45 protein-coding genes (2 of these 45 cut by a window edge) are annotated in these 57,671 nt (G+C 68.8%); 10 read left to right on the forward strand and 35 right to left on the reverse strand.

Annotated features, from left to right (window positions below):
- Together Ssi02_RS23600 and Ssi02_RS23605 are read left to right on the forward strand one after the other, a co-directional pair.
- On the forward strand, positions 1–7,712 hold the 3' portion of the coding sequence (locus Ssi02_RS23600; RefSeq protein ID WP_204029253.1) for a non-ribosomal peptide synthetase. Its footprint begins 7,963 nt before the window's first position; 7,712 of the gene's 15,675 nt are visible here — the last part of the coding sequence; its start codon lies off the left edge, out of view; its stop codon occupies positions 7,710–7,712.
- Positions 7,713–7,726: 14 nt separating this feature from the next.
- Positions 7,727–7,939, forward strand: a complete 213-nt coding sequence (locus Ssi02_RS23605) for an MbtH family protein (protein WP_204029255.1) — start codon at positions 7,727–7,729, stop codon at positions 7,937–7,939.
- A gap of 189 nt (positions 7,940–8,128) precedes the next feature.
- Here Ssi02_RS23605 and Ssi02_RS23610 read toward each other — a convergent pair whose 3' ends face one another.
- On the reverse strand, positions 8,129–9,928 hold the full coding sequence (locus tag Ssi02_RS23610; protein WP_204029256.1) for an ABC transporter ATP-binding protein: 1,800 nt from the start codon (positions 9,926–9,928) through the stop codon (positions 8,129–8,131).
- 19 nt (positions 9,929–9,947) lie between these two features.
- Positions 9,948–11,612, reverse strand: a complete 1,665-nt coding sequence (locus Ssi02_RS23615) for an ABC transporter transmembrane domain-containing protein (RefSeq protein ID WP_239129451.1) — start codon at positions 11,610–11,612, stop codon at positions 9,948–9,950.
- A 193-nt stretch (positions 11,613–11,805) separates the two neighbouring features.
- On the opposite strand from Ssi02_RS23615, the gene Ssi02_RS23620 reads away from it, so the two are divergent.
- Complete coding sequence (locus Ssi02_RS23620; RefSeq protein WP_204029257.1) at positions 11,806–12,831, forward strand: aldo/keto reductase; 1,026 nt, start codon at positions 11,806–11,808, stop codon at positions 12,829–12,831.
- 227 nt (positions 12,832–13,058) lie between these two features.
- Here the strand turns inward: Ssi02_RS23620 and Ssi02_RS23625 are convergent, their stop codons facing one another.
- Positions 13,059–14,528 (reverse strand): GMC family oxidoreductase, encoded by a 1,470-nt coding sequence (locus Ssi02_RS23625; RefSeq protein WP_204029258.1) that lies wholly within the window; start codon positions 14,526–14,528, stop codon positions 13,059–13,061.
- A gap of 91 nt (positions 14,529–14,619) precedes the next feature.
- Between Ssi02_RS23625 and Ssi02_RS23630 the strand changes: the two genes are divergently transcribed.
- On the forward strand, positions 14,620–15,297 hold the full coding sequence (locus tag Ssi02_RS23630) for a DJ-1/PfpI family protein (RefSeq protein ID WP_204029259.1): 678 nt from the start codon (positions 14,620–14,622) through the stop codon (positions 15,295–15,297).
- Between the two features lie 163 nt (positions 15,298–15,460).
- Here the strand turns inward: Ssi02_RS23630 and Ssi02_RS23635 are convergent, their stop codons facing one another.
- The 14 genes from Ssi02_RS23635 to hglS form a co-directional block, all read right to left on the reverse strand.
- Positions 15,461–16,894, reverse strand: coding sequence for a gamma-aminobutyraldehyde dehydrogenase (locus Ssi02_RS23635; RefSeq protein WP_204029260.1), 1,434 nt, complete (start codon positions 16,892–16,894; stop codon positions 15,461–15,463).
- 14 nt (positions 16,895–16,908) lie between these two features.
- Entirely contained in the window at positions 16,909–18,441 is a 1,533-nt protein-coding gene (locus Ssi02_RS23640) for a class I adenylate-forming enzyme family protein (protein WP_204029261.1), read from the reverse strand.
- Positions 18,438–19,319, reverse strand: coding sequence for an amidohydrolase family protein (locus Ssi02_RS23645; protein WP_204029262.1), 882 nt, complete (start codon positions 19,317–19,319; stop codon positions 18,438–18,440). The genes Ssi02_RS23640 and Ssi02_RS23645 overlap by 4 nt, the downstream gene beginning before the upstream one ends.
- Before the next feature lie 29 nt (positions 19,320–19,348).
- Entirely contained in the window at positions 19,349–20,782 is a 1,434-nt protein-coding gene (locus tag Ssi02_RS23650) for an amidase (protein WP_204029264.1), read from the reverse strand.
- Positions 20,779–21,582 carry an ABC transporter ATP-binding protein gene (locus Ssi02_RS23655; RefSeq protein ID WP_204029266.1) on the reverse strand — a complete coding sequence of 268 codons (804 nt, stop codon included), beginning with the start codon at positions 21,580–21,582 and terminating at the stop codon, positions 20,779–20,781. Before Ssi02_RS23655 ends, Ssi02_RS23650 begins: the two co-directional genes overlap by 4 nt.
- Positions 21,575–22,552, reverse strand: coding sequence for an ABC transporter ATP-binding protein (locus Ssi02_RS23660; protein WP_204029268.1), 978 nt, complete (start codon positions 22,550–22,552; stop codon positions 21,575–21,577). Before Ssi02_RS23660 ends, Ssi02_RS23655 begins: the two co-directional genes overlap by 8 nt.
- A complete protein-coding gene (locus tag Ssi02_RS23665) occupies positions 22,549–23,439 on the reverse strand; it encodes an ABC transporter permease (protein WP_204029270.1) in 891 nt (296 codons plus the stop codon). Before Ssi02_RS23665 ends, Ssi02_RS23660 begins: the two co-directional genes overlap by 4 nt.
- Positions 23,436–24,380, reverse strand: coding sequence for an ABC transporter permease (locus Ssi02_RS23670; RefSeq protein ID WP_204029272.1), 945 nt, complete (start codon positions 24,378–24,380; stop codon positions 23,436–23,438). Before Ssi02_RS23670 ends, Ssi02_RS23665 begins: the two co-directional genes overlap by 4 nt.
- A gap of 4 nt (positions 24,381–24,384) precedes the next feature.
- Positions 24,385–26,031 (reverse strand): ABC transporter substrate-binding protein, encoded by a 1,647-nt coding sequence (locus tag Ssi02_RS23675; RefSeq protein ID WP_204029274.1) that lies wholly within the window; start codon positions 26,029–26,031, stop codon positions 24,385–24,387.
- A gap of 187 nt (positions 26,032–26,218) precedes the next feature.
- Positions 26,219–29,107, reverse strand: coding sequence for an aminotransferase class III-fold pyridoxal phosphate-dependent enzyme (locus Ssi02_RS23680; RefSeq protein WP_204029276.1), 2,889 nt, complete (start codon positions 29,105–29,107; stop codon positions 26,219–26,221).
- 90 nt (positions 29,108–29,197) lie between these two features.
- Entirely contained in the window at positions 29,198–29,941 is a 744-nt protein-coding gene (locus Ssi02_RS23685; RefSeq protein WP_204029278.1) for a TetR/AcrR family transcriptional regulator, read from the reverse strand.
- Positions 29,942–29,950: 9 nt separating this feature from the next.
- Complete coding sequence (locus tag Ssi02_RS23690) at positions 29,951–31,051, reverse strand: phosphotriesterase family protein (RefSeq protein ID WP_204029280.1); 1,101 nt, start codon at positions 31,049–31,051, stop codon at positions 29,951–29,953.
- 46 nt (positions 31,052–31,097) lie between these two features.
- Positions 31,098–32,627 (reverse strand): L-piperidine-6-carboxylate dehydrogenase, encoded by a 1,530-nt coding sequence (amaB, locus tag Ssi02_RS23695; protein WP_204029282.1) that lies wholly within the window; start codon positions 32,625–32,627, stop codon positions 31,098–31,100.
- Positions 32,628–32,629: 2 nt separating this feature from the next.
- Positions 32,630–34,036 (reverse strand): 2-oxoadipate dioxygenase/decarboxylase, encoded by a 1,407-nt coding sequence (hglS, locus tag Ssi02_RS23700; RefSeq protein WP_239129456.1) that lies wholly within the window; start codon positions 34,034–34,036, stop codon positions 32,630–32,632.
- 113 nt (positions 34,037–34,149) lie between these two features.
- On the opposite strand from hglS, the gene Ssi02_RS23705 reads away from it, so the two are divergent.
- Positions 34,150–35,055, forward strand: a complete 906-nt coding sequence (locus Ssi02_RS23705; RefSeq protein WP_204029284.1) for a LysR family transcriptional regulator — start codon at positions 34,150–34,152, stop codon at positions 35,053–35,055.
- 24 nt (positions 35,056–35,079) lie between these two features.
- Here Ssi02_RS23705 and Ssi02_RS23710 read toward each other — a convergent pair whose 3' ends face one another.
- Both Ssi02_RS23710 and Ssi02_RS23715 read right to left on the reverse strand, forming a co-directional pair.
- The gene (locus tag Ssi02_RS23710; RefSeq protein ID WP_239129459.1) at positions 35,080–35,880 is read right to left on the reverse strand and encodes a D-alanyl-D-alanine carboxypeptidase family protein; all 801 of its coding nucleotides are present in this window, start codon (positions 35,878–35,880) and stop codon (positions 35,080–35,082) included.
- A gap of 363 nt (positions 35,881–36,243) precedes the next feature.
- Complete coding sequence (locus Ssi02_RS23715) at positions 36,244–36,945, reverse strand: TetR/AcrR family transcriptional regulator (protein WP_204029288.1); 702 nt, start codon at positions 36,943–36,945, stop codon at positions 36,244–36,246.
- 75 nt (positions 36,946–37,020) lie between these two features.
- On the opposite strand from Ssi02_RS23715, the gene Ssi02_RS23720 reads away from it, so the two are divergent.
- Positions 37,021–38,034 carry a hypothetical protein gene (locus tag Ssi02_RS23720; RefSeq protein ID WP_204029290.1) on the forward strand — a complete coding sequence of 338 codons (1,014 nt, stop codon included), beginning with the start codon at positions 37,021–37,023 and terminating at the stop codon, positions 38,032–38,034.
- 153 nt (positions 38,035–38,187) lie between these two features.
- Here Ssi02_RS23720 and Ssi02_RS23725 read toward each other — a convergent pair whose 3' ends face one another.
- The 11 genes from Ssi02_RS23725 to Ssi02_RS23775 form a co-directional block, all read right to left on the reverse strand.
- Positions 38,188–38,943: a thermonuclease family protein gene (locus Ssi02_RS23725; RefSeq protein ID WP_204029292.1), complete on the reverse strand. Its 756-nt coding sequence runs from the start codon at positions 38,941–38,943 to the stop codon at positions 38,188–38,190.
- 127 nt (positions 38,944–39,070) lie between these two features.
- Entirely contained in the window at positions 39,071–39,238 is a 168-nt protein-coding gene (locus Ssi02_RS23730) for a hypothetical protein (RefSeq protein ID WP_204029294.1), read from the reverse strand.
- Positions 39,235–40,266 (reverse strand): zinc-binding dehydrogenase, encoded by a 1,032-nt coding sequence (locus Ssi02_RS23735; protein ID WP_204029296.1) that lies wholly within the window; start codon positions 40,264–40,266, stop codon positions 39,235–39,237. Before Ssi02_RS23735 ends, Ssi02_RS23730 begins: the two co-directional genes overlap by 4 nt.
- A gap of 22 nt (positions 40,267–40,288) precedes the next feature.
- Positions 40,289–41,188 carry an ABC transporter permease gene (locus Ssi02_RS23740; RefSeq protein ID WP_204029298.1) on the reverse strand — a complete coding sequence of 300 codons (900 nt, stop codon included), beginning with the start codon at positions 41,186–41,188 and terminating at the stop codon, positions 40,289–40,291.
- Positions 41,189–41,191: 3 nt separating this feature from the next.
- The gene (locus tag Ssi02_RS23745) at positions 41,192–42,307 is read right to left on the reverse strand and encodes an ABC transporter permease (RefSeq protein WP_204029300.1); all 1,116 of its coding nucleotides are present in this window, start codon (positions 42,305–42,307) and stop codon (positions 41,192–41,194) included.
- The gene (locus Ssi02_RS23750) at positions 42,304–43,890 is read right to left on the reverse strand and encodes an ABC transporter ATP-binding protein (protein ID WP_204029302.1); all 1,587 of its coding nucleotides are present in this window, start codon (positions 43,888–43,890) and stop codon (positions 42,304–42,306) included. The genes Ssi02_RS23745 and Ssi02_RS23750 overlap by 4 nt, the downstream gene beginning before the upstream one ends.
- On the reverse strand, positions 43,865–44,932 hold the full coding sequence (locus tag Ssi02_RS23755; protein WP_204029309.1) for a BMP family ABC transporter substrate-binding protein: 1,068 nt from the start codon (positions 44,930–44,932) through the stop codon (positions 43,865–43,867). The genes Ssi02_RS23750 and Ssi02_RS23755 overlap by 26 nt, the downstream gene beginning before the upstream one ends.
- A gap of 343 nt (positions 44,933–45,275) precedes the next feature.
- Complete coding sequence (locus tag Ssi02_RS23760) at positions 45,276–45,635, reverse strand: cupin domain-containing protein (RefSeq protein ID WP_204029311.1); 360 nt, start codon at positions 45,633–45,635, stop codon at positions 45,276–45,278.
- A 55-nt stretch (positions 45,636–45,690) separates the two neighbouring features.
- The gene (locus Ssi02_RS23765) at positions 45,691–46,395 is read right to left on the reverse strand and encodes a FadR/GntR family transcriptional regulator (RefSeq protein ID WP_204029313.1); all 705 of its coding nucleotides are present in this window, start codon (positions 46,393–46,395) and stop codon (positions 45,691–45,693) included.
- A complete protein-coding gene (locus tag Ssi02_RS23770; protein WP_204029315.1) occupies positions 46,392–46,877 on the reverse strand; it encodes a VOC family protein in 486 nt (161 codons plus the stop codon). The genes Ssi02_RS23765 and Ssi02_RS23770 overlap by 4 nt, the downstream gene beginning before the upstream one ends.
- 158 nt (positions 46,878–47,035) lie before the next feature.
- Positions 47,036–48,241, reverse strand: coding sequence for a PucR family transcriptional regulator (locus tag Ssi02_RS23775; protein WP_204029317.1), 1,206 nt, complete (start codon positions 48,239–48,241; stop codon positions 47,036–47,038).
- A 103-nt stretch (positions 48,242–48,344) separates the two neighbouring features.
- Here Ssi02_RS23775 and Ssi02_RS23780 point away from each other — a divergent pair, with 103 nt between their 5' ends.
- Positions 48,345–49,505 carry a M20 family metallopeptidase gene (locus Ssi02_RS23780; RefSeq protein WP_204029319.1) on the forward strand — a complete coding sequence of 387 codons (1,161 nt, stop codon included), beginning with the start codon at positions 48,345–48,347 and terminating at the stop codon, positions 49,503–49,505.
- Here the strand turns inward: Ssi02_RS23780 and aroC are convergent.
- Complete coding sequence (gene aroC, locus Ssi02_RS23785; protein WP_204029321.1) at positions 49,495–50,715, reverse strand: chorismate synthase; 1,221 nt, start codon at positions 50,713–50,715, stop codon at positions 49,495–49,497. The genes Ssi02_RS23780 and aroC overlap by 11 nt on opposite strands.
- A gap of 81 nt (positions 50,716–50,796) precedes the next feature.
- Positions 50,797–51,225 (reverse strand): hypothetical protein, encoded by a 429-nt coding sequence (locus tag Ssi02_RS23790; protein ID WP_239129467.1) that lies wholly within the window; start codon positions 51,223–51,225, stop codon positions 50,797–50,799.
- A 264-nt stretch (positions 51,226–51,489) separates the two neighbouring features.
- Here Ssi02_RS23790 and Ssi02_RS23795 point away from each other — a divergent pair, with 264 nt between their 5' ends.
- Positions 51,490–53,460: a sensor histidine kinase gene (locus Ssi02_RS23795; protein WP_204029323.1), complete on the forward strand. Its 1,971-nt coding sequence runs from the start codon at positions 51,490–51,492 to the stop codon at positions 53,458–53,460.
- A 417-nt stretch (positions 53,461–53,877) separates the two neighbouring features.
- On the opposite strand, the gene Ssi02_RS23800 is transcribed toward Ssi02_RS23795, so the two are convergent.
- Positions 53,878–54,381 (reverse strand): DUF1203 domain-containing protein, encoded by a 504-nt coding sequence (locus Ssi02_RS23800; RefSeq protein WP_204029324.1) that lies wholly within the window; start codon positions 54,379–54,381, stop codon positions 53,878–53,880.
- Between the two features lie 438 nt (positions 54,382–54,819).
- On the opposite strand from Ssi02_RS23800, the gene Ssi02_RS23805 reads away from it, so the two are divergent.
- A complete protein-coding gene (locus Ssi02_RS23805) occupies positions 54,820–55,092 on the forward strand; it encodes a hypothetical protein (protein WP_204029326.1) in 273 nt (90 codons plus the stop codon).
- Between the two features lie 313 nt (positions 55,093–55,405).
- Positions 55,406–55,945: a hypothetical protein gene (locus Ssi02_RS23810; RefSeq protein ID WP_204029327.1), complete on the forward strand. Its 540-nt coding sequence runs from the start codon at positions 55,406–55,408 to the stop codon at positions 55,943–55,945.
- A 305-nt stretch (positions 55,946–56,250) separates the two neighbouring features.
- On the opposite strand, the gene Ssi02_RS23815 is transcribed toward Ssi02_RS23810, so the two are convergent.
- Positions 56,251–56,784: a hypothetical protein gene (locus Ssi02_RS23815; RefSeq protein ID WP_204029328.1), complete on the reverse strand. Its 534-nt coding sequence runs from the start codon at positions 56,782–56,784 to the stop codon at positions 56,251–56,253.
- Positions 56,781–57,671: the 3' portion of a helix-turn-helix domain-containing protein gene (locus Ssi02_RS38850; RefSeq protein WP_239129469.1), read on the reverse strand. It continues 231 nt past the right edge of the window; only the last 891 of its 1,122 coding nucleotides appear in the window; its start codon lies off the right edge, out of view; the stop codon is at positions 56,781–56,783. Before Ssi02_RS38850 ends, Ssi02_RS23815 begins: the two co-directional genes overlap by 4 nt.

Raw genomic sequence — 57,671 nt, forward strand, 5'->3', positions numbered from 1 at the left:
CACACCGCACACCGGCGGCCCTCGCGGCGGCGGCGGGCGCGAGCGCCGCCGAGGACGCCCGCGCCGATATCGGGGTGACCGAGGAGGAGATCGACCAGGTGCGGCGGATCAGCCCCGTGCCGGTCGAGGACGTCTGGCCGCTCTCTCCGCTGCAGGAGGGTATCTACTTCCACGCGAGCTACGACACCGAGGCGATCGACGTCTACACCTCGCAGGACGTCTTCGACTTCGACCGCCGCCTGTCGGCGGACCGGCTGCGCACGGCCCTCGCGGCGCTGCTGGCCCGCAACCCGAGCCTGCGGGCCGGGTTCACCTCGGAGGGGTTGCCGCGCACGGTGCAGTTCATCGGCGCGGAGGTGCCGATCCCGCTCCGTGAGGTCGATCTGTCCATGTTCGACCCGGCGGAGCAGGCGGCGCGCACGGAGGAGCTCCTGGCGGAGGACCGCAGGCGGCGGTTCGACCTGGTCTCCCCGCCGCTGACCCGGCTCACGCTGATCCGGCTCGGCGACCGCGACCGGCTGGTGGTCGGCCACCACCTGATCCTCTGGGACGGCTGGTCGGCGTGGTTGTTCCTGGAGCAGCTCTTCACCCTCTACCACCAGGCGGGCGATCCCTCGGGCCTACCCGATCCCGGCTCCTACCGTGACTATCTCGCCTGGCTCGCCGGGAAGGACTCGGCTGCCGGGCTCGCCGCGTGGCGCCTGGCGCTGTCGGGGCTCGCCGAGCCGACGCTTGTGCGCCCGGCCGACGACGGCATGCACCCGGTGATCCCGGCCGACCTCGACGCGGTGCTCCCCGAGGAGCTCTGCGAGCGGCTGCGCGCCTCGGCCCGCGAGCACGGGCTGACCCTCAACACATTCCTCAACACCGCCTGGGGGCTGGTCCTCGCGACCGCGCTCGGCCGCGACGACGTGGTCTTCGGCGCGGCTGTGGCGGGCCGGCCGGTCGAGGTGCCCGAGGTGGAGAACATCATCGGGATGTTCCTCAACACCGTGCCGGTACGGATCACGCTCGACGCCCGGGAGAGTGTGCTCGGCCTGCTGTCCCGCGTGCGGGACGAGCATGTGGGGCTCATGCCGTATCAGCATCTGGGGCTCGGGGAGTTGCAGCGGGAGAGCGGGCACCGGAGGTTGTTCGACACGCTGTTCGTGCTGCGCGACGCCGGGGGCGAGGAGCGCATGGCCGCGTTCACCAGCCGCAACGGCATCGTGGACAACGTCGCCGCCGACGCCACGCACTATCCGCTCACCCTCATCGTCACGCAGGGCACGACACGGCTGCGCGTGACGCTGGCCTACCGGCCGGACGTGTTCGGCGAGGAGGAGGCTGCCGCGCTGCTCGACCGGTTCACCCTCGCGCTCGGGACGCTGGCCGCGAACCCCTCGGCCCAGGTGGGCGGGCTCGACCTGCTCCTGCCCGCCGAGCGGCGCACGCTCACGGCCGACTGGAGCTCGGCGGCCCGGCCGCTGCCGCCGGTCACCGTGGCCGAGCTGCTCGCCGAACGCGCCGCGGCCTGCCCGGATGAGGTGGCGCTGGTCTTCGGGGCCGAACGGCTGACCTACGCCGAACTCGACGCGCGGGTCAACCGGCTGGCCCGGCTGCTGCTGTCCTTCGGGGCGGGTCCTGAGCGGGTGGTGGCGCTGGGGTTGCCCCGGTCGGCGGACATGGTTGTGGCGCTGTTCGCGGTCTTGCAGACGGGGGCCGCCTATCTGCCGCTCGACCTGGAATATCCGGCGGAGCGGCTGGAGTTCATGCTGGCCGACACCGCGCCCGTCTGCGTGGTGACCGCCGCCTCTGTGACCCTGCCGGGGGCGGGGGTGCCGCGGGTCACCGTCGACGATCCGGAGACCGCCGCGCGCCTGTCGGCCCTGCCGGCGGGGCCGCTCGCCGACGCCGAGCGGCCGGAGTTCGCCGTGGATCTGCCGCACCGGCTGGAGCACCCCGCCTACATCATCTTCACCTCCGGCTCGACCGGGCGGCCGAAGGGCGTCGTCACGCCCTATCGGGGCCTCACGAACATGCAGTTCAACCACCGGGAGGCCATTTTCAACCCCACGATCGCGGCGGCGGGCGGGCGGCGGCTGCGCATCGCGCACACGGTGTCGTTCGCCTTCGACATGTCGTGGGAGGAGCTGCTGTGGCTCATCGAGGGCCACGAGGTGCACGTGTGCGACGAGAACCTGCGGCGCGACGCCGAGGCGCTGGTCGCCTACTGCGACCGTGAACGTGTCGACGTCGTCAACGTGACCCCCACCTACGCCCACCACCTCATCGACGCGGGGCTGCTCGACGGGCACCGGCCGCCGCTGGTGCTACTCGGCGGCGAGGCGGTCTCGGAAACGGTCTGGACGACGCTGCGGGACACCCCCGGCACCTTCGGGTACAACCTGTACGGGCCCACGGAGTACACGATCAACACGCTCGGCGTCGGCACCGGCGAGAGCGAGACGCCCACCGTGGGGCGGCCCATCTGGAACACCCGGGCCTACGTGCTCGACGGCGCGCTGCGGCCGGTGCCGCCCGGCACCCCGGGCGAGCTTTACATCGGCGGGGTCGGGCTGGCGCGCGGCTACCACCGCAGGGCCGGGCTGACCGCGGCGGGTTTCGTGGCCGACCCGTTCGACGGCACACCCGGCGCGCGCATGTATCGCACGGGCGACCTCGTGTGCCGCCGCGCCGACGGCAACCTCGATTTCCTCGGGCGCACCGACGACCAGGTGAAGATCCGCGGTTACCGGGTCGAACTCGGTGAGGTGGCCACCTCGCTGGAGGATCACCCGCTGGTGGCGCACGCCGCCGTGATCGCCGACGACTCGGGTCCTGGCGGGGTCAAGCGGCTCGTGGGCTATGTTGTGCCGGCTCATGCCGTACCGGAGGAGGATCTTGTCGGGGCGGTGCGGGAGGCGCTCAAGGTCAGGCTGCCCGCGTATATGGTGCCGGCCGCGCTCATGGTGGTGGACCGGTTGCCGTTGACGGTGAACGGCAAGCTCGACGTTCGGGCGTTGCCGAAGCCCGCCGTCGCCGTCCGGGGTGAGCGCCGGCAGGCGGCCACATCGCAGGAGCGGGTGTTGTGCGAGCTGTTCGGCGAGCTGCTCGGCGCCGAAGGGGTCGGCGCGGACGACGACTTCTTCGACCTCGGCGGCCATTCCCTGCTGGCGACGCGGCTGGTCAGCCGGGTGCGGGCGGCGCTCGGGGCGGAGTTGTCCATCCGCGACCTCTTCGAGGCGCCGACACCGGCCGAGCTGGCCGTCCGTGCCGGGTCCGCCGCCCGTGCCGGGCGTCCCGCGCTGACCGCCGCGGCCGACCGGCCCGCCGAGCCGCCGCTGTCCCCCGCCCAGCGGCGCCTCTGGCTGATCGAGCAGCTTGAGGGGCCTTCTGCGACCTACAACTTCCCGCTCGTAGTGCGGCTCCGCGGCGACCTGCACGTCGAGGCGCTGCGCGACGCCCTGACCGACGTGGTCACCCGGCACGAGGCGCTGCGCACCCTCGTCGCCGACCGCGACGGGAGCCCCTACCAGCGGATCCTGCCCGCGGGCGAGGCCCGGCCGCCGTTCGAGGTGATCGAGGCCGATGAGGAGGAGCTCGCGACGCTCCTGCCCGAGGTGCTCTCCCGTCCCTTCGACCTGACCGCCGAGATGCCGCTGCGCGCCACCGTCGTCCGCCTCGGCGAGCGGGAGCACGTGCTGGCGCTGCTGCTGCACCACATCGCCACCGACGAGTGGTCCGACGGCCCGTTCCTGCGCGACCTGTCGGCGGCCTACGCGGCCCGCCGCGCCGGCGAGGCCCCGGCCTTCGCCGACCTGGCTGTGCAATACGTCGACTACACCCTGTGGCAGCGCGACCTGCTCGGCGACCGGCGCAGCCCTGGCAGCACCGCCGCCCGGCAGCTCGCCTTCTGGGCGGAGACCCTGCGCGGCGCCCCCGAGCAGCTCGAACTGCCCACCGACCGCCCCCGTCCGGTACGGCCGAGCCCGGTGGGCGGCGAACTCGTCGTCGATCTCGACCCCGGCGACACCGCCCGGCTGCGCGAGCTGGCGCAGGCGCGCGGCGCCAGCATGTTCATGGCCTGCCACGCCGCCGTCGCCGCGCTGTTGCACCGGCTCGGCGCGGGCGACGACCTCCCGCTCGGCCTGCCCGTCTCCGGCCGCGCCGACGGGGCGCTGGACGACCTGGTCGGCTTCTTCGTCAACACTCTCGTGCTGCGCACCGACGTGTCGGGCGACCCGACGTTCGCCGAGCTCCTCGGCCGGGTGCGCGAGACGGCGCTGGCCGCCTTCTCCCACCAGGACGTGCCGTTCGAGGCCGTCGTGGAGGAGCTCAACCCGGCGCGCTCCCCCGGCCGCAACCCGCTCTTCCAGGTGATGGTGGGCTACCGCGCGCAGGCGGCGGACGACGTCGCGATGGCGGGACTGACGGTGCTGCCGCAGCCGGTCGAGGTGCGCACCGCCCGCTTCGACCTGGTGTTCAGCTTCGCCGAGACCGGCGGCGGCGGGCTCGCCTGCGTCATCGAATATCGCCACGACCTGTTCGACCGCGCCGCCGCGGAGACTCTCGGGCGCCGCCTGACCACACTCATCGCCCAGGTCGCGGCCGACCCCGAACTGCCCGTCGGCGTCGTCGACGTGCTCACCGGCGGCGAACGCGAACGTGTGCTCATGGAGTTCAACCGCACCGGCCGGGTGGTGGACGAGGAGACCTTCGTCGGCCTGTTCCACCGCCACGTCGCCGCCCGCCCCGGCGCCGTCGCCGTGGCCGAAGGACCCCGGCAGGTCACCTACGTTGGCCTCGACGAGCTGTCGGACCGCCTGGCGCGGCTGCTCGCGGAATACGGCGTGAGCCGGGAGAGCGTCGTCGGTGTCGCGGTGCCGAGGTCGGCGGAGATGGTCGCGACGATGCTGGCCGCGATGAAACTCGGCGCCGCGTTCCTGCCGCTCGACCTCGCCCACCCCGCCGACCGGCTGGCCTACATGTTGAGCGACTCCCGCGCCGCCGTGGTCGTGGCCACCGAGCAGGTCGCGGGGAAGGTGCCGGCGGTCGACGGCACCCGGGCGCTGATCCTCGACGCGCCCGAGGTCGCCGGACGCCTGGCGGCGATCGAGGCCGGCGGGACGTTCCCGGCGGTCCACCTCGACCAGACGGCCTACGTCATCTACACCTCAGGCTCCACCGGGCGGCCCAAGGGCGTCGCCGTCCCGCACGAGGGCATCGCGAGCCTCGTGGCCACGGCGGTCGACCGCATGGGGCTCACCCCGGACAGCCGGGTGCTTCAGTTCGCCTCGATCGGTTTCGACGTGACGGCGTTCGAGTTGTCCATGGCGCTGTGCCACGGCGGGGCGCTGGTTCTCATCCCCGACGAGGCACGGGTGCCCGGCCGCGAGCTGACCGGCTTCATGAACGACACCGGCATCACCCACGCCATCCTGCCGCCGTCCCTCGTCGCCGCCCTCCCGCCCGAGTGCGACCTGCCCGAGGGCTGCTGCGTGCTGGTCGGCACCGAGGTCGTGCCGCCCGCCGTCATCGCACGGTGGGCGGGCAGGATCCGGCTCCTCGCGGCGTACGGACTGACCGAGGCGACCGTGAACTCGACCCTCTGGCCCGCGGAAGCCGACTGGGCGGGGGCGGTGCCCATCGGCGTGCCCGACCCCAACACCCGCGCCTACATCCTCGACGCCACGCTGCGCCCGGTGCCGCCCGGTGTGCCAGGGGAGCTTTACATCGCGGGGCGCGGTCTCGCGCGGGGCTACCTCGGCCGGTCCGGGCTCAGCGCGGAGCGTTTCGTGGCCTGTCCGTTCGGGGCGCCCGGCGCACGGATGTACCGCACCGGAGATCGGGCGCGGTGGCGGCAGGACGGGAACATCGACTTCCTCGGGCGGGCCGACGACCAGGTGAAGATCCGCGGCTTCCGCATCGAGCCCGGGGAGATCGCGGGAGCGCTCACCCGGCATCCGGCGGTGTCCCAGGCGGCGGTCACGGCCGACGCGAACGGCGGGGAGACGCGTCTTGTGGGCTATGCCGTACTCGACCAGGCCGGCTCCGATCTCCCCGCCGCACCCGAGCCGGGCGAGTTGCGGGCTCATGTGGCGGCGTTGCTGCCGGACTACATGGTCCCGGCGGCGATCGTGGTGCTGGACACGCCGCTGCCGCTCACTCCCAACGGCAAACTCGACCGCCGGGCGCTTCCCGCGCCCGACTGGGCGGCGCTCACCGGCACCGCCCGCCCTCTCACCGGGCGGCAGCAGGCCCTCGCCGGGCTGTTCGCCGAGGTGCTGCATCTGCCGGAGGTGGGCATCCACGACGGCTTCTTCGCGTTGGGCGGCCACTCCATGTCCGCGATGCGGCTTCTAGGGCGCATCCGCACCGTGCTGGCGGCCGACCTCAGTCTGCGGGACGTCTTCGAGGCGCCTACCGTGGCCGCACTCGCCGAGCGGCTCGACGGGGCGGAGCACACCGAGCGGCCGAGGCTCCAGCCGGTCAAGCGGCCCGCCGTCCTGCCCGCCGCGCCATCGCAGGAGTGGCAGTGGACCCGCCACCGGGCCTCGCCCGGCTACGACATGGCGTTCAAGCTGCGGCTGCGCGAGGGGCTGGACGTGCCGGCGCTCACGGCGGCGCTCGCCGACGTCGTCGCACGTCACGAGCCGCTTGGCACGGCGTTCGCCGAAGGCGACGGCGGGCTGATCCGGGAGCGGCGGGTGATGGAGCCCGCGCATATCCAGGTCGCGGACCTCGACTCGGCGATCGTGAGCCTGGCGTCCGGGCCTGCCGACCTGATCGGCGGGCCGCCGCTTCGTGCCACCCTCCTGACGGATATGTCGGGTGAACAGGCGCTGTTGCTCACCATGCACTACATAGGGGTGGACGAGTGGTCCGTCGTCCCCCTCACCCGCGATCTCGTCACCGCCTACACCGCCCGCCGCGCCGGTGCCGCCCCCGTGTGGGAGCCGCTGCCGGTGAGCTACACCGATTACGCGGTGTGGGCGGGGGCGCTGGTCTCCGGTGTGGCCGACCGGCAACTGTCCTACTGGCGTACGGCACTGCACGGTGTGCCACACGACCCGGCTCTGCCGTACGACCACCCGCGGGGGCCGGCGCCCGGGCGCTGTGGGCACGTGGCGTTCACACTCGGCCCCGACCTGCATCGCGGCGTCGACGCCCTGGCCTCCGGCACGGGGACGAGCATGTTCATGGTGCTGCAGACGGCCTTCGCCGCGCTGCTCAAGCGGCACGGCGGCGGGGCGGACCTGCCGATCGCCACGCTCGTCGCCGGGCGGGCGGAGGAGGCGCTGACCCGCCTCGTGGGGTGCTTCTTCAACACGGTCGTCCTGCGCACCGACGTGTCAGGGACACCCACCTTCGCCGAACTGCTCGCGCGAGTGCGGGAGACCGATCTCGCGGCCTACGACAGGCAGGATGTGCCGTTCGGCCGGGTGGCGGCGGCGCTCGGCCTGCCCGCGCCGCGGATCATGCTTGTCCACCACGAACAGGTGGCGTTGCACGAGGTGGACGACATGGGCGCCGTCTTCGAAGACGTGCCGACCGGGGCGCTCAACGCCGACCTCACCCTGAGCTTCTTCGAATCGCAGGGCGAGGAGCCGGTGAGGTGCCTGCTCGAATACGACACCACGCTGTTCGACCGGGGCACCGTACAAGACCTGGCCGGCGACCTGCTCCGCATCCTGACCGACGCCGTGACCGACCCCGACCTGCCGATCTGAGGAGGACCCCCGATATGAGCACCAACCCGTTCGAGGACCAGGACGGCCGATTCCTCGTCCTCGTCAACCACGAGGGCCAGCACTCCCTGTGGCCTTCGTTCGCCGGCGTGCCCGCCGGGTGGGACGTCGCCTTCGGCGAGGAGAGCCGCGCGGCCTGCCTCGCCTACGTCGAGGAACACTGGACCGACATGCGTCCGCTCAGCCTGGTGAAGGCGATGGGCGCCTGACAAACCCGTCCCGCCCTCCGCGTCCCGCCCTTCCGTCGCCCCGGAGGGCGGGGCCGGGGGGCGGGGCGCCTCGCGTGACGTCGCCCTCTAGCCCTCCGGCGCCGCCGCCGGCCGGCGGCTGTCGGACCAAGCCGCGCCCTAGCCCTCCGGCACCGCCGCCGACCGCCGGCTAGCGGACCAGGCCGCGCCCTAGCAGTCCGGCGCCGCTGCCGGCCGGCGGCTGCCGGACCAGGCCGCCCAGAGGGACGCGTAGCTTCCCCCGGCTCGCACGAGCTCGTCGTGGGTGCCGCACTCGACGACCCGGCCCGCCGCCATCACCACGATGCGGTCGGCGGCCGCCGCCTGCGTCAACCGGTGCGCCACCACCAGCACCGTCCGGCCCTCGGTCGCGGCGTTCGCGGACTCCTCAAGCACACGTGCGCCCGCGCTGCCCGCCTCGGCCGTGGCCTCGTCGAGCACCACCACCGGCGGGTCGGTCAGCACGAGCCGGGCTAGGGCGAGTTGCTGCGCCTGCGCCGGGGACAGCCGGTGGCCGTTCTCGCCGACCACCGTGCCAAGGCCGTCCGGCAGTGCGTCCGCCCAGCTCAAAGCGCCGACGCGGGCCAGCGCCGCGCGCAGTTCGGCCTCGGTCGCCGCCGGCCGGGCCAGCCTCAGGTCGTCGGCGAGGGGACCGGCGAAGACGTGCACCTCCTGCGTCACCAGCGCCACCGGCGACGCGCCCTCCTCCGGCAGGGGGTGCCCGCCCACCGTGATCAAACCGGTGTCGGGCTTGTGGATGCCGGCGATGAGCTTCGCCAGCGTGGTCTTGCCGGCACCGCTGGTGCCCACCAGCGCGACCCGCTCCCCTTCCGCGATGTCCAGGTCCACCTCGTGGAGCACCGGGTGCCCCGGCCGGTAGGAGTAACCGGCCCCCGCCACCCGGACCGCCCCGCGGCCGGCCCGCCGGGCGGTGCCCGCCCGCGTCGCGGGCTCGCCGTAGGCCACTCCGACCAGCCGCGACAACCCGGCCATGGCCGCCTGCGCGTCGTCGAGCAGCCCCAGCACGACGTTGATGGGGTTGAACAGGTTGTGGAAGTAGAGCGCGGCGGCTCCCGCCGTGCCGATCGACACATGGCCGCCGCGCACCAGCACGAACCCCGCGACCAGCACCGCGGTCAGCCCGGCGAACTCGGCCAGATTGAGCCTGCCGTAGAAGCGTGTCACCAGCCGGATCCCGCGCAACATCAGATCGACCGCCGACTGCGACCTGTCCCGGACGAGCCGCACATGCTCGTCGCCCAGCCGCAACGCCCGCACCGTGGACGCGCCACCGACGGTGCCGAGCAACTGCTGCTGCTGTTCGCCCGCCGCCACACGTTGAGACGCGTAAAGCGGGACGGCACGCCGGATATACCAGCGTGCCGTGTGCGCCTGGATGGGCACCGCGACCAGGGCGACAACGAGGAACCGCCAGTCGAGTACGGCGAGAGCCACCAACGTCAGCCCGATGACCAGCACCGAGCGGGCGAACGCCGGCAGCGCCTCGCGCACCACGTTGGTGATGACCGCCACGTCGCCGGTGACCCGCGAGGTGAGGTCGCCGGAACCGGCCCGCTCCACACGTTCGAGGGGGAGCCGCAGCGCGCGCTCCACGAACCGCTCACGCAACGTGGCAAGCATGCCCTCACCCAGCCTCGCCACAAGCACGGCACCCGCGGCGGTCGCCACCCCCTGCCCGACCGCGATCACCACGAGCCACACCACCGGCGCCGTGATCGCGTCGGCCCCCCGGCCCGCCGCGACCAGGTCGATGATGTGCCCCAGCACGGGAGCGGTCAGCAGCCCCACAACTGTGCCGCCGACCAGCACCAGCGACGCCACGACGGCGGTCCATCGGTGCGGCCGGGCCAGCTCCCGCACAGCGGCGCGGACGACAGCGGGCTCCGCGATGGTCAGCAACTCCCGGTCCTCGACCGGACGGACCGGACGATCGACCTCGACGGTGCTCAATTCCACGCTCCTCGTCCGTTTAGGTCAGCACGGTTGCCCGGTAGGCAGCATTGGTGCGCACAAGATCCGCGTGGGTGCCATCGGCGACCGGGGTGCCGCCCTCCATGAACACCACCCGGTCGGTCATCGCCAGCAGCGCCGGGCTCGTCACCACCAGGATCGTGGTCCGCCCGGCGCGGGCCCCCCGGATGCCCGCCGCGATCCGCGCCTCCGTGGCCGCGTCGACCGCCGTCGTCGGATCGTGCACCACCAGCACCGGCGGCTCCGCCGCGAGCGCCCGCGCGAGCGCCACCCGCTGCCGCTGCCCGCCCGACAGGGACCGCCCGCGCTCGGTCAGCATCGTGGCCGTGCCGTACGGCAGAGCCGCGGCGACCTCGTCAGCCGCCGCGCCCGCCATGGCCGCAGCCACGGCTGCCGGGCTCGCCGCGGCGGAGGCGACATTGTCGAAGAGCGTGCCCTCGAACAGCTCCGCGTCGTGCTCGGCCACCACGACGGCCCGCCGCACCTCGGCCGGATCCACCTCCGCCAGCGGCACACCGTCGAGCTCGACCCGCCCGCCAGGCTCCGGATCGGCGGCCCGCCCGAGCACCCGCAGCAGCGCCGCGGCGGAGGCCGGGTCGGACGACACCACCCCCACCGTCTCGCCGGGGGACACCTCGAAGCTCGCCGCTCGCAAGGCGTCGTGGGAGACGCCCCTGAGCCTGACCCGCCCCTCCACCCGCGCAGGCAGCCCGCCCTCGCCGCCCGCCACCGCGGGGGCCGCCGCGAGCACGGCGGCGATCCGCGCCGCCGACGCCCGCCCCTGGGCGAAATCACCGTTGGCCCACGCCAGGATGGAGAGCGGGCCGAGCAGATATTGCGCGAGCCCCACCGACGCCACCAGCTCGCCGACGGTGATGTCCCCTTGTGCGGCGAGCCTGCCGCCCACCAGGGCGACGAGCGCGATGAACACCCCCGTCAGGATGAGCATGCCTCCGTAGTGCCACGACTGCGCCCGCGCCGCCCGCAGCGTCGCCGCCAGCGAGTCGCGGCTGGTCAGCCGATAACGTTCGACCGCCGCGTCCTCGGCCTTGATCCCCTTCAGCACCCGCAGGCCTGAGATGAGATCGGCCGCCACGCCCGACGCGTGTGCCGCGCGCTCCTGCTCGGTGCCGCTCCGCCGTTCGAGCGGCTTGCCCAGGAAGTGTGCGAGCAGCATCAGCGGCGGGATCCCGAGCAGCACGAGCAGTCCCAGCGGCACCGAGACCCGCAGCAGAGCCACACCGCCCACGATCAGCCCCGCCAGCGCCGCGACCCCGAACCCCAGCGCGACATTGACCGATCCGACCCGCTTGGCGTCCTGGGTCGCGACACTCACCAGCTCCCCCGGCAACAACCCCGCCTCGGCGCCGCCGCGCGCCGACAGGACCCGCTCGGTCACCTCGATCCGCAGCCGGTGCGCCGCCGTCTCCGAGGCCCGCTCCACCGCGCGCAGGCTGAACCGGTAGCTGTGTGAGAGGGTGAGGAAAACCGCGCCGAGCACGGCGATCCACAGCAACAGCCGTTCGTGGTCCCCCGGCCGGATCGCCTCGTCGATCACGAGCCCGATCACCACCGGCACCAGCGCCTCACCGGCCTGATGCCCCGCCGCCAGCAGCGACCCGCCCAAGGAGAGCTTGAGCTGCCCGGTGATCGCACGCCTCACAATGTCACGGCCACTCGCGGGCAATCGTGGTTCCTCCGGCCAGTCGATCAGCGGGCAAACTTAGGCAAGCCTAACCTAGGCCCTGCCGCCGCGGGAGCCCCCCTCCCCTGTGCCTGCCGCACAAAGAACCCCGCGCCGCGCTGCCTCCCGGCCACATCGATGCCCCCGCCGGTTCCATGGCAAGGTCGACCCCGTGAACCACCGGACCCTAGGCCGCACCGGCATCCAGGTCAGCCCCCTCTGCCTCGGCACCATGATGTTCGGCGCCTGGGGCAACACCGACCACGCCGAATGCGAACGCATCATCCACGCCGCCCTCGACGCCGGCATCAACTTCATCGACACCGCCGACGTCTACGCCTTCGGCGAGAGCGAGGAAATCCTCGGCCGCGCGCTCAAGGGCCGCCGTGACAACGTGGTCGTCACCACCAAGTTCAACAACCCGATGAGCGACGACCCCAACACCGGGGGCAACTCCCGCCGCTGGATCACGCGCGCCGTTGAGGACAGCCTGCGCCGCCTCGGCACGGACTACATCGACCTATATCTGGCCCACCGGCCCGACCCCAGGACCCCGATCGAGGAGACGACCGGCGCCCTCACCGACCTGGTGCGCCAAGGCAAGATCCGCGCCTACGGCACGTCGTCGTTCCCCGCCGCAGAGCTCGTCGAAGCCCAATGGGCCGCCGACCGCCGCCACCACGAACGCCCCGCCGCCGAACAGCTCGCCTACTCCATCCTCGCCCGCCACGCGGAAGCCGCCGCCCTCCCCGTCGCCGAACGCCACAACCTCGGCGTCATGGTCTGGAGCCCCCTCAACGGCGGCTGGCTCACCGGCAAATACCAGCGGGACGCCCCGCCCCCCACCGACTCCCGTGCGGCACGCAACGCGGAACACTTCGACTACGCGGCGGCAGCCGTACGCGGCCGCAAGCTGGACCTGGTCGACAAGTTGTCCGCCGTCGCCCGCGAGGCCGGCCTCCCGCTCATCCACCTGGCCCTGGCGTTCGTGCTCTCCCACCGCGCCGTTACCTCGGCCGTCGTGGGCCCCCGCACATTGGCCCAGCTCGAAGGCCAACTGGGGGCGGACGCCGTACGGCTGCCGCCTGAGGTGCTGGACGCCGTCGACGCGATCGCCGCCCCCGGCACGGCGGTCACGACGGCCGACAGCGGCTACATTCCCCCGGCCCTGTGCGAGCCCGCCCTGCGCCGGCGTTGAGCGGCTCGGTCACCTTTGAGCGCTGAGCGCGGCTGTAGCGCGCGGCCCGGCCGAACAGCGCGCCTGCCGTCTGGAACCGGCGGCCGGCGAAGGACTCACCCAGGATCACACCGACTGGCGGGCGCCCGTCCCGCTCGGCGGCGAACGCGAGGCTGTAGCTCGCGGCCCTCATGGATCCCGGCTTCACGCCGGCACACTCGGCAGGGCCGAGGCCACTGCCGGGTTCATCAGGAGGCGACAGCGCGGACGAGGTGCTCCGCGAGCGCGACGACCGGCAGGTTGGTGGTGGCACGCGGGACAGTGGGCATGATCGAGGCGTCGATGATCCAGAGGTTGTCGCTGCCGTGCACTCGCCCCGTGTTGTCGACCACCGCCCCTGCGGACGTATCGGTGCCGATCGCGCAGGTGCCCACCGGATGCCAGTAGTGCGCGGCGGAGGAACGCATTGCCGCCGTGCTCGCGTCCGGGCTGGCGCTGAAGTCGTCGAGCGGTCTTCCGAGCAGAGGAGCCAGTGCCGGCGAGGCTGCCATGCGCCGGCACCAGTCGACGCCGTCCCGCAGCACTCCCAGATCGGCCCCTGCGCGATCTGTGAGGTAGGCGTGGTCGACGACGGGCTTCGATCCCGGATCGCGGGACGTGAGCCGGAGGGTGCCCCGGGACTGCGGGGTGAGGCACGCGGCCGGGAGGACGCAGACCCAGCCGTCCGCAGTGTGGGTCGTCCACGGGAGGAGGTGCAGGTCGTAAGGGGACTGGCCACCGGTCGAGTGTGCTTTGCCGATGACCTGCTCGTCCGGCAGCGGGTGCTTCTCCGCGTAGGCGGCGAGCCGCCGCGCCAGTTCGTCACTGGCCGCGAAACGGAGTTCGACGGTGGGGTGGTCGTGCAGGTTACGCCCGACGCCGGGAAGGTCGAGGCGGGGGTCGACACCGAGGGCGCGCAGCTCTTCGGCTGGGCCCACGCCACTGCGCAGGAGCACCTCCGGGCTGCCGTAGGCGCCTGCGCAGAGCACGAACCGGTCGGCCTCCACGACGAACCGCTCCCGGCCCCGGAGCATGTGAGCGCGGCGGACCGTCGAACCTCGGAACTCGAGCCGGTCGACCAGGGCGTTGTCGATGATGCGCAGTCCGCTGCCGCCTCGGACTGGATCGAGATAGGCGAAGCCGCTGTTCCAGCGGACACCGCCGGGATTGTTCACAGGTGAAGGACCGCATCCGGCACCCCCGAGCAAGTCGTCGAGGTCGTTGGTCCGGGGGATCCCACACTCGATCATGGCGTTCATCGCCGCGGCCTGGAAGGGGGTGAGCTCCTCATCGGAGTAGTGCCTGACGCGCAGTTTGGCCGCGCCCTCCTTCATCAGACCGGCGAGTGACTCATCGGTCCAGGAAAGCCCCCACGAGTGATAGTCGGAGACGTGACCGACGGTCTGCGAGCAACCGTTGTGCGAAGAGCAGCCGCCGACGACACGGGCGCGTTCGAACGCCAGCTCCCGCTCGGGAGACGCGCCGGGGCCTCGATAACCCCAGTCGTGCGTTTCCGGCAGGGTCAAGCTGTCGAGAAGCTCTCGGGGCCACCGGCCCGAGCCGAAGGAGCCGTAGTCGGGTCCGGCTTCGACGACCGCGACGGACAACGACGGGTTTTCCAGCAGGCGACCGGCGACGACTGCACCTGCCGTACCGCCGCCGAGAACCGCGACGTCCACCCGGACAGGCTGTTCTAAGTCGTGTGCAGCGCTTATCATGCGGGAAGTTTAATCGATCGAACGATAAAATATCTAGGAGGTAGCGGAGCACATGGACGTCGCCATTCTCATTTACGAAGGGTTCACCGCCCTGGACGTGACCGGGCCGTTCGAGGTGCTGAGCCGCCTGCCGGCCCCCCGGGTGCGCTTCGTCTCCGCCATCCCGGGGATGTGCCCTGCCGACCAGCCGGGATTCGGCCTGGTGGCGGAGCCGCTGGAGAGCATGGCGGAGCCCGACTTGATCGTGGTCTCCGGCGGCTCCACCACGCAGCGGTTTTTGAGCGACGAGGCCGTGCTGACGTGGCTGCGCCGGGCGCACCAGACCAGTGTGCGGACGACGTCGGTGTGCACCGGCGCCCTTCTGCTCGGCGCGGCCGGCCTGCTTGAGGGGCGCGAGGCCACGACGCACTGGTACGAACTCGAAAGCCTGCGCTGCTTCGGGGCCACACCGACGTCCCGCCGGGTCGTCGAGGACGGCAAGATCATCACTGCGGCAGGCGTGTCCTCCGGCATCGACATGGCGCTGCTGCTCTGCGATCGGCTGCAGGGCCCCGCTTACGCGCAGGCGGTGCAGTTGGCAATCGAGTACGACCCGCAGCCGCCGCACGACGCCGGTTCGGTATCCAAGGCCCCGGCCGAGGTCGTACGGTTCATGCGGGACGACTTCGCGCGCTCGTATGGTCCATCGTGGGCAGAGCGGTGCGCTTCATCCCCAGGCGGTGACCGATAGCCGGAACCGCGCTTCTTCCTCCTCACCGGGGCCGTCGCCCCCGGCGCCCGCGACCGGCTCAGCCGTTGCGGGTGCCGGGGCGCCTCGTCCCGCTCCGCCGTACATGAGCATGGCCAGGCCTTGCCGTTCCGGCCACCGCCGCGGTTCGGGCGGGCGTCACAGGTCAGCGCAGGCTGGCCATGACGTGCTTGATGTGGGTGTAGTCCTCCAAGGCGTACGCCGACAGGTCCTTGCCGTAACCCGACTGCTTGTAGCCGCCGTGGGGCATCTCCGACGCCAGCGGGACGTGATCGTTGATCCACACGCAGCCGAACCTCAGTGCCTTCGACATGCGCAGGGCACGGCCGATGTCGCGGGTCCACACCGAGGAGGCCAGTCCGAACGGCGTGCCGTTGGCCAGCGCGAGGGCTTCCTCTTCGGTGTCGAAACGCTGGACCGTGGCGACCGGGCCGAAGATCTCCCGCTGAACCATTTCGTCGTCCTGGCGGAGTCCGGCGACAACCGTGGGCTCGTAGAAGAAACCCGGCCCGCCGGCTGCCCGGCCGCCGGTGACCACCTCGGCGTGCGCGGGTCGCCGGTCGATGAAACCCGCCACCCGTTCGCGCTGACGAAGGCTGTTGAGCGGCCCGAGTGTGGTGTCGGGGGCCCGGGTGTCGCCCATCGTCAACTTGCCCGCCCTGTCGGCGAGACCGGCCACGACGTCGTCGTACAGACGGCCGGCGACGAGCACCCTGGTCGCCGCGGTGCAGTCCTGGCCCGCGTTGTAATATGCCGCGCCCGAGACGACCTCCAGCACCTGCTCAAGGTCGGCGTCATCGAAGATCACAACGGGGGCCTTGCCGCCGAGCTCCAGATGGACACGCTTGAGAGTGCGGGCGGCCTGCTCGGCTACCCACTTGCCCGTGTCCACAGATCCGGTGAGGGAGACCAGATCGATCTCCGGGTGCTCCACCAGCGCGGCGCCGGGCTCGTTCGCCCCGAGAACGACGTTGAACACTCCCGGAGGGAGAATATCCGCGGCCAACTCCGCGAGCCGGAGCGTGGTGACCGGGGTCGAGGGCGCGGGCTTGAGCACAGTCGTGCATCCGGCGGCGAGCGCCGGGCCGATCTTCCACACCGCCATCATCATCGGATAGTTCCATGGCGCGATCTGGCCGACCACACCCACGGGTTCCCGGCGAATCATCGAGGTGTAGCCCTCGACATACTCCCCTGCCGCCTTGCCTTCCAGGCATCGGGCCGCGCCGGCGAAGAAGCGTAGGTTGTCGGCCATGGAGCTGATCTCATCGCTTTGCACCACGTGAAGCGGCTTACCGGCGTTGGCTGACTCCAGCTCGGCCAGTTCGGCACCGTGCTCCTCGATCGCGTCCGCCAGCCGCAGCAGGGCGAGCGCCCGTTCGCCGGGAGTGGTGGCCGACCAGCGTGGGAAGGCCGCCTTCGCCGCGGCCACCGCCAGGTCGATGTCCTCGGGACCCGAGCGGGAGGCGCTGGCGATGCTCTCTTCGGTCGCCGGGTTCAGCACAGGCATGTACCGCTGTTCGTGCGGCTCGACATGCTCGCCGTTGATAAGGTTCCGCAGCACTCGGATTTCGGACATGTCTCGTCTCTCCCTCAGGAAGCAGCCATCAGGCGCAGCTTCACCTTGTCGACTTTGCCGACGGCCAGCTTCGGCAGCTCGGCTTCGAGCCGGAACACCTTCGGCACCTTGTAGTTGGCCAGGCGCCCGCGCGCGTGTTCGCGCAACTCCGCCACGCTCACCGGCGACCTCGGCACCACGAAGGCGTGGCCCACCTCGCCCCAACGCTGATCGGGCACCCCGACCACGGCCGCGAACGCGACCGCCGGGTGCTCCTCCAGCGCGACTTCGATCTCTCGCGGATAGACGTTGTAGCCGCCCGACTTGAACATCTCCTTGAGCCGGCCGACCAGCCGGATGTGGCCGCCCCGCTCCTCGACTGCCAGATCGCCCGTGTGCAGCCACCCGTCGGAGTCGATTGCGGCGAGCGTCGCCTCCGGATCGCGGAAGTAGCCGCGTGTGATGAAAGACCCGCGGATAAGCAGTTCGCCGCTTTCGCCGGGCGCCGCGAATGCTCCGTCCAGACGGCGCAGCGCCACCTCATAGTTCGGATCCACCCGGCCGACGCTCCACGACAGCACGTCAAGGGAGTCACCCGGATCGGTGTAGGTCACCGATCCCGTCGACTCGGTGAGGCTGTAGCTGGTGGCCAGCCGGGCTCCCGTCTTCGACAGGGTTTCCAGCAGACTCCGCGGCGCGGCGGCTCCGCCCCACAGGATGTACTCCAATGAGCTGAGGTCGCTCTCGCCCCACTCCGGCGTGGCGACCATCGCCAGCAGCTGTGTGGGGATGCAGTAGAGATGGGTCAGGCGTTCCCGTTCCACCGTCCGAAGAGCCTCTGCCGGGTCAAAACGGGACAGGTAAACCACTGTGCCGCCCGCGACCAGGATCGACGTGCTGATGTCGCCGAGCCCGCCGATGTGGTTCAGCGGAAGGTCGCACAGCTTACGCGGGGCCTGCCCGTACCATTGGCCCGCCTGCACCACCCCGCAACTCGCCAGGCCCTGGTGTGGGACGAGCGCTCCCTTCGGCTTGCCCGTGCTCCCCGAGGTGTAGATCATCGCCGCGGGGTCCAGCCCCGCCACCTCGCGCCGCGCCGCCGACAGGCGGTCATCGGGGGTCGCCGCGTCGATGAACTCCTGATAACTCGGCCATCCACCCCGCACCACACGGATGTGCCGCTCTGACGAGAGTGCACGCAGCGTCGCCTCCTGCGTGAGGTCGTCGGGACCGAGCATCCCGAACAGCAGCACCGGCTCGCTGTGACCGACCACATGAGCCAATTCGGCGGTGGTGTACTTCGGATTCAATCCCACCCAGATGCCGCCGATGCTCGCCGTCGCAAGAAAGACCACGAAACATTCGGGCTGCGGGTGGCCGAGCAGCGCGACCCGGTCGCCACGCTTCACCCCCGCGGCCAGTAGCGCAGCCGCGCAGCGGTCGACGTCGTCGCGTAGACGCTCGTATGTCCAGCGCCCGCGTTCCCCGGCCAGCGCCTCCCCGGCCGGCCGATGTGTGGCCCAATAGTCCACGTAATCGGTGATGCGCGGGAGAACAGGGATGCTCATACGGGCAGCGCCTCCTGACGTAGCGACAACAACCGAGCGGCGTTGTCGTGCAGCAGCGCGTCCAAGGTCTCCGCCCGCAGACCAAGGGCGTGCCACTCCTCCAGTGCCCGCTTGTGCGGGAAAACCGGCCAGTCCGTGGCGAAGAGCACCTGGTCGCGGAGCAGGTTGTTCATGAAACGCAGCATCATCTCCCAGCCTGAGCCCGGCACACCCAGATACTTGGGGGCTAGACCGCCGAAATCGATGAACACGTTGGGGTGGCGCCGCGCGACCGCGACGATCTCCGGAACCCACGGCCAGGCCGCATGGCAGGCGATGAGGGTGGCCTCAGGGAAGTCGCAGGCCACCTGGTCCAGCCGCACCGGGCGTTCGGCCTCGATGGGATGGCGCCGGGAATAGTTGACGCCCGTGTGGACGGCGACGGCGAGGTCGAGCTCGGTGGCCTTGGCGTAGACCGGGTAGAGCGAGCGGTCGTCGATGGCATGGCCGAAGAAGGACGGTTGTATGTTGATCCCCTTCAGGCCGAGGGCGGCGACCCGCTCGATCTGGCGCACCGCGCGCATCACCGAGAAGGGCTCCAAAGTGACCGTCCCGAAGCCGGAGAAGCGGTCGGGGTGGAGCCGGACCTGCTCGGCCACCTCTTCGTTGAGCGCGTCGGCGTAGTCGCCGTGCTCGTACTCGGCGTGGAGCACGGCGTGGCCGATCCCGGCCTCGTCCATCTCAGCCAGGAGCTCGGCCACGTCCTTGTGCCAGCCGTTGCCGATGTCAAGCACTGCTTCGTACTGGGTGTAAACCTCGCCTCCGGCGGACAGCGGGGGACGGACGGCGCTGGGCACCCGCACACGGAAATCGATGATCGTCATAGGTGCCGAATTCATGGAACGTTCCTCTGAGTCGGAAGAGTAGGTCATAGCGGTAGGCCCGCCGGTGTGCGGTGCCGCCAGGGATAGGCGCGCTCAAGCTGCCCCGCCAAGGCCAGGACGGTGCCGTCCTGCCACCTGCCTCCGATGAGCTGAACACCCAAAGGCAGGGCGCCCGGCTGCGGAACCAGCGGCACAGAGATCGCGGGCAGGCCCAGCATGTTGCCGAGGGCGGTGAGCGAGGCGGTCTGCAAGGCGCGGCGCAACGGCACCCAAGGGTCTGTCTCCTGCCCTTCCCACAGCGATCCCACGCGGGGCGCGAGGACGGGGTTCGTCGGGGTGAGCAGGACGTCAACAGAGTCCCACGCCTTGTACATCTCAGCCGACCGGAGCTGCAGCTCCAAGATGGTGGTCACGTAGGTCAAGGAATCGGTCTCGCGGGCGGCCTGGCGAAGCGTGCGGTTGAGCGGCTCCACCGCCGACTCGTCGACCACCGCGCAGTCGGCCGAGCCGGTGGAGTAGAAGATGTCGAACCGGGGCGCGAACCAGTCGGGGTCGAGTCCGGGGATGTCCTGCTCCACCACCTCGTGGCCGAGATCGGCAATCATGTCGGCCGCGCGGCGGAGCGTATCCCGCGCCGCCGGGTCCACCTCCACGTGAAACGCGGGCTGGAGGTTCAGCCCGATGCGCAGCCGCCCCGGGTCACGCAGCGCCCGCTCCTGGAATGGCGTCTCGGGACGGGGAGGCGCATACCACGTGGGCCGGGGAGCGGCGGCGAACACGTCCAGGATGGCCGCGGTGTCAAGCACGGTCCGGGTGAGCACGCCCTCGGTGGCAAAGCCCTCCATGTAGTGAGCGTCTGCGGGGACCAGCCCTCGGCTCGGCTTCATTCCGACCAGCCCGCAGTAGCTCGCGGGCTCCCGGATGGAGCCGGCGCCGTCGGAGGCATGCCCCACCGGCACCAGGCCCGCGGCCACGGCGGCGGCCGAGCCGCCGCTGGAGCCCCCCGGGCTGTAGGCCAGGTCCCAGGGGTTGCGGGTGGCACCGTGGCGGTCGGACTCGGTGACCGAGACCGTGCCGAATTCCGGGGAGGTCGTCGCGCCGACGAAGACGAAGCCCGCCTCGCGCAAGGCCCGCACCGCCAGGGCATCGCTCTTCATGACCTCGTGGCCGACGCCATTGGACGCGCTGCACAACGGCCACCCGCGTACCGGATGGAGATCTTTGATCGCGATGGGGACGCCGTGGAACGGGGGCAGCGTACCGCCCTGCCGCACCTGGGCGTCGGCGGCATCCGCGGCCTGCCTCGCCTCGTCGGGCGTGACATGGCAGAACGCGTTCAATGCCGGATCGATCTTCTCGATCCGCGCGAGGTAGCCTTCCACGATCTCTCGGGAGCCGACCTTCCCGGCGCGGATGTGCTCGGCGAGTTCGGAGGCGGTGGGCCAGCCTTCACGGCCTGTGCCGACGGGGTCGGTCATTGTGTCTCCTTGCGGGTCGCGCGGCGAGCGGGACGCCAGCCGGGGCCTGGGACGCTTGTGCGCAGCAGTCGGGTGTAGGGGTGCCGGGGATTGTCGAGCACCTGTGCGGTGGGCCCGCGTTCGACAATCGAGCCCCCTCGCATAACGACGATCTCGTCGGCGACCTGGCGGACAACGGCGAGGTCGTGGCTGATGAACAAGTAGGCGACACCGGTGCGTTCGCGTACGCCGGCCAGCACGTTGAGCACCTGGGCCTGGATGGACACGTCGAGAGCCGCGACGGACTCGTCGAGTATGAGGATCTGCGGCTCGGCGGCGAGTGCCCTGGCGATGGCGACCCGCTGACGCTGCCCGCCGGACAATTCCGACGGCAAAACGTTCATCTGCCGTTCGTCGAGTCCCACCAGATCGGCGAGTTCGGCCACTCTGCGGCGGCGGCCGGCCGCGTCGAGACGGGTGTGCAGGCGGAGAATCTCATCCACGGCGGTGGCCGGACTCTGCCGCGGGTCGAGGCTCGAATACGGGTCCTGGAAGACGATCTGGATCTCTCCGCCCCGTCTGCGACGCTCTCTGACCGAGCGGGGCGGGTGGGAGCGGTCATGGCCGCAGGCGGTGATACGTCCCGCCGTAGGCCGCTCGAGGCCGACGATCATGCGGGCCACGGTGGTCTTGCCCGATCCCGATTCGCCGACGACGGCCAGGGCCGCGCCGGGGCGCAGGGAAAAGCTCACGTCGGCCACGGCGACCGCGCCTTTGAAGGTCTTGTGCAGCCCCTCTACCTCCAAGATCGCCTCAGTCATGGGAGACCGCCTGGAGTTCTTCGACGCGGACGCAGGCCACTTGACCGTCCAGCAGAGTGCGCAGCTCGGGGCGCTGCTCGCGGCAGCTCTCCCGCACGTGCGCGCAGCGGGTGTTGAACGCACAACCGTCGGGCGCCTCGAACGCCGACAGTGGGCGACCTGGAATGGTCGTCAGACGATCGACTTTCCGTTCGATGGACGGACGGGCGGTGGCGAGCGCAGCCGTGTAAGGATGCAGCGGGCGCTCAAGCAGCGACGCCGACGCCCGCACCTCCATGACCCTCCCTGCGTACATAACCGCGGTGCGGTCGCAGATCGCCGCGGCCAGCTCCAGGTCGTGGGTGATGAACAGCATGGCCAGCCCGCGTTCGCGGCGCAGCTCGTCCATGACCGCCATCACCTCGGCCTGAGTGGTAACGTCGAGCGCCGTCGTGGGCTCGTCGGCCAGCAGCAGCCGGGGCTCCGCGAGCAGCGCCGAGGCGATCATGACGCGCTGCAGCAGTCCACCCGACAGCTCGTGGGGATATTGGCGTAACCTCCGGCGCGCCTCCGACACGCCTACCTCGTCGAGGACGTCCGCCGCGCGGTCCTCGGCCGCCGCCCGGCTCATCCGGCGGTGGATGCGCAGCGCCTCGGTGAGGAAATCGCCCACGCTGCGCACCGGATTGATGTGAGCACGCGGATCCTGGAAGATCACCGGCATCTCGGCGCGCATTTTGCGAAGCGCCGCCCCTCGCAACGTGCCGAGGTCCACACCTCGGACCCTGATGTTGCCTTCCATCCGCGCTCCGGGCGGGAGCAGCCTGATGATCGATCGGACAGTCATGGACTTACCGGAACCCGACTCCCCCACCAGCCCGACTGCCTCGCCTTCGGCGATCGACATCGACACATCGCTGAGCACCGGTTTGGGCCGGTCCTCGCCCGCGAGTGTCACCGTCAGGTGATCGATGTCAAGAATGCCGCTCATGCCGTACCTCCTCGCCGGAAGAGCCGCCACGGGCGGTGGACTCGGCGGCCGTCGGACAACCGCTCCCCCAGCACGTTGAAGGCCACGACCAGCAGCACGATGCAGCCGCCCGCCAGCAGTGACTCGGCGGGATAACCTTGCAACACGCCTGACTGTCCGCTCGCCACCATCACGCCCCAGTCGGCGTCGGGCGGCTGCACACCGAGCCCGAAGAACGACACGATCGCCAGATCCACCATCGCGTAGCCGAAGAACAGCGTCGCCTGGGCGGCGAGCAACGGCAGGAGGTTCGGCACAAGGTGCCGCAGGCAGATCGTGAAAGCTCCCAGTCCCTGCACCTCCAAAGCCTGTATGTAAGGTTTATGGCGCTCAGCGACGGCCGCGCTCCGCACCAACCGTGCGATGTAGGGGATGTAGGCCACGGCGAGTGCGAACACCGCCGATGTAAGCCCCGGGCCGAAAACCGCGGCGACGAGCATCGCGAGCAGAACGCCGGGGAAGGAGAACATCACCTCCAGTACGGAGGACACCATTGAGTCCAGCCAGCCACCGCGCCACGCCGCGACGACCGCGATGGCCGTGCCCGCCGTCATGCCCAGCGCCACCACCCAGAGCGGCCCCAGCAGAGAGGTCCGCGCCCCTGTCAGCAGGCGGGCGAGCAAGTCACGGCCCTGGCTGTCGTATCCGAGAGGGTGCCCGGGAGTGGGCGGACCGTAGGCGTGCGCGAAGTCGCTGGCGTTGGGGTCGGCCGACGCCAGCTCCGGGCCGATCGCCGCGAGCACAACCGCCACGGCGATCACCGTCGCGGCTGTCACGCCGAGCGGGCCGAGACCGCCGCGTCCCGCCCGTGCGCCTGCGCGGGCCCGGACCACCGAGGTCGCGGTCATGACCGCCTCCCCAGCTGGAACCTCGGGTCGAGCATCGTCGCCCCTACGTCGACCAAGGTGTTGACCAGCACGAAAGCCGTCACGAGGACGAGCGAGATGCCCTGTACCACGGCGAAGTCCTTCGATAGCGCGGCACTCACGAGGTAGGCCCCCAATCCGTTGAGACCGAAGGCCCGCTCCACCACGGCAGACAACGCGATCATGGATGCCACCGTCATACCGGCCAGCGTGCTGATCGGGATGGCCGCGTTACGCAAAGCGTGGCGGCGCACGACGGTCGCGTACGGGATGCCGCGGCTGACTGCCGTCTGCACGTGCTCAAGGTGCAACTGCCGGCGCACCGACGTCCGGGTGACCCGGGCGACGGTGGCGGCGGCGGCCGCGGCGAGGGCGAAGGCCGGCAGTGTGAGGTGCCGGATGCCGTCCCAGAACCCCGATCCTCCGCCGAGAGCTGGAAACCACCCCAGGCCGACCGCGAAGATCCCGATGAGGGCGATCGCCGCGACGAACGGCGGGACTGCGACGACGACCGCCGTCGCGATCACCACCAGCGAGTCGACGAGTCCCGGCCGAAGAGCCGCCAGGAGACCGAACGCCACACCGACCACCAGAACGATCACTGTCGCGTAGATGATCAAAGCGATCGTCGTCCCAGCGCGCGACGCGATCAGATCCGACACATCCTGCCGCAAGGTGATCGACAACCCTAGATCGCCCTGCACCGCATTGCCCAGCCACATCGCATATCTGATGAAGAAGGGCTCGTCCAGGTTGTAGCGTTCCACCAGCACCTGAATGCTCTCGGGCGGCAACGACCGGCCCCCCGCGAGCGTCGCCAGCGGATTGCCCGGGGCTATCGAAAGCCCGGTGAACACCACAAAGCTGGATACCAGCAGTGTCACCATCAGCATGATCGCCCGCCGGATGAGATACGCGGTCATGCGGCTAGCCAACCGCTCCGAGCCGGTCGGCCCACGGCGCGAACAGATGCTGGGAGGACACTGTGGCCCCGGTGAGCTTGGAGCTGAGCACCAGCACCGTGTCCGGCGCGACGACCGGAATCCACGGCAGGTCCTCGGTCAAAGTCTGCTGCGCCTGGATCGTGTGCTGTGCCTGCTGCCGCTGGTCGTCGGTGCCGCGGGAGCGTTCGAGCAGGTCGGCCACCTTCGGATTGCGGTAGCTTCCGTAGTCCTGCGGGCCGCCGGGAATGGAGAGGGTTGCGTAAAGCGCACCGGGGTCGGCCCAGTTGGGATAGTTGGTGGTGAAGAAGCCGTCCACGTCCGCGCGCGCCTTCGGATCCAGGAAGAACCCGCTGTAGGCGTCGGCGGAGACGGCCTTCAGTTCGGCCTTGAGCCCGATCTTCTCGGCCGCCGTCTTGAAGAGGTTGGCCTCGGTGACGAGCTTGTTGAGCTCGTTGCTCATGCCGAACCTCACGGTCTTGCCCGTCGCGCCGGCCTCCTGCACCAGCTTGCGCGCGGCCTCCAAGTCGACTTTCGGAGCAGGCAGGGCGTCCCAGGCGGACTTGAAGGCATCCTTTTCATAGCCCCACGCGCCGGGGGCGCCAAGAGCGCGGGCAGGCTGAGCGGTGCCCTTGTAGAGAGTCTGGATATAGGCCTCGCGGTCTACGGCCAGCGACAGCGCACGCCGCACTCGCGCGTCGGACAACACGCCCTTGTCCATGTCGGCGACGATCAAGGCGTCGATGAGGTACGACGGCCCCCGGTAGACCTTCACCGCCTGACTGGCCCGGACCTGATCCATCGTGGACAGCGGCAGTTCGAGGTAGGCCCCGTCCACCTCCCCGGTCAGCAGTGCCGCGGTCAGCGTCGCCTCGTCGGGGATGCCCTTGAAGTCGATTTGCCGCACCAGCGGGACCACGTCGCGGTTCCAGTAGCCGTCGTTGCGCACCACGGACAGCACGTCACCGGTCCGCCACTGGCCGAGCTTGTAAGAGCCGGTGCACATGGCGCCGCCCTTGACCGTGCCGTAGTCCTTGCCCTTCGCCTCGACATAGCGCTTGGACACCACCATGCCCGGCATGTAGGAGAAGACGTTGCGCAACCAGTAATCGGGCTGCTTGAGCTTCACGGTGACCTGCAGCGGGCCGGTGACCTCGACCGAGGCCACCCTGCTGAGCATGGGCACCCAGTAGCCGCCGGCCTTCGGATCACGATTGCGTTCGATGCTGAAGGCGACGTCCTCCGCTGTCATGGGAGATCCGTCCCAGAAGGTGACGCCCTCGCGCAGTGTCAGGACAGCGGTTTTCGCATCCGTGTAGTCCAGCTTTGTCGCCAGCCCGGGCTCCACAGACCCGTCAGGGCCCTGCCGGAACAGAGCCTCACACATGAGGCTGGTGACAGTGATCTCGGGATAGTCCCCCGTGGTGATCGGGTCGATAGAGGTGGTGCCGCGATAAAGCGCCCAGGTGATGCGATCGACCTTCCCTGCTCCGGGAGGAGTGGTCGTGACTAGTTCCTGCTGGGGTGCGCTATTTGGCAGCGCGGTGCCCGGTGAATTGTCGGTGTCTCGATAACAGCCCGAGGTGAGGAATATGAGTGCGGCCGCTGTGGTAGCGAAAGCCCTTTTTCGCACGCCTTGCATCTTGTACCCGCCATGTGTGCCAGGAGCCGTCATGGACCCCTGGTGGAGAAAGGTGATGGTGGAGATGAGTACTGGGGAGGTGAGCACCCGTGGGGATGAGAGCTGGTGGGATGAGTACTGTGGCGATAAGTAGTCGAACGCTCGCTCAAATATACGCCCGCGTCAAGGCGTATTCACATCAAAGTAGTGCTTCTACCTCGGCCAACGCATCGCCGAGAACTTCCAGGAAAAGATCGCAGTCCGCCTCTGCCAACACCAGCGGAGGTTTGATCTTAAGAACGTTGTCGTCGGGCCCGTCCGTGGAGATCAGGACTCCACGCGCCTTCACTGCCTCCTTGACCGCAGCCGCTTGCGCGGTGGCGGGCTCCCGGTCGGCAAGGCTGAGCTCGACGCCGATGAACAGACCTTCTCCGCGAACATCCCCGATCAGCGGATGACGCTGCTGGAGACCGCGGAGCCCCCGCAGGAGCCGCTCACCGCGGTCCCGCGCCTGAGCTTGGAGGCGCTCGTCGCGGATAACGTCAAGCACAGCCAGTCCCACTTCGGCGGAGACCGGATTGCCGCCGAACGTATTGAAATACTCCATTCCTGTCTCGAAGGAACGTGCGATTTCCGGCGTGGTCACCACGGCGGCGATCGGGTGGCCGTTACCCATCGGCTTGCCCAGCGTGACAATGTCCGGCACAACATCCTGCAGCTCAAAGCCCGAGAAGAATCGCCCCACACGTCCAAGGCCCACCTGCACCTCGTCGGCGACGCAAACGCCCCCGCCGCGGCGCACATGCTCGAATGCCTCACGCAGGTAACCGTCCGGATAGACGATCTGACCGCCGCAGCTCTGCAGCGACTCAGCGAAGAACGCCGCCGGCTTTCGCCCCGTGGCCGTCAGGGCATCGATCCGCTCCGCCACTGAGGCGGCGTATCCGCCGGCGAGTTCGCTGTCGCGACCGGCGCGCAGCCCGCCCCGATAAGGGTCGGGCAACTCGCAGATATGGGTGGTGTCCGGTTTACCGAGCCCACCGCGCCGGTGGAACTTGTATGGACTCAGCGCGATCTGCGAGGTGAGATGCCCATGGTAGGCATGGTCGAGGACCAGGACGTCCTGCGAGCCGGTATGAGCCGCCGCCAGCCTGAGTGCGAGATCGTTGGCTTCTGAGCCGGAGTTGACGAAGAAGCACACCCGCAGCGGATCGGGCATCAACTCGATCAGGCGGTGGGCGAGCTCCACGATGGATTCGTGTAGATAGCGCGTGTTGGTGTTAAGCACGGCCGCCTGCCGATGGGCCGCCTCCACCACACGCGGATGGCAGTGGCCCACATGGCAGACGTTGTTGACCAGGTCCAGCCACGGCCTGCCGGAGGAGTCATAGAGGTAGGCCCCCTCACCTCGGACGATGTGCAAAGGCTCACGGTAGGACAGGCTCAACGACGTGCTGAACGTGCTGCGGCGACGGGCCGCCAGGGCGGAGGCGCCTCTGCGCGGCCGGGTCGCGCCGCCCCGCGGGTGCCCGAGCAGCAAATTGGGGTCGAGGCTCACGCTGGTCCACAGGTCTGCTTCATCGGGGGACACGATCTCCACCTCCGCCCCTGCGAGGTGAGTCAGCAGTCGAAGACCGAGGTGTGAGCCGTTGATCGTGCCCAGCGGAGCACCGGCCGCCAGCTCGTCGCCCGGACCGATCGAGTGCGCGGCGAGGTGCTGGTAGACGGTCCAGAACGGCACGCCGTCGTCGGTGCGATGCTCAAGCAGGACAGACGAACCCGCCTCCGCTTGGCGCACCACGGCGGGCAGAGGACATCTCACGGTGACCGTCTCGCCGGTGTAGAGATCGCACCCCAGGTGGACACCGAGGTCGGACGTCTCACCGTGACGGGTCAGCACCAGCCGCGCCCCCTCCGGCCGGTCCCGGTCGGTGCGGCCTGCGACGACGGCGCCGCCCACGACCGTGTCATCACCCAGCACACCGCTGGGGCGCGCCGCCCCGGACTGCAGGTGCCGGCGCACGAGGCGGGCCTGCGGATTGGCCTCGAATCCGACCGCGTCCCGCAGCATGAAGTGGGCGAGATCGGGGTCTGTCCGCGCCGACCGGCGCAGCGCCCGCGCGACTCCCTGCTGGCTGACCAGCAGGTAGTCATTGCCTGGATCCTTGGCGCGCTGGTAGGCGGCCAGGCAGATGCTCATCGCGAGCCTGGTGCGCATCAGGTCGAAAAGCACCTCCAGCTCGGCCACATGCAGTGGCGTCACTGAGTCGTAGCCGCGCACCAGCGGCAATACCGCCCGTAGCGGGTCGGCATGCGGCTGCATCGCGTAGGCGCCGGCCACCGCCACCCCGCAGACACGCGGGCTCCAGACCACGTCGCCGAAGTCGATGAGCCCGGTGACATCCTCGTCACCCACCAGGATGTTGAGCTCGTTCGCGTCATTGTGGATGACCTGGTGGGGCAGAGCCGCGAGGCGTGGGGCGACGTGGTCGGCGTAGCGCTCAAACACCTCGGTCACCAGTGGCCTGAGGTCGTCGGCGACCGCCGGGGCAAGCTCCGCGACCCGCGGCGCGCTGGTCAGATTCCAGACCAGGTCGCGGCGCATCGCCGGGTGTACGAAGTCGCGCAGAGCGTGGTCGACCTCCGCCACCCGGCGGCCGAGGCTCCACAACCTCTCCTCCGTCGGGTCGATCTCTGCCCAGGGGCGGCCGTCCATCCAGGTCAGGACCCTCGCGATACGCGGGCCGTCAGACCAGTCGACGGTGGCGCGGGAGCGTCCGTCGAGGGTCGCCACGCTCCGGGGGGCGGACGGCGGGTCGGGTTGTGCCGCCAGGTGCAGCAACGCCGCATCCTGCAGGTCCAGCTCGGCAGGGTCGACGCCGGGTGCGTGAAGCTTGAGAACGTATCGCTCGCCGTCGGCGCCGACCACCTGAAAGTTGCGGTCGCTTTCCCCGGGGAGCGGCCGCACTCGGCCGTGGAGCCCGTACAACCTGTGCGCGATCTCGGCGGCATCGGCAATCTGGTCTGGCGAGCTCGAAGTGGTCGCGGGCTGCCTCCCGTCAGCGTGGCCATCGGCGGTACGGGTCACGTCATCTCTCCTCTCCAAATATGATCGAACGCTCGCTCAAAAAACTGGTTATGTCAAGACCTACGCGCAGGTAAGGCTCAGTCGAATGCTTTAGAACCCGTCACGTGGTTCTATGGACAGCTCGATCCGCTCCAGCAAGAGCTCGGAGTCGGGCATGTTGAGGTCTTGGACCTTCAGCAGGCGACCCTCGTGGTTCGCCCCCATCAATGACAGAGCCATGTCGCCGAAGCGCTCACAGAGTTGCGGGATGTCCAGTGCGCCATCGGCTCGATACCAGTGTGCGACACCGGTCGCCATTTGCAGTAGCGCCAGGCGTGCGACGTTCCCGCGATCTTGGAACACACCGTGGCGCACACCGGCTCGCAACGTGTCGGCCCACACCGCCTCGTAGGCGTCGCGCAACCGCTGGACGCCCTCCCGCGCCTCACCGGTCAACGCCTGAAACTCGTGGTCGGCGACCTTGGCGGCGCGCGGGTTGCGCGCGTGAAACGCGACGTGCACGGCCATGAGCGCGACGAGACGCTCGGCCGGGTCGTCGATATCTCGCAGTGTCGCCTCACTGCCGGCGACCAGCGTTTCCATGACGCGACGAGTGACGGCCTCAAGAATTTCATCCTTGGAGGACGCGTAGTAGTACATCCCCGAGACTGCGACTCCTGCGATCTCCGCAATGTCGCGGATGCCGGTGCCGTGAAAGCCTCGCTCGGAGAAAAGCCAGCAGGCTGCCCGGAAAAGCTGCATCTCCGTGCGAACCGAGCGCGCGCGGCGGGATGTCTTCGCCTTCATCCGGCCACCGTTGTTGCGGTGGCCGGAAGGCTGGTTGGTGGTAGCCATAATGCGGGCCTACTCCATCGCCAAGGCGGTCGCGGGGTTTGTCACCGTGAGTGCGGTGATCTCGGCTTCCGTCATGCCCATGCGGCGCATCAGCGGAACAACGTTCTCCAGGATGTGGGTGTAACCAGGGCCACCATAGCGACGAAGGTAGACCTTCTGGCAGATGTCCTGAGCGATCAGCAGGCGGTCTTCGAACCCTTCCTCTATCAACATTTGTAGCCACTCGACACGTGTGCGGTCGTTGGGTCGCTGCGCGTCGGCATTGAAGGCATAGTAGCTGGACTCTTGACCAAAAAGATCTAGTTCCAGGTAGCAGCCTGTGGCCGCGAGGTCCAGCAGGTCCTCGGCCCGCCAGAGAGTGCGATCGAGATGAGACATGATCACTCGCCCCGGGTCGCCGCCCGCCTCCACCACCGTTCGCATGGCTTCCCGAGGTGCCCGAGGGTCGCGGCCGGGATGGATCTGCAGTGGCGCCCCAGATGCCTGCTGTGCGCGGCAGGCGGCACGCAACACTCTCTCCTCAACGGGATGCACGGGCCAGCTCAACCCGATCTCTCCGATGAGGCCGGCCCGGACCCCGGTGTCGCCGACACCGTCACACACATCCGCCACGATTTCCTCGCAGATGGCCTCAGCCGGCGCTTCGTCAAGCCCGCTCGGATGGTAGTCGCGGCAGTAATATCCGCTTCCCATGACGATGTGGACGCCGCTGCCACGCGAGACGCGGGCGAGCCCAAGCGGGTCTCGGCCAAGCCCCAGCGGGCTGGAATCCACCACCGCACCTCCGCCCGCCAGCCGATAGAGGGTGAGTTCCTCGACAGCGTCTTGCTCGGACAGCAGGCGCAGGTTGTCGAGGTTCAAAACCGTGCGCCGGACCCAGTCGTAGTTGTCGAGGCGCACCGGTTCTGCGACGCGGGCGCGCACCGACGCGGGGAACTCCGGCCGGATGCCGGTCGGCGATGTTGTGCCACCGACCGGCGCCGTCCCCCAGGGCTGCACGATGGCCGACATGTCGGACAGCACGTGCTCGTGCGGCTGGGTGTGGCCAAGCGCAGACGGCTCGACATCGCCGAGGACTGTACGCACCCGACCCCGCGATAACTTTTTCATCCACCCTAATCTATCGAACGTTTGGTCAAAAAAGCAACCATGATCGTTAACTGAAGGTGACGTCCTGAGCCAGGGTCAGGTGGCCCGAATAGTTGACGGTGCTGGTCGCCCTGCGCATGTAGGCCCGCCACGAATCGGAGCCCGACTCCCGTCCGCCACCGGTCTCCTTCTCCCCTCCGAAGGCTCCACCGATCTCCGCGCCGGATGTTCCGACGTTGACGTTGACGATGCCGCAGTCGGAACCGTCGGCGGCCGTAAAACGCTCCGCCTCCTGAACGTCCCGGGTGAAAACGCTGGACGACAACCCCTGAGGAACATCGTTGTTCAACGCGATCGCCTCCTCGAAGGTGCGGTAAGTCTGGAGATAGAGAATCGGCGCGAAGGTCTCCTCCCGCACAATGCCCGACTGGCCGGACACACCGACAATCGCAGGCTCGACGTAGAAAGCGTCCGGCGCCTCATCGGCAAGGCGACGCCCCCCGCCGACGAGGATTTCGCCCCCCTCGGAACGGGCGGTCTCCAACGCGTCACGCATCGTTTGATACGCCTGCCGTGAGATCAGCGGCCCCACCAGGGTGCCGGCGTCGAACGGATCTCCAATGGGCAGCGTACGGAACGTCGCGACAAGCCGCTGCATCACAGAGTCGACGACGTCGGTATGGACGATCAGCCGGCGCAGGGTCGTGCAACGCTGACCCGCCGTTCCCGCCGCCGCGAACACGACAGCGGAGACCGCCAGATCGAGATCGGCCGATGGGGCGACGATCGCGGCGTTGTTGCCGCCGAGTTCGAGCAGGGACCGGCCGAATCGAGCGGCCACCCTCGGCCCGACCTCCCTGCCCATGCGGACGGAGCCTGTGGCGCTGACAAGAGCCACCCGCCGGTCGTCGACCAGTCGCTCGCCGATCGCGCGGCCGGCGAGCAGCAAGCGATGGACATCGCGCGGTGCCCCCGTCTCCTCGATCGCCCTGGCGAGCAGCCGATCACAGGCCAGCGACGTCAGAGGCGTCAACTCCGAAGGTTTCCAGACCACGGTGTCGCCGCAGACCAGCGCCACAGCGACATTCCACGACCACACCGCGGCCGGGAAGTTGAACGCGGATATCACCCCGACGACGCCCAGGGGGTGCCAGGTCTCCGACAGCCGATGGCCCGGCCGTTCTGAGGCGATGGTGCGTCCGTAGAGCTGCCGGGACAGACCGACTGCGAAGTCACAGATGTCGATCATCTCCTGGACCTCGCCGAGCGCCTCCGAACGGATCTTGCCCGTTTCGATAGTGATCAGCTCGGCCAGATCGCCCTTGTGCACACGCAGAAGCTCGCCGAGCCTTCGCACCAACTCGCCGCGACGAGGCGCGGGCACGGTGCGCCAGGAAAGGAACGCCTCGTGAGCGGCCTGGACGGTGTCGTCGACCGCGGCCGGGGCGGTGGCCGCGAGATCGAAGAGACGGCCGCCGGTGATCGGCGTCCGCGCCTGCACGCCACCGCCCTCCTCCAGCTGGACATCCATCCGGGCCAGCACATCGATCGCGACCTTTCTCAGGTCATCGGTACTGGGCAACACAATCGTGGTCATTGCTACCTCGAACTCTCCTTGATTTCCGGTAGGCCGAGGGCGGCGGCGACGTCGGCGAGCGACCGTGCCTGCTGCTCCTCATACAGTGCGAACGGGTCGAGAACTTCCTGCCGCATGGCATCGGCCAGCCTTCCGGCGTCGTAGACGGCCGCCGCCGACTCGTCGTCCTTGGTCCCCTCGCCTGTGAGGTTGGACTGGAAGATTCCTGCCGCGGATCGTGGCAGGAAGTCCTCGTACACGATAGGTACGGCGTGCACCCAACCGTGGTCGATGAGATCGGCCAGGTCCGCATCCGGCCGCCGCCCGTCGGGCACGCGATCCCCCGCCGGCCGATAAGTGAAAAAGCCCAGCCCTCGGGCAGCGAGCTCCCGCTCGGTCGCGGGAAACTCGCGCTCCCACAGCGTCCGCGCGACCTCGGCCCGTTCTTTGGGGGCGGCACCGGCCGCCTCGGCGTCCGCCAAAGCCATCAGTTCGTCGTAGTGTTTCCGGCCGGTGCGGGTCAGTGCGATGCCGCGGGCTTCCACTTCGCCAAACCTGACCCGAAGTGCGCCCGCCGTCACCGTGCCGTCCTCCAGGCGCAGCCGCCGAGGCTCGGCCAGCGCGCGGAAAGAGGTCTGGCGCAACAGCACATCCGGACCACTCCAGCGAGGCGGCCCTTGGATCGCATCGATCATGGTGATGCCTCGATCGGTCATGCGCCGATAGAGGTCGTCGATGTCGAGCACACGTGGTGTGAGGTGGTTGATGTGTGTGCTCGTCACACCACCGATGTCGGCGGCGACGGCTGAGATCCGTTCGAGGGTTTCGTACCAGGCCTTGTCGATCGGCTCTGCCGAGAGCGCGAACGCTTGAACGGCAAGGTGGATGAACCGCTTCGCCCGTTCCTCCGGCAGCCCGCCGGCGAGTGCCGCCTCATCGGCGAGTCGCAGAAGCTCGGGCGGGAAAAGCCGCCGCGCGGCCAGGAAGTTCTCCAGTCGCTGCCTGAGATCTTTGTCGAAGAAACGGCGGTCGGAAGTGGTGAGCATCGAGGTGAAGACCCGGAAAGGGTTGAAGGCCAACTCACCCGCCTCGACGGGACGAAACGCCGTCGAGACCACTGGCACGGCACGGGAGGCGGCCTCCCGAAGGTCGTAGAAGCCCACCGGCCGCATCCCGAGCGCGCTGAAGACCCGGGAGACCTGCTGGAGCTCGTCGGGTGTGCCGACGCGGATGGCCCCGTGCCGTTCGGCGGTGACCCTGTCAATGGAGCCGAACCGCTCGGCAGCGGCCCCCGCCTGCTGCAGCACATTCTCATTGACCTCGTGGGCTGTCTCCACGAGTGTCAGATAGGCGGGGACCTCCCGCCCGTACATGTCGGACAGTTGCCGTGCGAACGCCGCACGCATCTGCCCATGCGAGATGAGTTTCATTAGGTCGCCTTCCGATGCCCGGTCCAACGATGAGGGCCGAGCATGTGAATCGCCAAGCCCCAGCAGGCCGACACATTCCTGGTCACTGAGTAAGCGATGCTTATGCTGGTGCTATGCTCAGGCCCTCGCATCTGGTCACCCTTCGAGAGGTGTGCAGAACCGGATCTTTCGCACTCGCGGCGCGCTCACTTGGCTATACGGCTTCCGCTGTCTCCCAGCAAATGGTGCTGCTGGAGAAGGACACCGGACTTGTCCTGTTCGAGCGCGGAGCCCGCGGTGTGCGCGTCACCTCCGCGGCCCGGCGCCTGATGGAATTGAGCCGACGCGTCCTGGCGGATCTAGACGACCTCGGCCATGAAGTGCGTGAACTGGCCTCGGGCAGCAGCGGGCGACTCCGTTTGGGCAGTTTCCCTACGGCCAGCGTGCGGCTGGTGCCTACAGCGCTGTCGAGGTTCACGCATCGATATCCTCGGGCTCAGATCTTCTTGGAGGAAGGCGAACCTGACGAACTGATCCACATGCTGGTGGAAGGCTCGCTCGACCTTGCCATTGTGTATGAATACGCGCTCGTCCCGCAGAGGTGGCCCGACGGGATCGCCGAACACGACCTGCTCAAAGAAGACCTGCTCCTTCTACGGCTGGGAGACAAGGAACCCGATCGGCCTCCCGAACTCTCGACGCTTGCCGGAGAGCGCTGGATCACCAGCCGCGAGGGCACAGGCGGTGCACTGTCGCTGACCAGGCTCTGCGCGGAAGCCGGATTCACGCCCACGGTGGCCTTCCGAAGCAACAACTACGACGTCGTACGGCATCTGGTCGCCGCCGGCCTGGGAGTGGCGATTGTGCCCGCCCTCAGCCATGTGCATGACGACCGCATCCTGGCGACCTCACTGGAATCGGCCTCCGCCTGCAGGAGAGTCGTGGCCTTGCATCGAGAGGCCAACAGCAACCCTCTACTCGACGACGCCCTGACGACGCTCCGCGATGTCGTCCGGACGCGTGTTCATCTCAAGATCTGAGCGCGTCGGTGGAGTCGCGATCGTTCAGCGCGCTCGCGCATCGACAGCCGGGTGGGCCGCAGCCCAGTCGATCAGGGATCCGGCAGTCTGGAACCGGCGACTGGAGAGCGACTCGCCCAAGATGACACCGACCAGCAGCCGATCGCCGCGCTCGGCCGCGAACGTGAGCGTGTAGCCCGCCGCCCTCGTATACCCGGTCTTCACCCCGACGGCGCCCGGCGCGCCGAGGAGCCTGTTGGTGTTCCGCCAGGCATAGTAGCGGTTCTCCGCCGTCGTGGGCACCGTGTGACCGATGGTCGAGGTGATGGCCTTGAACACCGGGTCCTCCACGGCGACCTGGGCGAGCCTGGCCTGATCCTCGGCGGTGGAATAGCCAGGGCCGCTTGGCCCCGACAGACCGTCGGCGTTGACGTAGAGCGTGTTGTCCAGCCCGAGATCACGGGCGGTCTCGTTCATCTTCGCCACGAACTCGTCCACCCCCGGCCCGTAGGTGCGGGCCAGCGCCTGCGTGGCGTCCGCCCCGGAGGGAAGCAGCGTGGCGTAGAGCAGGTCCTTGACGGTGAGCGAATCCCCCACCCGCAGCCCCGCGGTCGCGGCCCCACCGGCGTTGGCGTATCCCACGTCACTCGCCAGGATCTCAACCCGGTCGTCGAGGTTGGCCTCGTTGAGCACGACATATGCCGTCATCACCTTGACCAGGCTGGCGATCGGCATACGCTCTTGCGCTCGGTGGCTTAGCCGTACTTCATCGGTGGAGGTGTCGAGGAGATAGGCGGCCCGGCCGTTGACCACCGGCACGTCGTGCACCGGGCGGACATAGGCCATGGGGGACGTCGTCTGTGTGGACTGGGCCAGTGCAGGGGTGGAGATTCCCGCGGTCAAGGCGACAGCGGCTGCACAGAGGGTCAGTCCAGCTTTCCCGATATGCATGCCCTTGAGAGTGCCATAGGAAAACTGTGACCCCCCGCGGGTATGACCTCAACGATCTCACTGCGATGCCCGATATCCCGGCGGCACCGGAGGTTCCCGCTTAGGTAAAAAATATTGGGGATCACTCCTCTTTTGCTCCGGCGCCTTTCACAATCGTCGCAAGAGTTTCCCTGAACACTTAGACAGGGAAAGCCCCATGGGACACCTCCGCACCATGCACACGCTGGAGATACGTGCCAGCCGTTATATTTCGGCGCGTTACGAGTGCCCCGGATCCGATAGTGCTCGGCGGAGGATCTCGTCCAGTTCAGTTTCGAACAAGGCGGACGGGTCGGGGACCATATCGGCCAGGTGTCCGTGGAGTTCGAGCACCAGCAGGCCGTGGCATCCGGCGGCCAGTCGCACCGCCAGCTGGAAACTCTCGTCGGCGCTGGGAACCGGCTGGGTGCGCCACTCCTCGCCGGCCGGGGGCTCCGGTTTTTGGCGGGCCTCCTGGATCAGGTCCATCAGCAGGACCATGATGCTGCGGGCCATGGGCCCGGTTTCTGCGGGTGCGCGATAGCCGGGGACCGGGCGGCCATACAGCAGGTCGAAGAGTTCGGGGTTCTCCAGCGCCCATCGCCGATACGTGCGTGCGTAATGCCGAATCCGTTCCGCGGGTGCCTCGCCGCAGCTACGGGAATCCGCCACCGTGCGTCTGAGCGTGTCGCCGAGGTCGGTGTAGGCGTCGATGAGCAGCTCGGTGATCAGGGCGTCCCGGGACGGAAAGTAGCGATAGAGCGAAGGTCCCCGCATCCCGAGGTCACGGGCGATCGCGTTGACGGACAACTGCCCCGCACCGCCCAGCTCGGCGAGGTGGCGCCGGGCCACGTCCTTGATCTCCTGCCTCAGCTGGTCGCGGTATCGCGCCCGGGGTGAGGAAGGTGTTCGCTCTCGCTCCGAGGCGTCGTCAGCTGCCATGGCTCCATCTTGACATCGCTTTGCATTAACTACATCCTCTAGCTAAAACTAGAGCCAGTAGCGAGGAGTGCGACGGTGAGCGGAGCAACCGCCCTGTTAAAGAAGAGATCCGTCCAGGTGACAGCGGTGCTGTGGGTCCTCGGAAGCCTCGCCGTCTTCCCCCTGGCGGGCGGCGCACTCCCCTTCACCCGAGGCCCCGAGCCGCTTCCCGTCGCGACCGAGGTGATCAACGGTCAGCTCAACCTGCTGGCGGCCGGCATCGTGATCGCCATAGCCATCTTCATGACCCGCAACCGGCCCAAACTCGACCTGGCCACCCGAGCCCCCGAACGCCGAGTGGCGAAAACCGAGGTCATCGCCCTCATCGTGTACGGAACCGCGGTGAGCCTAGGCGGCCTGATCATCGGCAACCTGGCCGGCGACCACGCCTACAGCCTCCACCTGCCGGGCACCATCTACGGCCTCCACCACCAGACCCTCGCCCCCGGCTGGGTCCTGGGCTGGGCCGTCTACAACTTCGTGTTCTTCGCGGCTCTGCCGTACTTCGTCTTCAGACGGCGGGGTTACACCAACGCGCAGCTCAGTCTGCACTCCAGCGACCGGCGTAAGGATGCGCTGCTCATCGTCGCGGTCCTGCTCGTGGAGAGCCTGCTCGAACTCACCGCCGTAAGCGACGAGATCCTGAGCCTGAGCCCCGGCCAACTACTCCTGGGCGTGCCCTTGGCCTTCACCGTCAACTTCTTCGGCGCGGTCCTCCCCATCATGATCTTCATCTACGCGATCCTGCTCCCCCGCTTCGCCCGCCTGACCGGCTCGGTCACGATGACCACCATCCTGGGCGGAGTGGCTTATGCGGTCATTCACATCTTTGAATCCTGGGCCGTATACGACACCCTGCCCGCCGGGATCCTGACCGTCATCTTCCTGTTCCTGCAGTACATGGGCCCCGGCTTGATCAAGTCGGTCCTGACCCTGCGCACAGGCAACGCCTGGATCCACGTCTGGGGCTACCACGCCATCGCCCCCCACGTCACCCTCGACACCGTCACGTTCCTCGACAGCCTCAACCTCCGAGGCCCAACCTCGTGACCACCCATAACTGCGCTTCTCCGCCAAACACTCGCAAATCCGAGTGAGCTTGCAGCGCCTCGGCGAAGCTCTTGCCCTCCTGGTCAAGCATGAGTACGGCGAAGCCGGCCTCGGGGAAGGCGCCCGAGGCCCGGCTATGTCCGGCCGACGCCGTTAGCGCTCGCAGACCACGCCGTCGCCGTCGCGGTCCTGGTACCACTCGTATTCCGGGTCTATGCCGCGGCGGTAAGGACCAAGCCCCTTGGCGTTGGCCTCTCCACATGTGCCGTAGCGCGGATCGTTGCCGCCGCCACCGGTGCCGCCGCCCCCACCGCCACCAGTGCCGCCACCGCCGGTGCCACCCCGGTCTCCGTCCCCTCCGCCACCGCCGGTGCCGGGACCTCCAGTGCCGGGTTTGCCGTTGTCGCACTTGCCGGACCAGATCCGCAACCGCTGGCTCTTCGCCTTATCCTGCTCGGCCCGCAGAAGACGCGTGTACTTGTCGACCACATCGGTCGCCACGAATTTGGCGTACCCGTAACGGACAAGGGAGCGGTTGAGGAAAACCCCGCTCTTGTTCCACACGTAGTAGACCCGCTGCCCCTTGGCGTCCTTCCCGACCGCCCCCGGTCGCAGATAAACGACGGACGACGGGGGCGCGAAGCCCTTGGTGCGGGTCGTCGCGGCCTTGGCCCAGCATCTGCCGGATTCCGGGGTGTCGGCTTCGAGCAGGTGGACGTTGAGTTTCCTGCCCTTGTTGTTGACGACAAGCGTGTCACCGTCGACCACCTGCACCACCTTGACGGGCACCGCGCCTTTAGGCACACCAGGAGGCGCCGCGGCATGAGCGGGTGCGGATAAGGCCAGGGGAACCACGGCGGTGCCGAGCGCCGTGACGGCGGCGGCGAGCATGCGACCGGTGATGCGCATGAAAACTCCAGTGTCGCGGGTGAAAAAACGTGCAGAACCGAAGACGCTCCACACCCACCCTGCGACTACACCCGGAATTCGAAAGTTGGCGCCCAACTTTCCCAAAAATCCCCCGAAAGGCGATGTTCTATGTCATCCGAAGGATAAATCCCACCACCGTGCCCACCGTGACGACGACATACCGGAGCACCGCCGCCTGGACGACCGCGGCCATGTCGGCTCCGCCGTACACAATCACGCCGTAAACAATCACGCCGGACAGCAAGCAGCCCGGCACAAGCGCAAGTCCGTTCACGGTCTCAGCAGGATCTTCCCGCAGCTTTCCCCGCTCTCCAGTCGCCGATGGGCCTCGGCCGCGGCGGACAGCGGGAAAACCGAGTCGACCACCGGAGTGATCCGAGCCGACCAATACCAATCCAGCATCTGCCCGAAAGCCGCCCTCCCATAAGCCTCGGACCCAATCATCGTGAGCCCCCGCTGATAGGCGTCGATGAGGTTGAAGGAAGCCGTCATCCCCGTCGTGTTGCCAAAGAACACAAGCCGCCCCCGCAGCCGCAAAGAATCGAGTGTGCGCTGAAAGAGAGCAGGACCAACGTGGTCAAGCGCGATGTCGGCCCCCCGCCCGTCGGTGATCGAGCGCACGGCGGCGGCGAGGTCGGTAGTGCGGTGGTTCACCGTGAGGGAGGCCCCCAGCTCCGCCATACACTCCAACTTCGCCTCGGATCCGGACGTCACGACGACCCTGGCGCCGAGGCCAAGCGCGATCTGCACGGCGGCGATGGTGATGCCGCTCCCCGCCCCATGCACCAGCAGCGTCTCCCCGGCCCGCAGGGCGCCGCGGACGACGAGGGCCTGCCACGCCATGGCATACGCGGTGGGCAGCCCGGCGGCCTCCTCCAGGCCCACGTGGCCGGGCACGGTGTGCGTGTGGGAGGACGGCACGGCGAGCAGTTCGGCGTAGCCGCCCTGGCGGGTGGCGCCGACGACGCGCATGGCCGAGCAGTAGACGGTGTCTCCGTCGGCGCACGCCGTACACGAGCCGCAATGGAGGGCGGGGTCGACGACGACGCGGTCGCCGGCGGTGCGGTCGTGCACGCCGGGGCCGACGGCGACGATCACGCCGGCGACGTCCATGCCGGGGACGTGGGGCAGGGTGAAGCCGGGGAGGAGGCCGGGGCCGCGGCGCTGGAGGATGTCGAGCCGGTTGAGGGCGGTGGCGCCGACCTGGATGAGCACGTCGCCGGGGGCGGGTTCGGGGTCGGCCACGACGGTCTCGCGTAGTACCTCGGGCCCGCCGTGCTGGGTGTATTGAACGGCTCTCACCGGGACACTCCTGAAACAAAACTTATGTGATGCCGCGGACGAAGGGTTGACCGAGCGCGGCCGGACCTCGGTGGCTCTTGGCGAAGAAGGTCATCGCGATGAGCGCGAGGAGGTACGGCGAGGCGATGAGGAATTGCGGGTTGAGTTCGTAGCCGAGTGCGGGCAGGGCGAGGCGCATGGCGTCGGCGGCGCCGAAGACGAGGACGCCGGCGAGGGTGCCGCGCAGGAGCCAGCCGCCGAAGATGACGGCGGCGATGACCATGTAGCCGCGTCCGGCGGTCATGTTCTGGTTGAAGGTGCCGACTTCGGCGACGGCGAGGTAGGCGCCGCCGAATCCGGCGAGCACGCCGCAGATCATGAGGGCCTGCCGGCGGCGTTTGTTGACGTCGATGCCGCTGACGTCGGCGGACCCCGGGTTCTCGCCGGCGGCGCGGGCTTCGAGGCCCCACCGGCTGCGGTGGACGAGCCAGAAGGCGGCGGGGACGAGCCCGATGAGGAGGTAGGCGGGCCACCGCTGGTCGAAGAGGGCGGGGCCGACGACGGGGATGTCGGAGAGCAGGGGGATGGTGAGCTTGTCGACCTGCCGGGACTCGGTCCGCATGATGAGGAAGCTGGTGAGTCCGAGCACGAGCACGTTGAGGGTGAGCCCGACGACGTAGGTGTTGACGCTGAGCCGGTGGCTGAACGTCGCGTGCACGACGGCGACGAGCAGCCCGGCGGCGACGCCGAAGGCGAGGCCGGCGCTGGGAGAGCCGGTCATGTGGGCGCCGGCGACGGCGGTGAAGGCGCCGCCCAGCATCATGCCTTCGAGGGAGATGTTGAGGGTGCCGGCGCGTTCGGCGATCCATTCGCCGAGGGCGGCGAAGGCGAGGGGGATGGCGAGCCGGACGGCGCTGGCCAGGATCAGTTCGATGCTGTCCATCGCTCATGCCTCCACTGCGGCGGGCCGGCGGCGTTTGCGGAGTTCGGCGTAGGCCGCGGGGAAGACGGCGGCGAGCACGAGCAGCGCGGTGACGACGGAGACGAGATAGCGCGGCACCCCGGTGGAGGCGAGGAAGCCGCCTCCGGCGCGGAGCATGCCGAAGAACAGGGCGACGGGGATGGCGACGAGGGGGTGGTTGCGCGCGACGAGGGCGACGAGCAGCCCCTCCCAGCCGACGTTGTCGGCGAACCCGGCCTGGATGCGATAGACGCTGCCGGTCAGCATGACGCCTCCGGCGAGCCCGGCGGCGCCGCCGGACAGCAGCAGGGCTCCGCCGCCGAGCGCGGCGGCGCTCACTCCGGCGCGGCGGGCGGCGACGGGGTTCATGCCGAGCATGCGCAGGCGGAAACCCCATCTGCTGTAACGCAGGAGATAGGCGACGACGCCGGTGATGGCGAGGGCGATGAAGAAGCCGGTGCCAAGGTTGAAATCGGGATATTCGCCGAGCCGCGGCAACCGTACCCCCTCGGGGAGGAGGTTGGACTGCGGCGACAGGATCTGGCCTTTGACCGCGGTCTCCTGGAGGAGGTAGTCGCGGTTGACGGCGAACGACACGACCTGCATCGCCACGAAGATCATCAGCATGGTGCTGATGACGACGTCCACGCCGCGCCAGTAGTGCAGCACGGCGGGGATGCCCGCCCACACCGCGCCGGCGAGGGTCGCGCCGAGCAGGGCGAGGAAGCCGACGAGCCAGCCGGGACCGGGCACGAACAGGCCGATGGCGGCGCCCGCCATGGCCCCGATGATGAGCTGGCCCTCCTGGCCGATGTTGAAGATGCCGGCGCGGGCGCAGACGATCGCGCCGATGGCCACGATGAGCAGCGGCGTGGTCTCGTCGATCGTCTGCCCGATCGAGGCGCCGCCCTCCAGACTGCCCTGGTAGAGCGCGAGGAGCGCGTCGCCCATGGAGTGGCCGGCGAGCGTGACGAGCGCGGTGGCCAGGCCGAGGGCGACGGCGAAGGACACGACATAGAGCAGCGGCGCCGTCAGCCTCGATCGCAGCCGCACCAGTGGGGCGGGTGCCGGCGTGGTGGCGGGCGGCCGGGTGAGCGTCATGCGATTTGGCCTCCCATCATCATGCCGAGGCGTTCCAGGTCGACGTCCGCCCGTTTCATCTCGCCGACGACGGCGCCGCGGTGGATGACGGCGACGCGGTGGGCGAGGGTGAGGATCTCTTCGAGCTCGGTGGAGATGAGGAGTACGGCGATGCCGTCCTGGGCCGCGCGATAGATGCGTTCGGTCATGTACTCGATGGCCCCGACGTCGAGGCCGCGGGTGGGCTGGGCGACGACGAGCACTTTGGGGCGTGCCGCCAGTTCCCGGGCGAGCACGACCTTCTGCTGGTTGCCGCCGGAAAGGAGCCGCATCGGGGTGTCCGGCGACGGCACCGAGATGTCGAACTCGTCGATCAGCCTGGCCGCCCGTTCGCGCAGCTTGCGGGGGCTGACGAACATGCCGCTCGCCACCTCGCCGAGGTCGGCGAGCACAAGGTTCTCCGCCACGCTCATGTCGAGCACACATCCGGAGCCGTGCCGGTCCTCGGGCACCACGCCGACGCCCGCCCGGTGCATGGCGCCCGGCTTCCCGGCGTTCACCGCGGAGCCGCACACCTCGACGGTGCCGCTGTCGACGTCGAGCAGGCTGGACAGCAGGTCGCCGAGGGCGGCCTGCCCGTTGCCCTCGACGCCCGCGATGCCGAGGATCTCCCCGGCCCGCACCTGGAGGGACAACCCACGCAGCAGCGGCCTGCCGTCGCGGGCGGTGGCGTGCACGTCGGTCAGGCGCAGCAGTACCTCGCCCTCGGCGGCGGTCTGCTCACCGACGATCAGCGCGTCCATCGCGCCGACGGCGGAGGCGGCGGTCCACTTGGACAACTCGCGGCCGACCATCTCGCGGGCGAGCTCGCGCACGTCGGTGCCCGCGGTGTCCCTGCGGGCGACGACGGCGCCGCCGCGCATGATGGTGACGCGGTCGGTGGCGTGCAGTATCTCGTCGAGCTTGTGGCTGATGAGGATGACGGTCTTGTGCTCGTCGGTGGTGGCCCTGCGCAGTACGGAGAACAGTTCGCGCGACTCGGCCAGGGTGAGGACGGAGGTGGGTTCGTCCAGGATGAGCAGGCCGGGGTCGCGGCGGAGGCATTTGATGAGTTCGACCCGCTGGCGTTCGCCGGTCGAGAGGTTCTCGACGTGGGCGTCGGGGTCGACGACGAGGCCGTAGCGCTCGCCGACCTCCTTGACGAGGCGCCTGGCCTGGTCGCGGTCGACCCGGCCGCGTTCGCCGAGGGTGACGTTCTCCCACACCTTCATGCGTCCGACCAGGCTGAAGTGCTGGTGCACCATCGCGATGCCGAGGCCGGCCGCGGCGAGCGGGTCGTTCACCGAGACGCGCGAGCCGGCCATGTGGATCTCGCCGTGGTCCGGGGTCACCAGACCGGTGAGGATCTTCATGAGGGTGCTCTTGCCGGCGCCGTTCTGGCCAAGCAGCCCGTGGATCTCCCCGGGGTTCACGCTCAGGCAGACGTCGTCGCAGGCCAGCACCGAGCCGAAGCGCTTGGTGATGTGGCTGAGTTCGACCGAGGGGACCGCGGTGCCGTTCACCGCGGTCCCGGCCGGCCTACTCTGTTCCGTCGACGGCGGCATCGACGTCGAGCTTCTTGGAGCCGATGTCCTTCATAACCTGGTCGATCTCGCTCTGCTGGTCGCCTTGGGGCTGGCAGAACTTCACGTTGGGCACGGGGTCGACACCGATGACCCACTCACGGGCGCTGCCCATCTTGAGTGTGCCCTTGCCGTAGTCCTCCAGCGCGGCGGCGAAATACGCGCCGGGGCTGAAGATGACCGACACCGCATATTTGGTGGTGGTGTCGGCGCAGCGGTCGGTGCCCGGCGTGAGGGCGGGGATGCCCGCCGCGTTGGCCTGCTGGGTGACCGCGTCGGTGGCCCCGCCGAGGTACGGATAGACCACCTTGATGCCCTGAGCCCTCTGGGCCTCGAACGCCTCCTTGGCCTTGGCCGAGTCGTCGAAGTCGCCGGTGAACGTGGTGACCAGTTCCCCCTTGGGCACCACGGCCTGCATGCCGGCCTTGAAGGCTTTGGCGGCCTGCTTGGCGAAGTCGAGTTCCGGGCCGGTGATGTAGCCGGCCTTGGTGGCTCCCAGCTGCTTGAGGAGCTGACCGGCGGCATAACCCGCCGCGTAAAGCGACTGGTTCACGGTGTCCTTGGACTGCGTGAAATATTCGGTCTGCTCCACGCCGCCACCACCGTTGACATACCAGTTCACCCCCTTGCACTGCGGTTCGGGGGCGGCGGTGAGCGCGTCCTTCAACTCGCTCGCGGCGATGGCGATCAGGTCGACGCGCTGCCGGCACAGGTTACGTGCCTGGTTGACCGCGTCTGCGGGATTGAGCTTGTCGAGGGTGCGGACCTCCCACTGGTTGGCTTGGGCGATCTTGTTCGCGTCGTCGACGAAACTCTGGTAGTAGCCGTTGTCGCGGGTGTCGCCAGGGCTCATGACCCCGATGACGACCTTCCCGTCCCCGTTGACGTCTGGCTGCCCTTTGGTTGCTGGTGTCGTGGAGCCGCTGTCAGAGCCGGTAGCCGTGGTCTCCTCACCGCCGCAGGCGGTGAGGAGGAGGGCTGGAGCGGCTATGAGCGCGAGCGCGGCTCGTGCCGAAAATTTCATGGCATTGCCTCCAAAGGACCCGTGGGGGAGGTCCGTGAGCCTTCTCTCCGGTGAGAGGATTCATCGGGCGCGCCGGGGGTTCAAATCTGCCAGACCCACCCAAGGACCGGGCAGGCCGGGCACGGGCGGAGAACACCCGCCAGGTTTCTCCGCCTGAGTGATCGTTAACCAAAGAGGTCGGCCAACGCTAGGGGGGTCTCATCCCGCGTCCGCCCGCAGGATGGGCTTTTCTGGGCCGAAATCCCTTCTCCCGTTACCGGAAAGGGCTCAGTCCTTGCGGTACCACGCCTTGCCGGCCTCGACGTTGGACGAGCCGATGAGCAGGCTGCCGAGATTCATGGTGCTATTTCTCCCTGTAGTCTTCGCGCGGCGGGGTGAAGATGTCGAGAATCCAGGTCTCTCCGTGTTCGGGGTCGCCGATGAACTGGCTGTCCCCGTGCATATGGCTCTTCGGGGCCCAGTAGACGTCGCCCTGCTTCAGGCGGTGGCGCCGGCCGGAGCCCAGTTTGAAGTCGAGTTCGCCCTTGAGGATGATGCCGAACTGCTCGTTGTCGGGGTGGCAGTCGTACGGCGTGGGCCCCGCACCCTCGCGGATGCGCCAGAGGCACAGCATCAGGTCGTCGCCGGTGTATATGCGGCGCCGGAACCCCGGCTTGATCTCGTTGAAGGCGGCGTCGTCGAAACGCCAGATGTGATCGGTCATGCTCATTCCATCCCTGTGCTGGACCGTCCGCCGGCGGACATCCGGCGGACCGCCGCTAGACCATGCGGGAGATCATCGAGTGCTCTACCTGGCTGAGATGGAGTTCGGCGGCCTGCGCCGCGCAGTCCTCGTCTCCCGCCTGGATCGCCTCGGCGATGCGCCGGTGGGCGGAGCTCGCCTCGGAGATCACTTCCCTGACGGCGTCGATGTTGGTCGTCGCGTCCAGGAGGGTCCTGAACTCGTCGGAGGCGAAGACCCCGTCGAGGACCTTGCCGTACAACTCCTGCAGCGTGGGGTTGCCGCAGGCCCGCGCCACCGCCGAGTGGAACTGCCGGTCGGCGGCCCGGAAGTCGTCGAGCGGCATCTCCGGGGCGAACCCCTCGGCGATCCGCACGAGTTCGTCGCGTTCGGCGCCGGTGGCGCGCGCCGCGGCGAAGCGGGCGATCGAGACCTCGATGACCCGGCGGCACTCGAACAGCTCACGCACCCTGCTCTTGCGGGGGTCGAAGCTGACCTCGGGCAGCTGCTCCACGACGTGGAACCTGTTGCCCACCTTGTGGATACGGCCAAGTGCCAGCAGGCTCTGCACCGCCTCACGCACCGAGGTGCGGGCGACGCCGAACTCCTCGCACAACGCCCGCTCCGAGGGGAGCTGGGCGCCGGGTGCGAGGGCGCCGCTCTCGATGCTCGCCATCAGCGCGTCGCGGATCTCCTCCGAGACCATGCGACGGGCCACGGGGCCGAAGCGGGGCCGGGTCACCGAAGCCCTAGTGCCGCGAAGCGGCGCTGTTCTGCGGCGATGTCGAGCGGCCTGATGATGGCCTCGTGCTCTTCGTCACCCCAGTGCTCGGCGGGGACCAGCCACATGACCTCGAATTCGAGTCCGTCGGGGTCTTTCGCGTAAAGGCTCTTGTTGGCGCCGTGGTCGCTGGCTCCGTGGAGCGCTCCCTCGGCGGTGAGTTTGTCGCGGACGGCGGCCAGTTCCTCAAGGGTGGGCACCTCCCAGGCGATGTGGTACATCCCCACCGTCTGCCGCCCGGCGGTGCTGTCGCCGGCGGAGGCTCCGATGGTGAACAGCGCAAGGTCGTGGTGGTTGCCGGAGTCGGGAGCGCGCAGGAACATGTATTGCCCGCCTGGGCCTTCGATGATGACCTTGAAGTCCAGCACTCGCCGGTAGAAGTCCGCAGTGCGGCGCGCGTCCCGCACGTAGAGCACCGCGTGGTTCATCCGGGTAATACCCATCTGGCCTGCCCCCAGCTCCGGTCTGTTGGTCTGACAATCGGAGCATAAGTTCGACAGGCCAGGCTCACAAGGGGTCTCTCAGGTTCTTTTTCAGACGGTGTCTCTTTTTTCAGGAAATCTCAGCAGGTCGGAGCTGCAGCCCACATGGAGGCCGAGCCCTACGAGTCCTTTCTGCCGAAGACGTGCAGCAGCTCGCGGGCGGTGAGCGCGGTGCGCAGCCGGTGCGCGGCCTCGGGGTCGAGCGGGTCCACTCCGAGCAGCTGCCTGAGCTGCCCCACGCGATAGCCCACCGAGTTCCTGTGCAGGTGCAGCAAGTCGGCCACGGCGGCCCTGCTGCCCCTTGTGGCGAGCCAGGCGTCCAAGGTGAGGACGAGCTCCGGTCTGTCCAGGATGCAGCCGATCTGCTGCTCCACGAAGGCGTGCAGCCGCTCAGGGGGTACGGCGAGCAGCAGCTGGGCGAGCCCGAGCTCGGAGTAGAGCAGCTCGTTTTCGCCCGCCCTGCGCCTGAGCAGGCCGAGAACGGTCTCGGCGTCGCGGAACGACCGCGCGGTCTCCTTCGGCGAGGAGACGACGGGGCCCGTCGCGGCGAGCACGGTGCCGTCGCCGACCATGCCGGCCAGGCGCACCCGGATGCGCTTCACCTCACGGGGGATGTCGCCTGAGAGTACGGTCCAGCCCTCACCGGCCTCCTGCCGTACCGGCATCTCCAGCCACGACAAGGCGGTGGACCAGGTGCGGCGGTTCGGGCCGTCGTAGGAGAAGACGGCTGCCGCGTGCGGCCGGTCCAGATGGAGGCCGAAACGGGCGGCGGTCCTGGTGAGTTCGTCGGTGCCGCGCAGCGCGCCGTAGCGCAGTTCGTCGATGAGCCTGCTCTCGGTCTCGGACTTGGCGGTGGCCGCGGCGTCGCGGCGTACGGCCTCGATGGCGACGGCGGTCGTCGCGGCCTTCAGGTAGGCGAGCACACGCTCGTCCACGGGCCGCTCGACGAGCAGCAGGCCGACGCGGCGCTGCCCGGCCCAGACGGCCAGGGCGGTGGCGTGGAAGGTGCCGTCGACGGTGATCTCGGCGGGGTCGTCCTCGGCGAAGATGCGGGCGACCTCGGCGGGGCTCATGGTGACGTCGCCGCCGTCGGTGGCGTGGAAGACGGCGCCGTGGACGCCCACCAAGCGGGCGGCGCGTCCGGTCTCCTCGGCGAGCCGGCCGAGGATGGCCCGCCATCCGTCGCCGCCGAGGGCGAGGTCGTTGAGTGCCGCCGCGAACTCCTCGACGCTGCCGGCGGGGTTTGCCCGCCGGGTGCGTCCTGGTCTGCCGGCCGTGCTGTCGAGATCGCCGAGTCCCTCGTTGTGGGTGCTCAGACGGTCCATGTAACCTCCATGGCTCTTAGCCCCACCTCACAAAGTCTGGTGATATTTCACATCAATAAATGCCTTTTAGGACAGCCTTATTTGCGTGTGAGGATGCACAGCTATGCATGACCAGGCGAAGGCCGCCACCCTCGGGTTGATCAACGGAGACGCGGACAGGTTCCTCGCGCTGAGCCACCGCCTGCACGCGCACCCCGAGGTGGGGTTCGAGGAGGAGCGGGCGTGCGCGTGGCTCGCCGAGGACCTGACCGCGTATGGCTTCACGGTGGAAACGGGCGTGTGCGATCTGCCCACGGCCTTTGTGGCCGAGGCGGGCACGGGACCACTGGTGATCGGGATCTGCGCAGAATACGATGCCCTGCCCGGCATCGGCCATGCCTGCGGGCACAACGTCATCGCCTCGGCCGCGATCGCCGCCGGGGCGGCCCTCGCCTGCGTGGCCGACGAGCTGGGCATCACCGTCAAAGTCTTCGGCACTCCCGCCGAGGAGAACGGCGGCGGCAAGGTGCTGATGCTTGAGCGCGGCGCGTTCGCCGGCGTGCACGCCGCCATGATGGTGCATCCCGCGCCGAACGAACGTCTCGACCCGCCCGTGCTGGCCCGGCAGCAGATGCACATCGAATACCGAGGACGGCCCGCGCACGCCTCCTCCTGCCCCGAGGACGGGATCAACGCGGCCGACGCCCTCACCATCGCGCAGGTGGCGATCGGACTGCTCCGCCAGCACGTGCCCGGGCACCAGCGCATCCACGGCATCGTCACCCAGGGCGGGCAGGCGCCCAACATCGTCCCCGAGCACACGGCGGCGGACTATTACGTACGAGCCGAAACCCTGGCCGAGCTGACCGAACTGACCGGCCGGGTGCGCGCCTGCTTCGAGGCGGGCGCGGTCGGCACCGGGGCCACCCTGACCGTCGGCTCGGAGTCGCCCGCCTACTCGGAGTTCCGTCACGACACACCCCTGCTGGAGCTCTACCGCCGCAACGCCGAGGCGCTCGGCCGGACCTTCCCCGAGGTGACCCCCGCGGACAACCGCATGGCGGCCTCCACGGACATGGCCAACGTGTCGCTCGCCGTACCCTCCATCCAGCCGCTCATCTCCATCGGCTCCGGGACGGTCGGCCAGCATCAGGCGGAGTTCGCGGCTTATGCCGTGGGCCCCGAGGGCGACCGCGCCGTCCTCGCGGGAGGCGCGGCGATGGCGTGGACCGTCGTCGACGCCGCCCTCGACCCGGCCGCGCGTGAGCGGCTTCTCACGCGTTGACGGGAAGGATCGGCACCGGCAGCGCGGCCAGATAGGCCGCGGCGTTCCGCGCCGTCTCCGCCAGGGAATCCCCGCCAAACTTCTCGAGTACGGCATCAGCCAGCACAAGCGACACCATCGCCTCGGCCACGACCCCCGTGGCCGGGACGGAGCACACGTCGCTGCGCTGATTGATGGCCTTGGCCGGCTCGCCCGTCGCCACGTCAATCGTGGACAGGGCACGCGGGACGGTGGAAATCGGCTTCATCGCCGCTCGCACCCGGAGCAGCTCGCCGGTGGTCATGCCGCCTTCGATGCCGCCCGCCCGGTTCGTCACCCGGCGCACACCGTCGAGGTCACCCACGATCTCGTCGTGCGCGGCCGACCCGCGGCGGGTCGCCGTCACGAAACCGTCGCCGACACCGACTCCCTTGATGGCCTGAATGCCCATCAACGCGGCGGCCAGCCGCGCGTCGAGGCGCCGGTCCCAATGCACATAACTGCCCAGCCCCGGCGGCAAGCCGTACACCACGACCTCCACCACACCGCCGAGCGTGTCGCCCTCCTTCAGCGCCTTCTCGATCTCGGCCGCCATCAGCTCGCTCGTCGCGGGATGCACGCAGCGCACCGGGTCGGCGTCCACCGCCTGCGTGCCGCCCCGGTCCGGCACCACGCCGTCCGGCAGGGCGACCGGGCCGAGGCCCACCACGTGGCTGACGAGTTCGACGTCGAGCGCCTGCGCCAGGAACGCCCGCGCCACCTCGCCGATCGCCACCCGGGCCGCGGTCTCCCGCGCGCTCGCCCGCTCCAGCACCGGGCGGCAGTCGTCGAACCCGTACTTCTGCATGCCGGCCAGGTCGGCGTGCCCGGGGCGCGGCCGGGTCAGCGCCGCCGCCCGGCCCCGGTTCCCGAACCGGCCCGCCTCGTCGTAACGCCTGCCGTCGGCGTCGGCCGGGTCGGGGTCCATCACCTCGCGCCATTTCGGCCACTCGGTGTTAGCGATCTCGACGGCGATCGGGCCGCCAAGTGTCGTGCCGTGCCGTACACCGCCGGTGAAACGCACCACGTCGCGCTCGAACTTCATGCGGGCGCCGCGCCCGTAGCCGAGTCTTCTGCGGGCCAGCGCGTCACCTATCTCCTTGGAGGAGACGCGGACACCGGCGGGCAGTCCTTCGAGGACGGCGGTGAGAGTCGAGCCGTGAGATTCGCCTGCGGTGAGCCATCTGAGCATGTTTGCGAACTTGCCACAGGAAGTAGGTGGAAACCCTGTGCCTGGGGCACAGAAGTCCCCAGGCGTGGTTAGGCAGCGTGATCAGGCCTCGGCGATGGCGGTCTTCTTGTTACGCGCCTCCCACCAGAGCGCCGCGCCCGTGATGAGCGCTCCGGCGCCCTCCCAGGCTGCGACGCCGAAGAAGCGGTCCGGGGCGACGCCGGTCAGCACCAGCGTGCTGAAGACAACGAAGGTGACGAGGCGGAATGGCACGGTCCAGAGGAAGAACGGCCGGAAGTCCACGGCGGAGGCCAGCATGTAGTAGACGCCCATGTTGACCGCGGCCATGGAGGAGGCCGCCATGTAGGTCACGGTGTAGTCACCGGGTGCGCGCTGATCCGCGGGAGTCGTTTCGAAGCCCAACATGGCAAGGAGTGAGTCCGGTGAGACGAGCCCCACCACACCCAGGGCAAACGCCAGGAAACCGAAGATCGCGATAGTCCATCCGGCCAGAGATCGCGGTAAGCTCACGACTTTCCTCCGTACATGCAGTTAGGGCAGAGCGCTTCAGGGTGTAACCTCTCAGCGATCTCTGATCGCGCATTTCATCACGAATCCACCGGAACATCCACCGGCCAGAGAGGGTGGTCAATGAACTTCCTTCCCCAGCCGCGACGCCTCGGGGCTCGAATCCTCCCTGGCAATTTCCCCGCCTTCCGCCACGCGACACCCACGCTTGTGGAAGGCTCGGACGGTTCCGGCTTCGTGACCCCGCCTCGCCCCCTCGGATAAGACATGCTCACTGGCAGCCGACCGATTCACGTCAAGATCATTCTGCTGCTCGCAGTGCCGATCTCCTCGCTCATCGCACTGTGGATCTTCGCGGCGGGCCTGACCGGAAGTGACGGGCTACGCCTCCTGGAGATCAACGCCGTCTCCAACACGGTCTCGCTCCCCTCGGAGCAGGCCAGCATCCAGATCCAGCACGAGCGCCTGGCCTCCGTGCGCTATCTGCGCCCCGGCCAGGATCCCGGCGAACTGCACGCCCAGCGCGTCAAAACCGACGCCGCCGTGGCGAACTTCATCAAGCTCGCCACCTCCGAGGACACGCTGGACAACCTCAATCCCGAGACCCGCACCCTGCTCCACACGGTCATCCGCGAGCTCGAACGGCTCCCCGAGATCCGCGGTCAGGTCGACGACCGCAGCGCCACCACCCTTGAGGTCATCGACTTCTTCAGCGAGATCATCGACAGCAGCTTCCGGTTGTACGACAGGATGATCCTGGTCCCCGACATCTCGCTCTACCGCCAGGCCAAGGCGGTCACCATGCTCGGCGAGGCCAAGGAGATCCTCAGCCGCGAACGCTCCCTCATCGCCGGCACCGTCGCCCTCGGCCGCGTCACCCAGGCCGAACGCGACGCCTTCACCCGCATGGCGGCCACGCGCCACTTCCTCTACAGCCAGGCCCTCGGCCAGCTCGACGAGGATATCCGCGGCCCCTACGAGAAGCTCTACTCCTCCCAGCTCTACAACCGCTTCACCACCATCGAGGAAACCCTGCGCGAGATCGCCCACAAGGACTCGCACAGCGGCGGCCACGGGAGGACCGCCAAACTCCCCGTCGAATCGATGTCGTGGCCCGCCGAGGTCACCGGCTTCTGGACCGCCGTCGAACGCAACCAGGCCGAAGCCGTGCAGCAGGTCATCGTCCGCGTCACCCCCGCCGCGGTCAACATCCTCGTCCAGATCGCCATCGCCGGCGGAATCGGCCTCATCGCCGTCGTCGCCTCCATCGTCGTCTCCCTGCGCTTCCGCCGGCGCCTCGTCAGCGAACTCGCCGGCCTGCGCGACGCCGCCCGCGACCTCGCCGACGTGCGCCTCAAAGCCCTCGTCGAGCGACTCCGCCACGCCAAGAACCCCCGCGCCGCCACCGAGGACTCCGCGCCCCTCGACGTCGACGCCGAGACCCTGGAGATCCGCGGCATCGTCCACGCCTTCGACTCGGTGCAGAAGACCGCCGTCGAGGCCGCCGTCGACCAGGCCCGCCTGCGCACCGGCGTCAGCCAAGTCTTCGTCAACCTCGCCCGGCGCAACCAGTCGCTCCTCCACCGGCAGCTCTCCCAGCTCGACACCATGGAGCGGGCGGCCCACGACCAGGAGACCCTGCGCGACCTCTTCGCCATCGACCACCTCACGACCCGCATGCGCCGCCACGCGGAAAGCCTCATCATCCTGTCCGGCGCCTCCCCCGGCCGCGGCTGGCGCAACCCCATCCCCGTCGTCGACGTCATCCGTGCGGCCCTGGCGGAAATCGAGGACTACGCCCGGGTGCAGGTCATGCACACCCCCAAGGTCTCTCTCACCGGAGCCGCGGTCGCGGACGTCATCCACATGGTCGCCGAGCTCGCGGAGAACGCCACCCTGTTCTCACCCGACCAGACCAAGGTGGACCTGCGAAGCTTCGCGGACGAGACGGGCCTCACCATCGAGATCGAGGACCGCGGCCGCGGCGTCGGCCCGGCGGAACTCTACGAGATCAACAGCCGCCTGACGGAGGTCCCCGAGTTCAACCTGGCCGAAAGCGACAAACTCGGCCTCTTCGTGGTCGGCCGCCTGGCCGCCCGCCACGGCATCAAGGTCGCGCTGCACACGTCCCCGTTCGGGGGGATCAACGCGGTGGTCCACATTCCGGAGGACCTCATCGTGTTCCCCCCAACGGTGGTCCCGGCCCTTCCCTCGGCGGAGAAAGCCCCTCAGGCGTGATGCGGCCTGGGGGGCCGGGGATGGCACGCTGGGACCTGGAGTGCAGCGAGCCTCCAAGGTAGACTCAACCGTGGTCCCGATCCCTCACAGAGGGATCGGAACGCGCTGTCGGCGAGCCGGCCCAGGAAATGGCCGGGTCCTCGTCGCCCCTTCGAGGGGTTGCAACGCGACATCCCTTCAGGCCCGCCGCCGGGCACCACATCCTCATCACCCCTCCGAGGGGTTGCAACGCCACGTCCCTTCTCGGCCCGCCGCCGGGCACCACACCCCTTCGAGGGGTTGCAACGCGACATCCCTTCAGGGCCCGCGCGCGGGCACCGCATCCTCCTCATCACCCCTTAGAGGGGCGAAGCGCGGCTGTCCTCGTAGCGGCTGTAGCCGCCACACGCCGTGCACGCCGAGTCTCTGGTCCTGTGGTCAGGGCCTGCGCACCTCGTATTGGAAGCAGCCGTACTCCACCGCCCGTATGTGCACGAGCGCGACTTCGGGGTCGGCGAAGGCCGCGTGCAGCGCCTGGTCCACGGCAACCTGAGCCTGCCCGGGATCTTGCGGCAACCGTACGAGGGTGCCGCCTGTGATCTGGCCTCCGCCGCTGTAGCGGCGGACGACACGCATTGCCCCGGTCTCGGTGAACGGATGGCCCGACTCCGAATCCGGGCCCTCGCACTGACCGGCGTGGATGAAGACCGGGCCCACCTCGTCGTAGGCCCCCGGGTCCGCCCCCACCTCGGCCGCCCACCGGCGCAGCGGAGCGTACGACACCAGCGAGATCCGCTCGCCGGCACGGCTACGGCGCAAACAGCAGCGCAATGGCGCGCCGTCCTCGTCGTGCACCCGGGGCCGGGGAACCGCGCCGGCATCGTCGCGTTTATGGAGCTCCTCGAGAACCTGGGGAGGGATGGCGGCCGGCTGATAGGTCACTGTCGTCACGTACCCAGGCTGCGCGGCTGAAGTCGCCAATGCTGGCGACTATCGGACTTCACGTTCGGCCGGAGACACCGGCCCCGCCGGCACGTGCGAAACACGCGCTAGCCGTACACCCGTTGGTCCGGACGCGCAGATCATCCTCAGCTTCCCGCTCTTGGAGAGCCGACCGGCGCCCGGGTGCCGGCCGAATCCGGCCGCCGCGCTGCGGCCGGAGTCCCGGCCGGTAACGCGTTCGCGACCAAGCCCGAGCCGGCCCGCTGCAACCGCCGGCCGCCGGTCTGCCGTTGGTGGGGTGGCCGGACGGCGCTGGAGTGCTTCAGACCGTCAAGGGATCGTGTGGGTATTTCCGTTCGCATTTCCGGGACAGCATAAGAATTTATTAGGAAAGCACCATGAGCGCGCACTAGTCCAAACAACAATCAGCTCGGCCGTATGATCCCGCTCGTCTTCGGCTTCGTCGTCGTCATGGCCTTCGTACTGCTCCTGGCGTCCTTCCGGTCGCTCGTCGTGGCGTTGAAGGCGATCGTGCTGAACCTGCTGTCGGTGGCCGCGGCCTACGGTGTGCTGGTCGTCGTCTTCCAATGGGGCGTCGAAACAGGTGACGAGGACCACCCCAGTCCGCATATGCCCGTAGGAGATTCGGCGTGGAATCACGCAGAAACCAAATCAACGCGGGCTCCGTCTAATAGAAATGCGGACCATTAGTCTCGCTCTGGCCACCACTTTGGCGTTGGTCACAGCCTCGACGGATAGTTCGGCTCCGGCGCCACCGTCGGCGGCTGAGCAATGTCCAGAAAAGTGGGCCGGGCGCCAGCCCGGCGACTGGGTGCCCCATCCTCCCGCTCAGGACTCGTCCACCTTGGTGCCCGGCTCACCTGTCGAAGCGGAAATCTGTGCATACACCGTGAACGGCGAAAAAATCGGGAAACCCACCAAGCTTAGCGGCAGCCCGGCGAAGTTAGTCGAGGATCTGAACTATCTTCCACTGGGGGAGATACTACCGAGACCGTGCCCCGCCGTGTTCTCGGTCATCGTCAATTATCTGATCCGGCTGAGATACAGCGACAACAAGGTCGGCTGGGTGAGCACGGCATTCGAGGTGAACGAATGCGTTGTGACCACCAACGGGCGGCACCGCAGCGCGGCCTACTTCGGCGAAGAGATCAAACACGCCTATGAGACCGGCAGGTGGGGCGGATTCTCCTCGCCGACGTCATGCGCCTCGGCCCCCGGGCACCGCGGCCAGGAGAAGGTCATAGTCCCCCCGGGAGCCGACGGATTGACCCTCTGCCGCTTCCACGACGGCGAACTCATCAAGCACCTGGACCGCGCGACGGCGAAGCAGCTGGCGGCCGCCGCCAGTGCACTCCCCACACGCCCCAACGACTTCCAGTGCGACGGTCCAACCGGCGGCCCCGAGATCCGGATGATCTTTCACTATCCGATCGGGCCGCCGGCCGAGGCTCTGCTCTGGAGTGGTCGATGCGGCGTGGAGAACCTTTACGTGGAGGCCGGGGCGTCCCCTCAGCTCCTCGAACTTCTCGCCGAACTGCCGTAGCCCCCGGAGACAGCCCCCGGGCCCAAATAGCGGGACCGGGGGCCACCGGGCTAAGGAGTGGGGACGTCAGGCCGCTCGGTGACGCGAATGGTGTCAATGAGCACTGCCCCCACCCGCGGGGTGAAGCGAAGGTTGAACTGCCCGTCGACCACCTTCACCGTGTAGCGGCGAACGGTGGTGCTTCCTGTCCCGGCGGCCAGGACAGCCTCGTCTATCTTGCCGTCCGGCTCGGGCGCCGCCTGGGCCACTCAGAAGGTTGAGCGCTGCCCTCTGTCATGGTCTAAAGGCCAGACATCTCGAGGATCTCAGAGCTGGCAAGGGTGGCCGGGCAAACGCACATGTCTATTCGCCTCCCTCATCCGGAGCAGCAACTGAAACCCCTCTTCACGGGTACAACACCCTTCCATCACGGCCTCTGAAATGAGATCTGCCGTGTCGCGAGTCGGAACCCCCTGGGCGCGGGCATACTCCAGTGCATCACGGTCATCACTGATCCAATACGACCCCTTGAACTCCTCCCAGGTCAAGATCACATGACAGGTCTGCGCCTCACCGAGATGCTTCAGCGGCTCTTCCCGGAGTCCACCGAATACAGCACGGCGAATGCGCTCGACGCGATCGATCTCATCGGGATCATCGATTTCGATCGGATCCCCGAGCCACCCCGCCTGCGCAAGGGTGGTCAACTGCGGCAAGTAACGAGACGACTTTTCCGCCTCCAGAGCTATCGCCTCCACCCAGCGCCCGCGTCCACGGAGCACCTGCTCAAGCAACGGGAGACGCGACACAGTGGCGAAGTTACACAGAACCGTATTGTCCGGAAACCAATGCCAGCTCATGGCGAGAGGGGAGATTCCTCTCCGCTCACGTCAATAGCCAGGCGCAAAGTGTCGGTATCGACCCCGATGAGGTTTGCGTAAGGACGCAGCGTCGTCTTTCCATCGGCATACGCCTGAAAGGCCGCTCGAAGTAGCGGGACCGGCATGCGTGGGCGTGACGCGGCGGCGATCCACTCGCCAAGAAGGTGTGCGGAATCTGCACGCTGGGCCGCCTGGGCAGCGTTAAGCCGCCTCAACGAGTCGCAGAGCCTCCGGTCTATCAACCCCAGATTGAGCAAGCGCCACGCCAGCGTGCTCGGCGACACCCACCATCTGCAAGCCATCCCGGCCAGCGAGGCAAGCGTCTGATCGCCCATCGAAATCTCCTGTCGGAGGATGTCTTGTGGCAGGAGGAACTCCGCAGCGAAGGCGTTGGCCCGTATCTCCGAGGGATGCTGCTTGTGCGTCGCGTCATTGAGATCGGCGTCCACACGCAGACCTTGATCGTCACGAGCGAGAAGGTGCCCGAGTTCATGAGCGACGGTGAAACGCTGACGAGCCGGCACTTCGGATGTGCCGACGACCATCAAACTCGTCTGGTGGTCGACATAAGCCAGGCCGTCGAAGCCGTCGGGCAAGCGGACGATCCGCACGTCAACGCCGAACACATCCTCCGCCAGCGAGGCGAGATCACGATGCCGCCAAGGCAACATCTCACGAACACGGGCATGATCCAATGCATTGCGGGCCAATTCATGCCCCTGGTCGACTGCCCGTTTGGCTTTGGAGGGCAGGGTTAACGTAGCCACTTCCTGCTGATAACCGAGGAATCCCAGATCAGCGCGTATCTGAGCGAGGCGCTCCGCTTCCTCTACGGCACTGTCTGCGGCTGAGGACCGGGTTGAGAC

The sequence above is a fragment of the Sinosporangium siamense genome (genome assembly GCF_016863435.1).
GTDB lineage: Bacteria > Actinomycetota > Actinomycetes > Streptosporangiales > Streptosporangiaceae > Sinosporangium > Sinosporangium siamense.

Bases quoted from the DNA above. Each gene is read 5' to 3' on its own strand.
- aroC (WP_204029321.1), bottom strand. From the start codon at position 50,715: ATGCTCAGATGGCTCACCGCAGGCGAATCTCACGGCTCGACTCTCACC.
- Ssi02_RS23605 (WP_204029255.1), top strand. From the start codon at position 7,727: ATGAGCACCAACCCGTTCGAGGACCAGGACGGCCGATTCCTCGTCCTC.
- Ssi02_RS23775 (WP_204029317.1), bottom strand. From the start codon at position 48,241: ATGGACCGTCTGAGCACCCACAACGAGGGACTCGGCGATCTCGACAGC.
- Ssi02_RS23640 (WP_204029261.1), bottom strand. From the start codon at position 18,441: ATGAGCATCCCTGTTCTCCCGCGCATCACCGATTACGTGGACTATTGG.
- Ssi02_RS23815 (WP_204029328.1), bottom strand. From the start codon at position 56,784: ATGAGCTGGCATTGGTTTCCGGACAATACGGTTCTGTGTAACTTCGCC.
- Ssi02_RS23795 (WP_204029323.1), top strand. From the start codon at position 51,490: ATGCTCACTGGCAGCCGACCGATTCACGTCAAGATCATTCTGCTGCTC.
- Ssi02_RS23740 (WP_204029298.1), bottom strand. From the start codon at position 41,188: ATGGACAGCATCGAACTGATCCTGGCCAGCGCCGTCCGGCTCGCCATC.
- Ssi02_RS23635 (WP_204029260.1), bottom strand. From the start codon at position 16,894: ATGTCCGAAATCCGAGTGCTGCGGAACCTTATCAACGGCGAGCATGTC.
- Ssi02_RS23645 (WP_204029262.1), bottom strand. From the start codon at position 19,319: ATGAATTCGGCACCTATGACGATCATCGATTTCCGTGTGCGGGTGCCC.
- Ssi02_RS23655 (WP_204029266.1), bottom strand. From the start codon at position 21,582: ATGACTGAGGCGATCTTGGAGGTAGAGGGGCTGCACAAGACCTTCAAA.
- Ssi02_RS23660 (WP_204029268.1), bottom strand. From the start codon at position 22,552: ATGAGCGGCATTCTTGACATCGATCACCTGACGGTGACACTCGCGGGC.
- Ssi02_RS23710 (WP_239129459.1), bottom strand. From the start codon at position 35,880: ATGGCCTATGTCCGCCCGGTGCACGACGTGCCGGTGGTCAACGGCCGG.
- Ssi02_RS23670 (WP_204029272.1), bottom strand. From the start codon at position 24,380: ATGACCGCGTATCTCATCCGGCGGGCGATCATGCTGATGGTGACACTG.
- Ssi02_RS23715 (WP_204029288.1), bottom strand. From the start codon at position 36,945: ATGGCAGCTGACGACGCCTCGGAGCGAGAGCGAACACCTTCCTCACCC.
- Ssi02_RS23750 (WP_204029302.1), bottom strand. From the start codon at position 43,890: ATGCCGCCGTCGACGGAACAGAGTAGGCCGGCCGGGACCGCGGTGAAC.
- Ssi02_RS23725 (WP_204029292.1), bottom strand. From the start codon at position 38,943: ATGCGCATCACCGGTCGCATGCTCGCCGCCGCCGTCACGGCGCTCGGC.
- hglS (WP_239129456.1), bottom strand. From the start codon at position 34,036: ATGAAACTCATCTCGCATGGGCAGATGCGTGCGGCGTTCGCACGGCAA.
- Ssi02_RS23650 (WP_204029264.1), bottom strand. From the start codon at position 20,782: ATGACCGACCCCGTCGGCACAGGCCGTGAAGGCTGGCCCACCGCCTCC.
- Ssi02_RS23630 (WP_204029259.1), top strand. From the start codon at position 14,620: ATGGACGTCGCCATTCTCATTTACGAAGGGTTCACCGCCCTGGACGTG.
- Ssi02_RS23685 (WP_204029278.1), bottom strand. From the start codon at position 29,941: ATGGCTACCACCAACCAGCCTTCCGGCCACCGCAACAACGGTGGCCGG.
- Ssi02_RS23665 (WP_204029270.1), bottom strand. From the start codon at position 23,439: ATGACCGCGACCTCGGTGGTCCGGGCCCGCGCAGGCGCACGGGCGGGA.
- Ssi02_RS23760 (WP_204029311.1), bottom strand. From the start codon at position 45,635: ATGACCGATCACATCTGGCGTTTCGACGACGCCGCCTTCAACGAGATC.
- Ssi02_RS23805 (WP_204029326.1), top strand. From the start codon at position 54,820: ATGATCCCGCTCGTCTTCGGCTTCGTCGTCGTCATGGCCTTCGTACTG.
- Ssi02_RS23770 (WP_204029315.1), bottom strand. From the start codon at position 46,877: ATGGGTATTACCCGGATGAACCACGCGGTGCTCTACGTGCGGGACGCG.
- Ssi02_RS23690 (WP_204029280.1), bottom strand. From the start codon at position 31,051: ATGAAAAAGTTATCGCGGGGTCGGGTGCGTACAGTCCTCGGCGATGTC.
- Ssi02_RS23780 (WP_204029319.1), top strand. From the start codon at position 48,345: ATGCATGACCAGGCGAAGGCCGCCACCCTCGGGTTGATCAACGGAGAC.
- Ssi02_RS23705 (WP_204029284.1), top strand. From the start codon at position 34,150: ATGCTCAGGCCCTCGCATCTGGTCACCCTTCGAGAGGTGTGCAGAACC.
- Ssi02_RS23745 (WP_204029300.1), bottom strand. From the start codon at position 42,307: ATGACGCTCACCCGGCCGCCCGCCACCACGCCGGCACCCGCCCCACTG.
- amaB (WP_204029282.1), bottom strand. From the start codon at position 32,627: ATGACCACGATTGTGTTGCCCAGTACCGATGACCTGAGAAAGGTCGCG.
- Ssi02_RS23755 (WP_204029309.1), bottom strand. From the start codon at position 44,932: ATGAAATTTTCGGCACGAGCCGCGCTCGCGCTCATAGCCGCTCCAGCC.